This is a genomic window from Kitasatospora sp. NPDC056800, assembly GCF_042789775.1.
Classification (GTDB): domain Bacteria; phylum Actinomycetota; class Actinomycetes; order Streptomycetales; family Streptomycetaceae; genus Kitasatospora.
The window spans coordinates 1-57,671 of the sequence record NZ_JBHUAL010000018.1; the positions used below are offsets into that span (position 1 = coordinate 1).

45 protein-coding genes and 1 riboswitch (1 of these 46 running past the window's edge) are annotated in these 57,671 nt (G+C 74.6%); of the genes, 23 read left to right on the forward strand and 22 right to left on the reverse strand.

The annotated features are described in order from the left end of the window. Positions 1-38 precede the first annotated feature (38 nt). Entirely contained in the window at positions 39-1,151 is a 1,113-nt protein-coding gene (locus ACFRQN_RS06315) for an EamA family transporter (protein WP_380738646.1), read from the reverse strand. Positions 1,152-1,283: 132 nt separating this feature from the next. On the opposite strand from ACFRQN_RS06315, the gene ACFRQN_RS06320 reads away from it, so the two are divergent. From ACFRQN_RS06320 to ACFRQN_RS06340, 5 genes are all read left to right on the forward strand, one after another. Further along, complete coding sequence (locus ACFRQN_RS06320; RefSeq protein WP_079272471.1) at positions 1,284-1,727, forward strand: gamma-glutamylcyclotransferase family protein; 444 nt, start codon at positions 1,284-1,286, stop codon at positions 1,725-1,727. Between the two features lie 61 nt (positions 1,728-1,788). Then, positions 1,789-3,090 (forward strand): precorrin-6y C5,15-methyltransferase (decarboxylating) subunit CbiE, encoded by a 1,302-nt coding sequence (cbiE, locus tag ACFRQN_RS06325; RefSeq protein ID WP_380738648.1) that lies wholly within the window; start codon positions 1,789-1,791, stop codon positions 3,088-3,090. Continuing rightward, positions 3,087-3,848: a precorrin-4 C(11)-methyltransferase gene (gene cobM / locus ACFRQN_RS06330; RefSeq protein WP_074004354.1), complete on the forward strand. Its 762-nt coding sequence runs from the start codon at positions 3,087-3,089 to the stop codon at positions 3,846-3,848. The genes cbiE and cobM overlap by 4 nt, the downstream gene beginning before the upstream one ends. Then, entirely contained in the window at positions 3,848-4,585 is a 738-nt protein-coding gene (locus ACFRQN_RS06335; protein ID WP_074004353.1) for a cobalt-precorrin-6A reductase, read from the forward strand. The genes cobM and ACFRQN_RS06335 overlap by 1 nt, the downstream gene beginning before the upstream one ends. Positions 4,586-4,636: 51 nt before the next feature. Beyond that, positions 4,637-5,140 (forward strand): DinB family protein, encoded by a 504-nt coding sequence (locus tag ACFRQN_RS06340; RefSeq protein ID WP_380738650.1) that lies wholly within the window; start codon positions 4,637-4,639, stop codon positions 5,138-5,140. A 158-nt stretch (positions 5,141-5,298) separates the two neighbouring features. On the opposite strand, the gene ACFRQN_RS06345 is transcribed toward ACFRQN_RS06340, so the two are convergent. Next, positions 5,299-6,828: a UDP-N-acetylglucosamine 1-carboxyvinyltransferase gene (locus tag ACFRQN_RS06345; protein ID WP_049649821.1), complete on the reverse strand. Its 1,530-nt coding sequence runs from the start codon at positions 6,826-6,828 to the stop codon at positions 5,299-5,301. 147 nt (positions 6,829-6,975) lie between these two features. Continuing rightward, positions 6,976-8,196, reverse strand: a complete 1,221-nt coding sequence (locus ACFRQN_RS06350; RefSeq protein WP_380738652.1) for a cobalt-precorrin-5B (C(1))-methyltransferase — start codon at positions 8,194-8,196, stop codon at positions 6,976-6,978. A gap of 335 nt (positions 8,197-8,531) precedes the next feature. On the opposite strand from ACFRQN_RS06350, the gene ACFRQN_RS06355 reads away from it, so the two are divergent. Continuing rightward, positions 8,532-10,271, forward strand: coding sequence for a TIGR03767 family metallophosphoesterase (locus ACFRQN_RS06355; protein WP_380738654.1), 1,740 nt, complete (start codon positions 8,532-8,534; stop codon positions 10,269-10,271). A gap of 97 nt (positions 10,272-10,368) precedes the next feature. Here the strand turns inward: ACFRQN_RS06355 and ACFRQN_RS06360 are convergent, their stop codons facing one another. Genes ACFRQN_RS06360 through ACFRQN_RS06370 form a run of 3 tightly spaced genes read right to left on the reverse strand, consistent with a single transcriptional unit; the run spans position 10,369 to position 13,873 of the window. Beyond that, positions 10,369-11,886 (reverse strand): precorrin-2 C(20)-methyltransferase, encoded by a 1,518-nt coding sequence (locus ACFRQN_RS06360; RefSeq protein WP_380738656.1) that lies wholly within the window; start codon positions 11,884-11,886, stop codon positions 10,369-10,371. Further along, positions 11,883-12,509, reverse strand: coding sequence for a precorrin-8X methylmutase (locus tag ACFRQN_RS06365; RefSeq protein ID WP_049649824.1), 627 nt, complete (start codon positions 12,507-12,509; stop codon positions 11,883-11,885). Before ACFRQN_RS06365 ends, ACFRQN_RS06360 begins: the two co-directional genes overlap by 4 nt. Beyond that, on the reverse strand, positions 12,506-13,873 hold the full coding sequence (locus ACFRQN_RS06370) for a cobalamin biosynthesis protein CobG (protein WP_380738659.1): 1,368 nt from the start codon (positions 13,871-13,873) through the stop codon (positions 12,506-12,508). Before ACFRQN_RS06370 ends, ACFRQN_RS06365 begins: the two co-directional genes overlap by 4 nt. A gap of 214 nt (positions 13,874-14,087) precedes the next feature. Next, positions 14,088-14,173: riboswitch (cobalamin riboswitch) on the forward strand. Between the two features lie 47 nt (positions 14,174-14,220). On the opposite strand from ACFRQN_RS06370, the gene ACFRQN_RS06375 reads away from it, so the two are divergent. From ACFRQN_RS06375 to lnt, 3 genes are all read left to right on the forward strand, one after another. Continuing rightward, positions 14,221-14,481, forward strand: a complete 261-nt coding sequence (locus ACFRQN_RS06375) for a hypothetical protein (protein ID WP_147409322.1) — start codon at positions 14,221-14,223, stop codon at positions 14,479-14,481. Beyond that, complete coding sequence (gene cobN / locus ACFRQN_RS06380) at positions 14,478-18,101, forward strand: cobaltochelatase subunit CobN (RefSeq protein ID WP_380738662.1); 3,624 nt, start codon at positions 14,478-14,480, stop codon at positions 18,099-18,101. Before ACFRQN_RS06375 ends, cobN begins: the two co-directional genes overlap by 4 nt. Before the next feature lie 237 nt (positions 18,102-18,338). Further along, on the forward strand, positions 18,339-19,937 hold the full coding sequence (lnt, locus tag ACFRQN_RS06385) for an apolipoprotein N-acyltransferase (protein WP_380738664.1): 1,599 nt from the start codon (positions 18,339-18,341) through the stop codon (positions 19,935-19,937). On the opposite strand, the gene ACFRQN_RS06390 is transcribed toward lnt, so the two are convergent. The 3 genes from ACFRQN_RS06390 to gdhA all read right to left on the reverse strand — a co-directional run bounded on the left by ACFRQN_RS06390 (position 19,913) and on the right by gdhA (position 23,337). After that, positions 19,913-20,677 (reverse strand): VOC family protein, encoded by a 765-nt coding sequence (locus ACFRQN_RS06390; RefSeq protein ID WP_375873484.1) that lies wholly within the window; start codon positions 20,675-20,677, stop codon positions 19,913-19,915. The genes lnt and ACFRQN_RS06390 overlap by 25 nt on opposite strands. A 232-nt stretch (positions 20,678-20,909) precedes the next feature. Then, positions 20,910-21,785, reverse strand: a complete 876-nt coding sequence (locus ACFRQN_RS06395) for a GyrI-like domain-containing protein (protein ID WP_380738666.1) — start codon at positions 21,783-21,785, stop codon at positions 20,910-20,912. Positions 21,786-21,942: 157 nt separating this feature from the next. Further along, positions 21,943-23,337 (reverse strand): NADP-specific glutamate dehydrogenase, encoded by a 1,395-nt coding sequence (gene gdhA / locus ACFRQN_RS06400; RefSeq protein ID WP_049659022.1) that lies wholly within the window; start codon positions 23,335-23,337, stop codon positions 21,943-21,945. A 331-nt stretch (positions 23,338-23,668) separates the two neighbouring features. On the opposite strand from gdhA, the gene ribA reads away from it, so the two are divergent. Continuing rightward, positions 23,669-24,298, forward strand: coding sequence for a GTP cyclohydrolase II (gene ribA / locus ACFRQN_RS06405; protein ID WP_049659023.1), 630 nt, complete (start codon positions 23,669-23,671; stop codon positions 24,296-24,298). A 144-nt stretch (positions 24,299-24,442) separates the two neighbouring features. Here the strand turns inward: ribA and ACFRQN_RS06410 are convergent, their stop codons facing one another. The 3 genes from ACFRQN_RS06410 to ACFRQN_RS06420 all read right to left on the reverse strand — a co-directional run bounded on the left by ACFRQN_RS06410 (position 24,443) and on the right by ACFRQN_RS06420 (position 31,403). Then, the gene (locus ACFRQN_RS06410) at positions 24,443-27,583 is read right to left on the reverse strand and encodes a hypothetical protein (RefSeq protein ID WP_380738670.1); all 3,141 of its coding nucleotides are present in this window, start codon (positions 27,581-27,583) and stop codon (positions 24,443-24,445) included. Positions 27,584-28,339: 756 nt separating this feature from the next. Next, positions 28,340-30,457, reverse strand: a complete 2,118-nt coding sequence (locus tag ACFRQN_RS06415) for a bifunctional diguanylate cyclase/phosphodiesterase (RefSeq protein WP_079272470.1) — start codon at positions 30,455-30,457, stop codon at positions 28,340-28,342. A 139-nt stretch (positions 30,458-30,596) separates the two neighbouring features. Continuing rightward, positions 30,597-31,403, reverse strand: coding sequence for an SAM-dependent methyltransferase (locus tag ACFRQN_RS06420; protein ID WP_049659216.1), 807 nt, complete (start codon positions 31,401-31,403; stop codon positions 30,597-30,599). A gap of 248 nt (positions 31,404-31,651) precedes the next feature. Here ACFRQN_RS06420 and ACFRQN_RS06425 point away from each other — a divergent pair, with 248 nt between their 5' ends. From ACFRQN_RS06425 to ACFRQN_RS06455, 7 genes are all read left to right on the forward strand, one after another. Then, positions 31,652-32,152 carry an SRPBCC family protein gene (locus ACFRQN_RS06425; protein ID WP_380738672.1) on the forward strand — a complete coding sequence of 167 codons (501 nt, stop codon included), beginning with the start codon at positions 31,652-31,654 and terminating at the stop codon, positions 32,150-32,152. Between the two features lie 50 nt (positions 32,153-32,202). Continuing rightward, on the forward strand, positions 32,203-33,453 hold the full coding sequence (locus ACFRQN_RS06430) for an aminotransferase class I/II-fold pyridoxal phosphate-dependent enzyme (protein ID WP_380738675.1): 1,251 nt from the start codon (positions 32,203-32,205) through the stop codon (positions 33,451-33,453). 264 nt (positions 33,454-33,717) lie between these two features. After that, positions 33,718-35,007, forward strand: a complete 1,290-nt coding sequence (egtA, locus tag ACFRQN_RS06435; protein ID WP_380738710.1) for an ergothioneine biosynthesis glutamate--cysteine ligase EgtA — start codon at positions 33,718-33,720, stop codon at positions 35,005-35,007. Then, on the forward strand, positions 35,004-36,410 hold the full coding sequence (gene egtB, locus ACFRQN_RS06440; RefSeq protein WP_380738677.1) for an ergothioneine biosynthesis protein EgtB: 1,407 nt from the start codon (positions 35,004-35,006) through the stop codon (positions 36,408-36,410). The genes egtA and egtB overlap by 4 nt, the downstream gene beginning before the upstream one ends. After that, entirely contained in the window at positions 36,410-37,159 is a 750-nt protein-coding gene (gene egtC / locus ACFRQN_RS06445; protein WP_074004339.1) for an ergothioneine biosynthesis protein EgtC, read from the forward strand. Before egtB ends, egtC begins: the two co-directional genes overlap by 1 nt. A 44-nt stretch (positions 37,160-37,203) precedes the next feature. Further along, positions 37,204-38,175, forward strand: a complete 972-nt coding sequence (egtD, locus tag ACFRQN_RS06450) for an L-histidine N(alpha)-methyltransferase (RefSeq protein ID WP_074004338.1) — start codon at positions 37,204-37,206, stop codon at positions 38,173-38,175. Positions 38,176-38,316: 141 nt separating this feature from the next. Continuing rightward, a complete protein-coding gene (locus ACFRQN_RS06455; protein ID WP_380738712.1) occupies positions 38,317-39,744 on the forward strand; it encodes a sugar porter family MFS transporter in 1,428 nt (475 codons plus the stop codon). Positions 39,745-39,851: 107 nt separating this feature from the next. Here the strand turns inward: ACFRQN_RS06455 and ACFRQN_RS06460 are convergent, their stop codons facing one another. Next, positions 39,852-40,514, reverse strand: a complete 663-nt coding sequence (locus ACFRQN_RS06460) for a TetR/AcrR family transcriptional regulator (protein WP_380738679.1) — start codon at positions 40,512-40,514, stop codon at positions 39,852-39,854. Positions 40,515-40,687: 173 nt separating this feature from the next. On the opposite strand from ACFRQN_RS06460, the gene ACFRQN_RS06465 reads away from it, so the two are divergent. The 4 genes from ACFRQN_RS06465 (at position 40,688) to ACFRQN_RS06480 (ending at position 45,605) form a co-directional block, all read left to right on the forward strand. After that, on the forward strand, positions 40,688-41,851 hold the full coding sequence (locus ACFRQN_RS06465; RefSeq protein WP_380738681.1) for an acyl-CoA dehydrogenase family protein: 1,164 nt from the start codon (positions 40,688-40,690) through the stop codon (positions 41,849-41,851). 71 nt (positions 41,852-41,922) lie between these two features. Next, positions 41,923-43,122: an acetyl-CoA C-acyltransferase gene (locus tag ACFRQN_RS06470; RefSeq protein WP_049655525.1), complete on the forward strand. Its 1,200-nt coding sequence runs from the start codon at positions 41,923-41,925 to the stop codon at positions 43,120-43,122. A 144-nt stretch (positions 43,123-43,266) separates the two neighbouring features. Next, positions 43,267-44,025, forward strand: a complete 759-nt coding sequence (gene fabG, locus ACFRQN_RS06475; RefSeq protein ID WP_049655523.1) for a 3-oxoacyl-ACP reductase FabG — start codon at positions 43,267-43,269, stop codon at positions 44,023-44,025. Between the two features lie 209 nt (positions 44,026-44,234). Then, positions 44,235-45,605 (forward strand): S8 family serine peptidase, encoded by a 1,371-nt coding sequence (locus tag ACFRQN_RS06480; protein WP_049655521.1) that lies wholly within the window; start codon positions 44,235-44,237, stop codon positions 45,603-45,605. 134 nt (positions 45,606-45,739) lie between these two features. Here the strand turns inward: ACFRQN_RS06480 and ACFRQN_RS06485 are convergent, their stop codons facing one another. Continuing rightward, positions 45,740-48,067, reverse strand: a complete 2,328-nt coding sequence (locus tag ACFRQN_RS06485; RefSeq protein WP_380738683.1) for a hypothetical protein — start codon at positions 48,065-48,067, stop codon at positions 45,740-45,742. 172 nt (positions 48,068-48,239) lie between these two features. Here ACFRQN_RS06485 and ACFRQN_RS06490 point away from each other — a divergent pair, with 172 nt between their 5' ends. Both ACFRQN_RS06490 and ACFRQN_RS06495 read left to right on the forward strand, forming a co-directional pair. Beyond that, positions 48,240-48,797: an HAD domain-containing protein gene (locus ACFRQN_RS06490; protein WP_380738685.1), complete on the forward strand. Its 558-nt coding sequence runs from the start codon at positions 48,240-48,242 to the stop codon at positions 48,795-48,797. Positions 48,798-48,812: 15 nt separating this feature from the next. Continuing rightward, positions 48,813-49,115, forward strand: a complete 303-nt coding sequence (locus tag ACFRQN_RS06495; RefSeq protein WP_380738687.1) for a hypothetical protein — start codon at positions 48,813-48,815, stop codon at positions 49,113-49,115. Between the two features lie 63 nt (positions 49,116-49,178). Here ACFRQN_RS06495 and ACFRQN_RS06500 read toward each other — a convergent pair whose 3' ends face one another. From ACFRQN_RS06500 to ACFRQN_RS06535, 8 genes are all read right to left on the reverse strand, one after another. Next, on the reverse strand, positions 49,179-53,219 hold the full coding sequence (locus ACFRQN_RS06500; RefSeq protein ID WP_380738689.1) for a LysM peptidoglycan-binding domain-containing protein: 4,041 nt from the start codon (positions 53,217-53,219) through the stop codon (positions 49,179-49,181). After that, on the reverse strand, positions 53,219-53,668 hold the full coding sequence (locus ACFRQN_RS06505; RefSeq protein ID WP_049658128.1) for a hypothetical protein: 450 nt from the start codon (positions 53,666-53,668) through the stop codon (positions 53,219-53,221). Before ACFRQN_RS06505 ends, ACFRQN_RS06500 begins: the two co-directional genes overlap by 1 nt. A gap of 160 nt (positions 53,669-53,828) precedes the next feature. Then, positions 53,829-54,206 (reverse strand): pilus assembly protein, encoded by a 378-nt coding sequence (locus ACFRQN_RS06510; RefSeq protein WP_143204636.1) that lies wholly within the window; start codon positions 54,204-54,206, stop codon positions 53,829-53,831. Between the two features lie 104 nt (positions 54,207-54,310). Next, a complete protein-coding gene (locus ACFRQN_RS06515; protein ID WP_234348625.1) occupies positions 54,311-54,685 on the reverse strand; it encodes a TadE/TadG family type IV pilus assembly protein in 375 nt (124 codons plus the stop codon). A gap of 38 nt (positions 54,686-54,723) precedes the next feature. After that, a complete protein-coding gene (locus ACFRQN_RS06520; protein ID WP_049658132.1) occupies positions 54,724-55,023 on the reverse strand; it encodes a hypothetical protein in 300 nt (99 codons plus the stop codon). 59 nt (positions 55,024-55,082) lie between these two features. After that, positions 55,083-55,961: a type II secretion system F family protein gene (locus ACFRQN_RS06525; RefSeq protein ID WP_049658133.1), complete on the reverse strand. Its 879-nt coding sequence runs from the start codon at positions 55,959-55,961 to the stop codon at positions 55,083-55,085. Continuing rightward, the gene (locus ACFRQN_RS06530; RefSeq protein WP_380738691.1) at positions 55,958-56,923 is read right to left on the reverse strand and encodes a type II secretion system F family protein; all 966 of its coding nucleotides are present in this window, start codon (positions 56,921-56,923) and stop codon (positions 55,958-55,960) included. The genes ACFRQN_RS06525 and ACFRQN_RS06530 overlap by 4 nt, the downstream gene beginning before the upstream one ends. Then, positions 56,923-57,671: the 3' end of an ATPase, T2SS/T4P/T4SS family gene (locus ACFRQN_RS06535; RefSeq protein ID WP_380738693.1), read on the reverse strand. The gene runs 892 nt beyond the window's last position; 749 of the gene's 1,641 nt are visible here — the last part of the coding sequence; its start codon lies off the right edge, out of view; the stop codon is at positions 56,923-56,925. The genes ACFRQN_RS06530 and ACFRQN_RS06535 overlap by 1 nt, the downstream gene beginning before the upstream one ends.

The window sequence follows — 57,671 nt, forward strand, 5'->3', positions numbered from 1 at the left end:
GACCACCGAGGACGTCTTCGAACGTGCGGACGTCGTGCTCAGCTACGGGCGGACGGCCCCTTCACCGACCGGGACGGATCGACCGGATCGGCCGTTTCCGCCGGACGGGCTCGGCTCCCGGCGCTCGATGAGCGGCCCGGACGCCGGCTGACGCTCACCACCAGGCAGACGCCCGCCACCACGATCGCGCCGCCCGCGAGGGTCGGGCCGGTCAGCGGCTCGGCCAGGATCAGCCAGCCCAGCAGCACCGCGACCACCGGGTTCACGTACGCGTACGTGGCCACCAGGGTCAACGGGGCGGAGCGCAGCAGCCAGGCGTACGCGGTGAAGGCGAGCAGCGAACCGAACACCACCAGGTAGGCGAGGGCCAGCCAGGACCGGCCGGAGACCGCCCCAAGGTCCACCCCGTGCTGCTCGCCGCGGCCCACTCCGACCAGCAGGTCGCCGAGGCCGCCGGCCAGCATCTGGTAGGCGCTCGCGGCGAGCACGTTGCCGGGCATCGGGATCTTCTTGCTCACGAAGGAGCCGGTCGCCCAGAGCAGGGTGGCGCCGATGATCAGGATCACGCCGCCCGGCTCGATCGACCCGCCGATCGCGGGGGCCGACAGGACTCCGAGGCCGACCAGTCCGAGCAGCACCCCGGCCAGCTCGGCGGGCTTCGGGCGATCGCCGCCGAACGCCGTCAGCACCACCATCCACAGCGGGACCGCGGCCACCAGCAGGGCCGCCAGGCCGGAGGGGACGGAGGTCTCGCCCAGGACCACCAGTCCGTTGCCGCCGGTCAGCAGCAGCAGCCCGACCAGGACGGAGGAGGCCAGCTGGCGCCGGGTCACCTTCAGACCGGCCGGGCCCTGGCGCACCAGGAGGTAGCCGGCCAGCAGCAGGCCTGCGGTGAGGAAGCGGGCGCTGGCGGAGAGGAAGGAGGGCATCGTCTCGACCGCGACCCGGATCGCCAGGTAGGTCGATCCCCAGACGATGTAGACCACGAGGAGGGCCAGCCAGACCGCGCCGCCGAGGCGGGGGACGGGGCTCGCCCCGGCCTTGGCTCCGGCCTCGGTCCTGGCTTCGGCTCCGGCCTTGGTGGTGGCGGGGGTGTCGGGGGCTGAGCCGGGGGTCGCGGCCGGTTGGGAGGGTGAAGCGGGCGGTGTCATGTGTGTCCCCCTTGGACGGTACTGGCCGAACATCCGACATGACAGCGCATGGACGGCCCGGTGCGCCAGTCGGTATCAGGAATCGGACCGCGGGACGTACCGTGAACGCTCCCCAGCGAGGAGGTCGAACCCGTGTCCGCATCCGAGGAGGCCCTGCCGTTCTTCGTGTACGGCACCCTGCGCAGCGGCGGCCGCAATCATGCCGTCCACCTGGCCGGGCGCTGCGCCGACGTCCGCCCGGCCGTGCTGGAGGGCGCCGCGCTGCACGAGGGCCCCGGCTTCCCGTACGCGGTGCCGGACCCGGCGCCCGGACGTCGGATCGTGGGTGAGCTCGTCACCGTACGCCCTGGCGCGTACGCCGGAGCCCTGGAGGCCCTGGACCGGCTGGAGGAGTGCCGGGCCGACGGGACCGGGCTGTACGTCCGGCGGCGGATGACGGTGCGGACCGCGACGGGCGAGCCGCGGGCGGCCTGGGTCTACCTCGCCGGGCCGAGGGCCGAGGCGCGCTTGCGGGAGCGGCCGGCGCTGATCGAGTCGGGGGACTGGGGAGCCGGTGGGGGACAGACCGCCAGGTAGGCTGCCCCGGCCAGTCAGATTTCCCACTCATTGGCCCATTCGAACGACGAGGAGCCACCCGGTGCCCGAGCTGCCACCCCCGATCACCGTCGTCGGGATCGGGGCCGACGGCTGGCCCGGCCTCGCCGTCGGCCCCCGGGCCGTGCTGCGGGAGGCCGAGGTCGTCGTCGGCGGCCCCCGCCAGCTGGACCTGCTCCCCCGCGACGAGGTCGCCGCCGAGCGCGTCCCCTGGCCGTCCCCGCTGCGCCCCGCCGTCCCCGGGCTGCTCGCCGCCCACGCCGGCCGCCGCACCGCCGTCCTGGCCAGCGGCGACCCGATGTTCTACGGCATCGGCCGCACCCTCGCCGAGACCGTCGGCGCCGAGCGCCTGCGCGTCCTGCCGCACCCCTCCTCCGTCTCCTACGCCTGCGCCCGGCTCGGCTGGCCGCTGGAGGCCACCGAGGTCGTCAGCCTGGTCGGCCGACCGCTGGACACCCTCTCGCTCGCCCTCCACCCCGGCCGCCGCCTGCTGGTGCTCAGCGCCGACTCCGCCACCCCGGCCGCCGTCGCCGGACTGCTCACCGCCCGCGGCTACGGCACCGCCCGCCTGCGGGTCCTCGAACAGCTCGGCGCCCCGGCCGAACGCCACCTGGACGGCCCCGCCGACGGCTGGCCGCACCCGCCCGGCGACCCGCTGAACGTCATCGCCGTCGACCTCGGCGACGGCCCCCGCACCTCACTCGTCCCCGGCCTGCCCGACACCGCGTACGAGAGCGACGGCCAGCTCACCAAGCGCCACGTCCGCGCCGCGACCCTCGCCACGCTCGCCCCCTCCCCCGGCGAACTGCTCTGGGACGTCGGCGGCGGCTCCGGCTCGATCGCCATCGAGTGGCTGCGCGCCCACCGCGACTGCCGGGCCGTCAGCGTCGAACGCGACCCGGTCCGGGCCGAGCGGATCACCCGCAACGCCGCCGCGCTCGGCGTGCCCCGGCTCCGGGTGGCGACCGGACCCGCCCCCGCCGCGCTCGCCGGACTCCCCGCCCCCGACGCCGTGTTCATCGGCGGCGGCCTCACCGCGCCCGGCCTGCTGGAGAGTTGCTGGGCCGCGCTGCGCCCCGACGGCCGGATCGTCGCCAACACCGTGACGCTGGAGTCCGAGGCGCTGCTCACCGAGTGGTACCGGCGCCACGGCGGGGAGCTCGTCAAACTCGCCGTCGCCCACGCCGTCCCCGTGGGCGGCTTCACCGGCTGGCGGCAGGCCATGCCGGTCACCCAGTGGTCCGCCGTCAAGCCCGACGCCCGTGCCGCCGAGACCCGCACCACTGAAGCCCGCGCCGCCGAAGCCCGCACGTCCGACAACCCCCTTCAGGAGAACGCCTCGTGACCGTCCACTTCATCGGAGCCGGCCCGGGCGCCGCCGACCTGATCACCCTGCGCGGCCAGCGCATCCTGGCCCGCGCCGAGGTCTGCCTGTACGCGGGCAGCCTCGTCCCGCGCGAACTGCTGGACGAGTGCCCGCCCGGCGCCCGGCTGATCGACACCGCGCAGCTCAACCTGGACCAGATCACCGCCGAGCTGGTCGCCGCGCACGAGGCCGGCCAGGACGTGGCCCGGCTGCACTCCGGCGACCCGTCCGTCTTCTCCGCCGTCGCCGAGCAGATGCGCCGCCTGGACGCGGCCGGCGTGCCCTACGAGGTGGTCCCCGGCGTGCCCGCCTTCGCCGCCGCCGCGGCCGCGCTGAAGCGGGAGCTGACCGTCCCGACCGTCGGCCAGACCGTCATCCTCACCCGGATCGCCAAGCGCGCCACCCCGATGCCCGAGGGCGAGGACCTCGCCACCCTCGGCCGCAGCGGCGCCCTGCTGGTGCTGCACCTGGCCGCCGGGTACGTGGACGACGTGGTCGAGCAGCTGCTCCCGCACTACGGCGCCGACTGCCCGGTCGCCGTCGTCGCGATGGCCAGCCGCCCCGACGAGCTGGTGCTGCGCGGCACCGTCGGCGACATCGCCGAGCAGGTCAAGGCCGCGGGCGTGGTCCGCACCGCCGTCATCATCGTCGGCCGCACCCTGGCCGCCGAGCAGTTCCGCGACAGCCACCTCTACTCGGCGGACCGCGAGCGCCCGCACGAGCCCTGCGGGGCGTGATGCGACACGTCCTGGTCCTCGGCGGGACCACCGAGGGGCGGACGCTGGCCGCCGAACTCGCCCCCACCGCCCTCCGGGTCACCAGCTCGCTGGCCGGCCGGGTCGCCCGACCCCGGCTGCCCGCCGGGGAGGTGCGGATCGGCGGCTTCGGCGGACCGGAGGGCCTGGCCGACTGGCTGCGCACGGAACGCGTGGACGCGGTGGTGGACGCCACCCACCCGTTCGCCGCCGGCATCTCGCACAACGCCGCCCTCGCGGCCGCCGCCACCGGCGTCCCCCTGCTGGTGCTGCGCCGCCCCGGCTTCACCCGCGTCGACGGGGACCACTGGCTCCCCGCCCCCTCGCTCGCCGCGGCCGCCGAACTGCTGCCCCGACGCGGGGAACGGGTCTTCCTCACCATCGGCCGGCAGGGCGTCGCCGCCTTCGCCCACCTCGACGGCGTCCACTTCCTCGCCCGCTCGGTGGACCCGCCCGAGCCCCCGCTGCCGCCTTCGTTCGAAGTCCTGCTGGACCGCGGCCCGTTCACGATCGAGGGCGAGGAGGCGCTGCTGCGCAGGCACGACATCGACGTCCTGGTCACCAAGGACAGCGGCGGCGCCGCGACCGCCCCCAAGCTGACCGCCGCCCGCGGACTGGGCCTGCCCGTCATCATCGTGGAACGCCCGCCCGTACCCGAAGGCGTCCCCGTCGCACCCGACGTCCCGGGCGCACTGCGCTGGCTGGAGCACCTGGGCTAGGAGCGGGGAAATTGGGCGGCGGGCCCGTCGGATGGCGGGCAGGATGGCCCGATGACCGATGATCAGCGCACGCAGACCCCCCGCACCGCCGACGAACGCGCCACACTGACAGGCTTCCTGGACTACCAGCGCGACACCCTCGCGATGAAGTGCGAGGGCCTCAGCGCGGAGCAGCTCCGCGCCCGCGTGCTGGAGCCGTCCGGGCTCTCCCTGCTCGGGCTGGTCCGCCACCTCGCCGAGGTGGAGCGCAGCTGGTTCCGCAACGTCCTCAACAAGGAGGACGCGCGCGGCTTCTGGGCGCACCCCGACGGCTCCTTCGCCGAGTTCGACGCCGAGACCGCCGACCCCGACGAGGCCTTCGCGATCTGGCGCCGCGAGTGCGACCACGCCAGGGAACTCGTGGCCGCCGCGGAGTCGTTGGACGTCCTGGGCCACTACGGCGAGGAGGTCTTCTCGCTGCGCTGGATCCTCACCCACATGATCGAGGAGTACGCCCGCCACAACGGCCACGCCGACCTCCTCCGCGAACACCTCGACGGCATCACCGGCGAGTAGCGCCGCAGGGCACCGGACAGCGCCGGGCACTCGGAGGGAACACGTCGTCCGGGCACTGGACAACCCGGTGTTCGTGGAGTACCTGAACACCGGGTTGGATGTTTCCGTGCTGCTGGCCGGGCTCAACGGGTGAGGCCGGCCAGCGGTGTGACGGACGGTCAGATGTCGCGGAAGGTCTCGATCCGGGCGCCGATGGAGTTGAGGCGCTCGGCGAGGTCCTCGTAGCCGCGGTTGATGACGTAGACGTTGCGCAGGACGGAGGTGCCCTGGGCGGCGAGCATGGCGAGCAGGATGACCACTGCGGGGCGCAGGGCCGGCGGGCACATCATCTCGGCGGCGCGCCAGCGGGTGGGGCCCTGGACCAGTACGCGGTGCGGGTCGAGGAGCTTGACGTCGGCGCCGAGGCGGGTCAGCTCGGTCAGGTAGATCGCGCGGTTGTCGTACACCCAGTCGTGGATCATCGTGGTGCCGTGCGCGGCCGCGGCGATGGCGGCGAAGAACGGCACGTTGTCGATGTTGATGCCGGGGAACGGCATCGGGTGGATGGTGTCGATCGGCGCGGTCAGCTTGGAGGGGCGCACGGTGAGGTCGACCAGTCGGGTCTGACCGTTGTGGGCCCGGTACTCGGGGGTGCGGTCGTAGTCGAGGCCCATGCCCTCCAGCACCGCGAGCTCGATCTCCAGGAACTCGATCGGCACCCGGCGGATGGTCAGCTCGGAGGAGGTGACGACGGCGGCGGCCAGCAGGCTCATCGCCTCCACCGGGTCCTCGGCCGGGGTGTAGTCGACGTCGCAGGTGATCTCCGGGACGCCGTGCACGGTGAGGGTGGTGGTGCCGATGCCCTCGATCCGCACGCCCAGCTTCTCCAGGAAGAAGCAGAGGTCCTGGACCATGTAGTTGGGCGAGGCGTTGCGGATGACGCTGACGCCGTCGTGCCGGGCGGCGGCCAGCAGGGCGTTCTCGGTGACGGTGTCCCCGCGCTCGGTCAGGACGATCGGGCGGTCCTGCGGGGTGCCCGGCTCGACCGAGGCGTGGTAGGCGCCGCCGGTGGTGGCGACCTCCAGGCCGAAGCGGCGCAGCGCGGTCAGGTGCGGCTGCACGGTGCGGGTGCCGAGGTCGCAGCCGCCGGCGTACGGGATGGCGAAGCGCTGGGCGCGGTGCATCAGCGGGCCGAGGAACATCAGCACGCTGCGGGTGCGGCGGGCCGCCTCGACGTCCATCGCCGCGAGGTCGAGCTCGGCGGGCGGGGTGAGTTCGAGGTCGCGGCCCTCGTTGATCCAGCGGCTCTTGACGCCGATGCTGGTGAGCACCTCGAGGATGCGGTAGACCTCTTCGATCCGGGCGACGCTGCGGATCGTGGTGCGGCCGGTGGTCAGCAGCGAGGCGCAGAGGATCGCCACGCAGGCGTTCTTGCTGCTGCGGACGTCGATCGCGCCGGAGAGCCGGGTGCCGCCGGCGACGCGCAGGTGCATCGGGCCGGAGTAGCCGAGGGAGACGATCTCGCTGTCGAGGGCTTCGCCGATGCGGGCGATCATCTCAAGGCTGACGTTCTGCTTGCCCTGTTCGATGCGGTTGACCGCGCTCTGGCTGGTTCCGAGGGCTTCGCCGAGCTGCGCCTGGGACCAGCCGCGGTGCTGGCGCGCGGTACGGATGAGGGTGCCGATACGGGTGAGGTAGTCGCCTGTCACTCGCCAGACGATATCTCATGGTTGAGATGGCGACAGAACCGGGGGGCCGCCCTACTGCTCCATTTGTCCGATTCTTGCCCTGTTTGGGCGTCAGTTCTTCACGTCACCGGGCGATGTTGTCGCTCCGTCGTGACACCCGTGACATTGTCACGGCCCGAGCGGCTCCGCCCGGCCGACGACGGTGCCCGCGCGGTCGATGCAGATGACGTCCACCGCGACCGGCGAGCCCACCAGCACGCCGAGCGCCGTCGCCCGGGCCGCCTCGGCGACCAGGTCCCCGAGCGGCACCCCGGCCGCACGGCACAACTGCACGGCCTCCAGCGCGGTGTTGGCGCCCGCGACCGCCTCGGCCAGCGCCTCGTCCGCGCCGCCCCGGCGGGCCAGTCCGGCCAGGTAGCCCTTGTCCACCTGGGAGCGCGCCGAGTGCAGGTCGAGGTGGCCGGCCGCGAGCTTGGACAGCTTGGCGAAGCCGCCCGCGATGGTCAGCCGGGGCACCGGGTGGCGCTTGAGGTACTTGAGCACCGCACCGGCGAAGTCGCCCATGTCCAGCAGCGCGTCCTCGGGCAGCCCGTGCTCCGCGACCGCGACCTTCTCCGAGGTCGAGCCGGTGCAGCCGGCCACGTGGGTGCGCCCCGCCGCGCGGGCCACGTCCACGCCGCGGCGGATCGAGTCGATCCAGGCCGAGCAGGAGTAGGGGACGACCACCCCGGTCGTACCGAGGATGGACAGGCCGCCGAGGATGCCGAGCCGGGGGTTCCAGGTGGAGCGGGCGATCTCCTCGCCGTGGTCGACCGCGATCTCGACCACCACGTCCCCGCTGCCGCCGTGCGCGGCGGCCACCTCGGCGACGGCGTCCCGGATCATCTGCCGGGGCACCGGGTTGATCGCGGGCTCGCCGACCGGCAGCGGCAGGCCGGCCTTGGTGACCGTCCCCACCCCGGGGCCGGCCCGGAACACCACCCCGGTGCCGGGCTCGCCGGACCGTACGGTCGAGCGGATCAGCGCGCCGTGGGTGACATCGGGGTCGTCGCCCGCGTCCTTGACCACCCCGGCCATGGCGGTGATCCGCCCTCCGGGGCCGGTCGGCTGCTCGGCTGCGGTGAGTTCCTCGGCCGTGGTCGGCTGCTCGGCGACGGTCAGCTGCTCGGCCGCGAGGGCGAAGGCGGGCTGCTGCCCCTTGGGGAGGGTGATGACCACCGGGTCCGGGAACTCGCCGGTGAGCAGCGCGGTGTACGCGGCCCTGGTGGCGGCGGTGGCACAGGCGCCCGTCGTCCAGCCGGGCCGCAGGCCGCTGCTCTTCAGCTGGCCGGCCCGGCCGCCCGCTCCGGCGCCGACCCCGGCTCCCGCCTCGGATCCCGCTGCGGCCACCTGCGCCCCGTTTCCGACGGCGCCCGCGCCGTCCTTGCTCCGCTCCGGCGGCCGCACCGGACGCCGTCGCCGATTTTCCCCCACCGGCCCTGGTGGGGCCCGACCGGGGTGGCGGCGGCCGCGCCTCGCCCCGCTCGGTGGAACCCCTCGTGCACGAGTTGCGGAGGGTCGCGCCGTCCCGCGTTCCCGAAGAGTTCTCCGCACGGGCCTCGCCCGCCGCGGCTACCAGTGAGTAATCTGGCGGTCCGCCAGAAGCGGGTTCATGACAGACGTGGGCCCGGCCGGGGTCGACTGCCCCGCCGGGCCACCAGCATGTGGGGGTTTTTGTGGCAGGGATGAGTCGGCGTACGTTCCTCACCGGTACGTCGGTGGCCGCCGCCTGGTCGGCCTTGTCGTTGGGCGGCGCGCAGTTCGCCTCGGCCGCGGCGCGCGACCAGGCCCTGGCGACGACGGCCGCGCGGGCGGTCAGGGTCACCGGGACCACGCTGGAGCAGGTGGCCACGCCGGTCGGCACCGGCGGCTACAAGCGGCTGACGGCCGGGCCGGGCTGGCCGCTGGTGGTGCGCGGCGACCTGGCGTCGGCGACCACCGGGCGGGACGACCGCCGGACCGGGCTGGCCAGCTTCGTCCAGTTCAGCGACCTGCACCTGGTGGACACCGAGTCCCCGGTGCGCTTCGAGTACCTGGCCAAGCTCAACGGCAGCGCGTACCGGCCGCAGGAGGCCCTGAACGCCCGCGGTGTCTCGGCCCTCGTCGAGCGGGTCAACTCGCTCGCCGGCGGCCCCTACACCGGGATGCCGTTCAGCATGGTGATGGCCACCGGCGACAACACCGACAACCACGAGCTCGCCGAACTCGACTGGTACCTCAAGGTCATGGGCGGTGGACGGCTGGCCCAGAACACCGGTGACCTCAGCCGCTACGAGGGTGTGCAGAACTCCGGCAACGCCGCCTACTGGAACCCCGAACTCTCCTACAACGACGGCTACAAGGCGAAGGGCTTCCCGCAGATAGCCGGCTTCCTGTCCGCCGCCGGCCGCCCCTTCGACGCGCCGGGCCTGCGCACGCCCTGGTACACCACGGTCGGCAACCACGACGACAGCATCGAGGGCTCGCTGCCGGACCTCGGGCTGCTGAACGACCTGTACACCGGCCAGTACAAGCTGGAGGGCTGCGACGACGCCACGGCCGCCCAGCTGACGGACTCGCTGCGCCGCGACCCGGCGGGCGCCGTGCTGCTGCTGGCGAAGCTGATCGCCAGCGGCGACCTGGTCCGCAAGGTCACCCCGGACGAGCGCCGCCGGCCGTTCACGCTCAAGGAGTTCGCCAAGGCCCACCTGAACCCGGCGGTCACCGGCGCCGGCCCGTACGGGCACGGCTTCACCTCGGACATGGCGAACAGCGGCAAGCTCTACTACACCTTCCGCATCTCGGAGAAGGTGGTCGGCATCAGCCTGGACACCACCAACCAGGCCGGGTTCGCCGACGGTTCGCTGGGCACCGCGCAACTGCGCTGGCTGGAGCAGCAGTTGCAGGCGCACAGCGGGCACTGGTACGACGCCGACGGGCGCAGGGTGACCGGCGGGAGCACGGACGAGCCGATCCTGCTCTTCAGCCACCACACCAGCGGCACGATGGGCAACCTGCTGCCGGACCCGCGCAACATCTTCGAGGGACGGCACGACGGCAACGAGCTGGTGGCGCTGCTCCAGCGCTACCCGAACGTGGTCGCGTGGGTGAACGGGCACACCCACATGAACAAGATCACGCCGCACGGCCACGCGGTGCCGGAGCGGGCGTTCTGGGAGATCAACACCGCCTCGCACATCGACTACCCGCAGCACGGGCGGATCATCGAGATCGCGGACAACGGGGACGGCACGCTCTCGCTGTTCACCACGCTGATCGAGTCCTCCGCGCCGTACGGGACGGACTTCGGCGGCACCTCGGACGCCAACCTCGCGGCGCTCTACCGCGAGCTGTCGTACAACGACCCGAACGGCCGCCCGGCGGCGCTGCTGGGCGCGGGCGGGGACCACAACACGGAGCTGCTGCTCACCAAGCCGACCCGGTAGCGGTCGGCAGCCGGAGAACAGGGAACGGATACCAGCGAACAGAGAACAGATGACAGCGAACAGATGATGAAATCTGTTCGCTGTCATCTGTCACCTGTCACTCCTCCGGGTACCGCCGCGGCGTCCAGACGACCTCCACGCCGCCGCCCCGCTCGACCGCCCGGGTCTGCGAGGAGCCGATCAGCAGGATGGTCCGCATGTCGACCAGCCCCGGGTCCAGCTCGCCCAGTCGGACGATCCGCACCCGCTCGGTCGGGCCGCCGACGTCGCGGGCCATCACCACCGGGGTCTCCGGCGCCCGGTACTCCAGCAGCAGGTCCCGGGCGAGCCCGACCTGGGTGGTCCGGGACTTCGAGCCCGGGTTGTACAGGGCGAGCACCAGGTCCGCCTCGGCCGCGGCCCGCAGCCGCTTCGCCACCACGTCCCACGGCTTGAGCCGGTCCGAGAGCGACACCGTCGCGTAGTCGTGCCCGAGCGGGGCGCCGGCCCGGGAGGCGGCCGCGTGGGCGGCGGTCATCCCGGGGAGCACCCGCACCGGGACGTCCCGGTAGGCCTCCTCGCAGGCGACCTCCAGCACGGCGGTGGCCATCGCGAACACCCCCGGGTCACCCGAGGAGACCACCGCGACGCGGTGCCCGCGCCGGGCGAGCTCCAGGGCGAACTCGGCGCGCTCCGACTCCACCTTGTTGTCCGAGCCGTGCCGCCGCTGCCCCGGCCGCTCCGGCACCCGGTCCAGGTAGGTGGTGTAGCCGACCAGGTCGGTGGCCTCGGAGAGCGCGCCGCGCGCCTCGGCGGTCAGCCAGAGCGGCCCGGCCGGCCCGGTGCCGACCACGGTCACGCTGCCGACGCCGTCCGACAGCCGGACCTCCGGCTCCAGCGGCGCGACCTTGCTCGGCAGCACCGCGACCGAGAAGTACGGCACCGTGTCGCCGTCGACCTCGGCGAGCGGCGCGATCCGCTCCCCCGCCATGAAGGCCCGCTCCACGTACTGCGCGTCCGCCAGCCGCCCGGCCCGCTCCAGGGCCCGGCGGACGGTCGGGAAGGTGCGACCCAGCTTCATGATCACGGCCGAGTCGGCGGCCGCGATCCGCGCCGTCAGCTCCTCCTCGGGCAGCGTGCCGGGGATGACGGTGAGCGTCTCCTCGGCCTCGGTCAGCGGCTGCCCGAGCCGGGCCGCGGCCGCGCTGAGCGAGGTCACGCCCGGCACCACCTCGGTCGGGTAGCGGTGCGCGAGCCGCTTGTGCATGTGCTGGTAGGAGCCGTAGAAGAGCGGGTCGCCCTCGGCGAGGACGACCACGTCGCGCCCGGCGTCCAGGTGGGCGGCCAGCCGGGCGGCGGCCTCCTCGTAGAAGTCGTCCAACGCGCCGCGGTAGCCGCCCGGATGGTCGGTGGTCTCGACGGTGAGCGGGTAGACCAGCTTCTCCTCGATCTGACCGTCCGTCAGATACCGTTCGGCGATCGACCGTGCGATGGACCGGCCGTGCCGGGCGCTGTGGTAGGCCACCACGTCGGCCTTGCCGATGAGTTCGGCGGCGCGGACGGTCACCAGCGACGGGTCGCCCGGGCCGAGCCCGACGCCGTACAGCCGACCCGCGGTGCTCTGACGGTCCGTCACTCTTCTTCGCTCGCAATCGCGTTGATGGCGGCGGCGGCCATCGCACTGCCGCCGCGCCGACCGCGCACCACCAGGTGCTCCAGGCCGGACGGGTGCTCGGCCAGGGCCTGCTTGGACTCGGCGGCGCCGATGAAGCCGACCGGGACGCCGATCACCGCGGCCGGTCGCGGTGCGCCCGCCTCGATCATCTCCAGCAGCCGGAACAGCGAGGTCGGGGCGTTGCCGACGGCGACCACCGCGCCCTCCAGCCGGGGCAGCCACAGCTCCATGGCCGCGGCGCTGCGGGTGTTGCCCATCGTGCGGGCGAGTTCGGGCACCGAGGGGTCGGTGAGGGTGCAGATCACCTCGTTGTCGGCCGGCAGCCGCCGACGGGTGACGCCGCTCGCGACCATGTTGACGTCGCAGAGGATGGGCGCACCCGCGTGCAGCGCGGCGCGCGCGGAGGCGACCACACCGGGCGAGTACACCAGGTCCTCGACCAGGTCGACCATCCCGCAGGCGTGGATCATCCGCACCGCGACCTGGGAGACGTCCGCCGGGAGGGCGGCCAGATCGGCCTCCGCGCGGATGGTGGCAAAGGACTGGCGGTAGATGGACGCGCCGTCCTTCTCGTACTCGATCACTTCGTGGTCCTCCTGGCCTCGGCGACCGCCTCGGCCATCTCCTCGTTCGTCACAACGGCGTTCGTCACAACGGCGTTCATCTCATGGGCCTTCGCCGCATCGGGCCCCGGCACGTCGGCGTTCGCCCCGTTCACCGTCACCCGGTAGCCGCGCCCCGTGGCGAGCACGTCCACCCACCGCCCGGCCGGATGGCCGCAGCGCCGTTCACAGCCCGACCAGTGGACGGGCAGCAGACCATCGGGGCCGGCACCGGTCCTCACGACAACACCGGCCCTCACCGTGGCACCAGCCCTCACGGCGGCACCGGAGTCCAGCGCCCGGGCCGCGTCCGTACGGACGTCGGCCAGCGACTTGGCGCAGCCCGGCAGCCCGGTGCAGGCGGTGGCCCGCTCCCAGGCCGAGCCGGGCTCGGTGCGGAAGCCGGCCGCGGCGAGCCCGGGCAGCCGGTCGGCCGGGGCGCCGGGCAGCACCGCCCCGCGCCAGGGGGTCAGCCGCAGCTCACCGGCCGAGGCGGCGACCAGCGTCCGCCACTGCCCGGCGCTCGCCCGGCCGAACCGCAGTCCCACCGAGAGCCCGCCGGGCAGCGCGCCGACGGCGGGCGCGCTGCCGGCGAAGGCGGGTAGCGGCACCGTGCCGGCCGGCAGCAGTTCGGGGACCTCGCGCAGGTGCCAGGCCTTGCGCCCGTGCGTCCGCAGCTCCGCCAGGAAGGAGCGGGCCGCGTCCAGCACGGCCGTGACCTCCCGCCCGGCCTCGACCGGGTGTCCGCGTCCGTCGCGTCCGAGGCGCAGCAGCCGGGTGCCGTCCGGGCCTGCGACCAATGTCACATCGGCGTCGAGCGCGGCGACGTCGCCCCGCCCGTCGTCCAGCGCGAACAGGAACTTGCCGGACAGCCCGGCGGCCCAGTCGGCGGCGCACAGCCGCGCGTCCAACTCCCGTACCCAGGACTGCACATCGGCGTTGCCGACGGCTCCCTCGGCGGCGGTGTCCAGTCCGGCCGTCGGCGAGGCGACGATGTTGCGGACCCGCTCGTGGGTGTCCGAGGGCAGCAGCCCGGCGGCGCGCAGCCGGTCGGCGAGCTCGGCCGCGCAGTGCGGGGCCAGGCCGCGCAGCTGGACGTTGCCGCGCGAGGTGGTCTCCAACTCGCCGTCGCCGAGGGCCTCGGCGGCCTCGGCCAGCGCGATGGCCTGACGGTCCGTCAGCAGACCGCCGGGCAGGCGGATCCGGGCGAGGGCGCCGTCGTCGGCCGTATGCAGACGAAGTGCTCCGGGACAGGCGTCCGCACGCCCCCGGTCGGGCACCTCCCGGTCGGGTCCTGCGGCGCCCGGCGCGGTGGCGTCGGGTGTCGGTGGCATGGCGGCGAGCATACAGATGATCCGATCGCTTGCCTCCGTCCGCTGCATCACACCCCGGCCCCGCCCCCGCCGCACCTGCCGGACACCCCGAGCCCCCGTCCGCCGGACATCCGAGCCCCGTCGGCCGGACGTCCGAAAGCTCACCCTCCCCCAGGTCAGCCGCACCCCGTACGATGCTGGCGGGCGGTCCCTCACGGACCGTCCGCACGCCAGCGACGGCGCAGGGGAGGAAACCGGTGCGAACCCGGTGCGGTCCCGCCACTGTGACCGCGGTTCACCGGTAGACCGGTCGGCCGCGGGAGCCAGGAACTCCTGCCGTCCTCCACCGGCCCGGGGCGCGGACCCCGAGGAAGGCAGAAATGTTCCAGCGCTGTCGCATGCCCGCGCCCGCGTCCCCGGCCGCCACCACGGCCGTCCCGACCGCCACCGCGGCTGTCCCGACCGCCGTCATGCCCGTTCCGGCCGCCGCCACGACCACCCCGGTCGACCGTGCGACCGCCCCGGCCCGCGCCGCGACCACCCCGGTCGACCGCGCGGCCGTCCGTGCCACCCCAGCGGCCGCCCCGGCCCAGATCCCGGCCACCCCGGCCACCGACGAGGCCGGGAGGGCCTTCACATGATCCTGCTGCTGTCGACGTCCGACACCGACCTGCTCAGCGCCCGCGCCTCCGAGGGGCCGGTGCGCTACCGCCTCGGCAACCCGGCCCGGCTCACCCCCGAGGACCTGCCCGCGCTGCTGGAGGGCACCGAGCTCGTCGTGGTCCGCCTGCTCGGCGGGCGCCGCGCCTGGCAGGAGGGCCTGGACGCGCTGCTGGCCGGCCCCCGCCCGGTGGTGGTGCTGACGGGCGAGCAGGCCCCCGACGCCCAGCTGATGGAGCTGTCCACCGTCCCGGCCGGCATCGCCGCCGAGGCGCACGCCTACCTGGCCCACGGCGGCGCCGCCAACCTGGCCGAGCTGGGCGCCTTCCTCTCCGACACCGTGCTGCTGACCGGCCACGGCTTCGCCCCGCCCGCCTCCGCCCCGGCCTGGGGCCCGCTGGAGCGCGAGGCCCGTACGTCCGAGGGTCCGACGGTGGCGGTGCTCTACTACCGCGCCCACCACATGAGCGGCAACACCGCCTTCGTGGAGACGCTCTGCCGGGCCGTCGAGGACCAGGGCGCCCGGGCCAGGGCCTACTACTGCGCCTCGCTGCGCGGCGCCGAGCCCGAGCTGCTGGCCGCGCTCGGCGAGGCGGACGCGATCGTCACCACCGTGCTCGCCGCCGGCGGCACCCGCCCGGCCGACGCCCAGGCCGGCGGGGACGAGGAGGCCTGGGACGCGGGCGCGCTGGCCGCGCTCGACCGCCCGATCCTCCAGGCGCTCTGCCTCACCTGGTCGCGCGCCCAGTGGGAGGCCAGCGACGACGGCCTGTCCCCGCTGGACACCGCCACCCAGATCGCCGTCCCGGAGTTCGACGGCCGCCTGATCACCGTCCCGTTCTCCTTCAAGGAGCTGGACGAGGACGGCCTGACCGTCTACGCCGCCGACCCGGAGCGCGCCGCCCGCGTCGCCGGCACCGCCGTCAAGCACGCCCGGCTGCGGCACGTCCCGGCCGCCGAGCGCCGCCTCGCCCTGGTGCTGTCCGCGTACCCGACCAAGCACGCCCGGGTCGGCAACGCCGTCGGCCTGGACACCCCGGCCAGCGCGGTGCGGCTGCTGGAGCGGCTGCGCGCGGAGGGCATGGACCTCGGGGACGACCTCCCCGCGTTCGACGACGGCGAGGGCGGCCACGAGGGCGACCCGCTGATCCACGCCCTGATCGCGGCCGGCGGCTACGACCAGGACTGGCTCACCGAGGAGCAGCTGGCCCGCAACCCGGTCCGCATCCCCGCCGCCGACTACCGCCGCTGGTACGCCACCCTTCCGCAGGGCCTGCGCGAGCAGGTCGAGGAGCACTGGGGCCCGGCCCCCGGCGAGCTGTACGTCGACCGCTCGCAGAACCCGGACGGCGACATCGTGCTGGCCGCGATCCGCTCCGGGAACCTGCTCGTGCTGATCCAGCCGCCGCGCGGCTTCGGCGAGAACCCGGTCGCCATCTACCACGACCCCGACCTGCCGCCGAGCCACCACTACCTGGCCGCCTACCGCTGGATCCAGGCCGCCCAGGAGGACGGCGGCTTCGGCGCCCACGCGGTGATCCACCTCGGCAAGCACGGCAACCTGGAGTGGCTGCCGGGCAAGACCGCCGCGCTGTCCGCGGGGTGCGGCCCGGACGCCGTCCTCGGCGACCTGCCGCTGGTCTACCCCTTCCTGGTCAACGACCCGGGCGAGGGCACCCAGGCCAAGCGCCGCGCCCACGCCACGCTCGTCGACCACCTCGTCCCGCCGATGGCCCGCGCCGACTCCTACGGCGACATCGCGCGCCTGGAGCAGCTGCTGGACGAGCACTCCAACATCGCCGCGATGGACCCGGCCAAGCTGCCGGCGATCCGCGCCCAGATCTGGACCCTGATCCAGGCCGCCCGGCTCGACCACGACCTCGGCCTGGACGAGCGCCCCGAGGACGACGGCTTCGACGACTTCCTGCTGCACGTCGACGGCTGGCTCTGCGAGGTCAAGGACGCCCAGATCCGCGACGGTCTGCACGTCCTCGGCCAGGCGCCGACCGGCACCGACCGGGTCAACATCGTGCTCGCCATCCTGCGCGCCCGGCAGATCTGGGGCGGCGTCAGCGCCCTGCCCGGCCTGCGCGAGGCGCTCGGCCTGGACGAGGCGGCGCTGACCCTGGGCGCCACCGACGCGGCCGAGGCCCGGGCCCGCGCCCTGGTCGAGGCGATGGAGGCGGAGGACTGGGCGCCCGAGGCGGTCGAGAAGGTGACCGCCGAACTGCCGGAGGCCGTCCAGGAGGCCGTCCGCGCGGTGCTGGACTTCGCCGCCGCCCAGGTGGTGCCGCGGCTCGCGGCCACCACCGACGAGCTGGACGCCGTGCTGCACGCGCTCCAGGGCGGCTTCGTCCCGGCCGGCCCGTCCGGCTCGCCGCTGCGCGGCCTGGTCAACGTGCTGCCCACCGGCCGCAACTTCTACTCCGTCGACCCGAAGGCCGTCCCCAGCAAGCTCGCCTGGGAGACCGGCCAGGCACTCGCCTCCTCCCTGGTCGAGCGCTACCGCTCGGACAACGACGGCGCCTACCCGCCCTCGGTCGGGCTCTCGCTCTGGGGCACCAGCGCGATGCGCACCGCCGGCGACGACATCGCCGAGGCCTTCGCCCTGCTCGGCGTCCGCCCGGTCTGGGACGACGCCTCGCGCCGGGTCACCGGCCTGGAGCCGATCCCGCTGGACGAGCTGGGCCGCCCGCGCATCGACGTCACGCTGCGCATCTCCGGCTTCTTCCGGGACGCCTTCCCGCACGTGGTCGCCCTGCTGGACGACGCGGTGCGCCTGGCCGCCGCCCAGGAGGAGGCCCCGGAGTCGAACTACGTGCGCGCCCACGTCCAGGCCGACCTCGCCGTGCACGGCGACGAGCGCAAGGCCACCGTCCGCGTCTTCGGCTCCCGCCCGGGCACCTACGGCGCGGGCCTGCTCCAGCTGATCGACAGCCGGGACTGGCGCACCGACGCCGACCTGGCCGAGGTGTACACGGTCTGGGGCGGCTACGCGTACGGCCGCGGGCTGGACGGCCGCCCGGCCCGCGAGGAGATGGAGACCGCGTACAAGCGGATCACCGTCGCCGCGAAGAACACCGACACCCGCGAGCACGACATCGCCGACTCGGACGACTACTTCCAGTACCACGGCGGCATGGTGGCCACCGTGCGGGCCCTCACCGGCAAGGCGCCGACCGCCTACATCGGCGACTCGACCCGGCCGGAGACGGTCCGCACCCGCACCCTGACCGAGGAGGCCGCCCGGGTCTTCCGCGCCCGGGTGGTCAACCCGCGCTGGATCGAGGCGATGCGCCGCCACGGCTACAAGGGCGCCTTCGAGATGGCCGCGACGGTGGACTACCTGTTCGGCTACGACGCCACCACGGGCGTGGTCGCGGACTGGATGTACGAGAAGCTGACCCAGGAGTACGTCCTCGACCCGGTCAACCGGGAGTTCCTCGCGGGCGCCAACCCGTGGGCGCTGCACGGGATCAGCGAGCGGCTGCTGGAGGCGGCGAGCCGCGGGCTGTGGGAGCAGCCGGACCCGGAGCTGATCGAGCAGCTGCAGGCCGCGTTCCTGGAGACCGAGGGGGACCTGGAGGGCGGCGAGGAGTAGGACCGCGCACGGTGATCGGAGGGGCGGGCCCCCTCGGGGCCGCACTTCCTTGGGGCAGCCCTCCTCGGGGCAGCCCTCCTCGGGGCCGCACTTCCTTGGGGCCACCCCTCCGATCGCCCGTTCTGGCAAGGCCACTGGTACGGCCGGGACCACTGGTTCCGAACATGGGGCTCTTGTCACCCGTTCGGCTGAATGGCGTACTGGTGGTGTACGCCCGTCAAGCGGACAATACGGGTCATGTCGCGTCGCTCCGCTCCCGCCAGCCCGACCCTGCGCACGACCGCCGTCGAGGAACGGGAGCCGCACGCGCCGCACCGGTACCGCGCGCGGACCGGTGCGCTGGCGGCCGGCGCGGTTCCGGTGCTCGCCTTCCCCGCGCCCGGGCAGGCCTGGCTGGCCTGGGTCGCGCTCGTCCCCGGACTGCTGCTGATGCAGCGGGCGCCGTCGGGCCGGGAGGCGGCGGTGCGCGGCTGGTGGTTCGGCGCGGGGTTCATCCTGACCGCGATGTACTGGCTGGTCCCGTCCGTCGGGCCGGGGCTGCCGGTGATCGCGGTGCTGTTCGGGGCGCTCCAGAGCGCCGTCGGGTACACCGCGCACCGGCTGCTGCACCCCCGGCTGACCGCCCGTCGGGCCCTGCTCGCACTGCTGGTCGTACCGGCCGTCTGGGTGACGACCGAGTACGCGCGGTCCTGGCCCGCGCTCGGCGGGCCGTGGGCGCTGCTCGGCGCCACCCAGTGGCAGCACCCGGCGGTCCTCGGGCTGGCCTCGGCCGGCGGGATCTGGCTGGTCAGCGCGGCGGTGGCGGCGGTGAACACCGGGACGCTGATCGCGCTGACCGCGGTGCACCGGCGGCCGCGGGCCGTCGCGGCCGGGACCGTCGTGCTGGTCCTGGCCTCCGGTCCGCTGCTGTTCGCGCTGCGCGAGGCACCCGCCGCGGACGGGGCCGTGACCGTGGCACTGGTCCAGCCCGGCATCGTGGAGGACCCCCAGGCCCGCTTCGAGGCGAGCGCGCGGATCACGGCCGGACTGGTCGGACAGTCGGTGGACCTGGTCGTGTGGGGCGAGAGCAGTACCACCGCCGACCTGGACCGCGACCCGGCCGCGCTGGACACCCTGCGCCGGCTCGCCGCGACCACCGGCGCCGAGGTCGTCGCCGGGGAGGACGCGCGCAAGGCGGACGGGCGGATCTCCAAGGACGCGGTGCTGGTCTCCCCCGCCGGCGTGGTGGACCGCTACCGCAAGATCCGGCTGGTGCCGTTCGGCGAGTACATCCCGCTGCGGCCGGTGCTCGGCTGGATCGCCGGGGTCAGCCGGGCCGCGGGCGAGAACCGGGCGCCCGGCACGTCCTTCCACGTCCTGCCCGCCACCGACCGGGCGGGCGCGCCGCTGCCGGTCGGGGCGCTGATCTGCTTCGAGTCGGCCTTCCCCGACATGGCCCGCACCGCCGCCCGGGACGGCGCCCGGGTGCTGGTCTACCAGTCCTCGACCTCGACCTTCCAGCGCACCTGGGCGCCCGAGCAGCACGTCTCGCTGGCCGCGATCCGGGCCGCCGAGACCGGCCGACCGGCCGTCCAGGCCTCGCTGACCGGGGTCTCGGCCGCCTTCGACGCCCAGGGCCGGGAGCTCGCCCGGCTCGGCACCGACGGCACCGGCGTGCTGACCGTCCGACTGCCGCTCACCGCGCCCGGGACGCTGACCTGGTACGACCGGATCGGCGACGTGGTACCGCTGGGGGCGCTGCTGGTCACGGCGGGGGCGGCGGGCGCGGGCGTGGCCGGGTGGCGTCGCTCGCGCGCCCTGCGGCGTGCCGGTCAGCCCTCGGTGCCGGCGGTGTAGACGCCGAACGCGGCGCCCTGGGGGTCGCGCAGCACGGCGATCCGCCGGCCGCCCGGCATGCCGGTGGCGGGCGTCAGCACGTCCCCGCCGAGCGCCACCGCCCGGCCGACGGTGCCGTCCACGTCGGCGGCCGCGAAGTACGGCAGCCAGTGTGGCGGCGCCTCGGGCGGGAAGCGGTCGTCCATCGTCAGCATGCCGCCGAAGTCCCGTCCGTCCAGGCCCCACTGGGGGTAGTGCTCGGACGGGGCGACGGACCAGCCGAAGACCTCCGGGTAGAAGGCGAGCGCGCCGGACGGGTCGCGGGTGAGCAGTTCCACCCAGCCGAGCGCACCGGGCTCGTTGAACACCCCGGCGCCCCGGAAGGCGCGGGCCTGCCAGAGGATGAACACCGCGCCGGACGGGTCGGCGGCCACCGAGAACCGGCCGAAGTCGAAGACGTCGCCGGGGTCCTTCCGGACCAGGCCGCCGCACTCCTTGATCCTCGCGGCGGTGGCGTCGGCGTCGGCGACCGCGATGCAGACCGTCCAGGCGATCGGCTGCTGCGGGGCGTAGCGCGGGGTGATGGCGGCGGCCGGGACGCCCCGGACCAGCATCTGGGTGTAGTCGCCCTCCCCGGGGCGGGCCGTGTCGTCCGCCTGCCAGCCGAAGAGCTCGGTGTAGAAGGCCCGGGCGGCGGCCGGATCGGAGGTGCCCAACTCGGTCCAGCAGGGGGCGTTGGTGGTCACGGAGGTCTGCTTCATGGCGTCTGTCCTCGCAGCTTGCTCGGGAACTCCCGGGTTTTCGGCGCCTCGGCCCCCGCACCTCCAGGCCCAGCATGCGGGGCGGGGCGGAGCTTGGCGGGCGGGGTGGGCCGAACGGGCGGCGAGACGGGCGGACGAACACATGACAGATGACAGCTGACAGATTTCGAAATCTGTCAGCTGTCATCTGTTCGCTGTTATCCGTTAGCTGTCGGCTGTCAGCCTTCGCCCGTCAGCCGCGCACGGCCCTCGCCACCGGGATCCACAGCTCCGCCTCGGCGTCGGCCGTGCCCGGAACCGGGCTGACCCGCAGGATCTCCGGACCCGGCCGGGCCTCGTACGGGTTGGACGGGAACCACTGGCCGGCCACGTCCGCCCACATCTCCTGCAGGGCCTGCGGGAACGGCCCGGAGTTGGTGAACACCGCCCAGGTGCCGGCCGGGACGTCGAGCACATCCAGGTCCGCCGGGACGGCGGCCCCGTCGCGCGCCACCACCGCGTGCCAGTAGTCGAGTTCGGACCCTTCCTCGCGGTTCGGCGAGAAGTCGTCGCTCACCGACAGGATCCCGGCCGGGTCGTCCCCGGACAGCGCCGCGATCCGTTCGACCGTCTCCTTGCCGAGGCCCTTGATGAACTCGGCGATCCCCGGGTTGATCCCCAGGTAGATCAGGGTGACCCGGGCCTTCCTGCCGACGATCCGGAAGTCCGGCTTCTCGACGATCCGGTATTCCATACTGCTGCTTCCCTCCACGATGAGTCGGAAGGACATCCGGGGCTGGGAGACGAGCACCGCGCCGTCGCGCCGGGCCTCGCCCGGCCCGACTCCGTGCATGGCCCGGAACGCCCGGGCGAACGCCTCCCCCGAGGAGTACCCGTACCGGACCGCGATGTCGAGCAACGTCCGCTCGCCGTCCAGGACTTCGGCCCCGGCGACGGTCAGCCGCCGACGCCGGACGTACTCCGACAGCGGCATCCCGGCGAGCATCGAGAACAGCCGCCGGAAGTGGTACTCCGACGTCATCGCGATCCGCGCCAGCTCGGCCACGTCGACCTCGCGGTCCAGGTCGTGTTCGATCCGGTCCATCGCCCGGTTCAGGTGCTCCAGCACGCCAACCCCGTCCTTCCCTTACTGACCTTCACCGTAGGAAGGACCCACCCTGCCGCACCCGACAATCGGTGCCCGCTCCGGTCGGGTGCCGGGCTCCGATCGCCGGGTGCCTGGTGCCTGGTGCCTGACCGATCGCCGGGCGACGGCCGTCAGCGGCTCAGATCAGGCCCTGGGCCAGCATCGCGTCCGCGACCAGCTCGAAGCCGGCGATGTTCGCGCCGACCACGTAGTTGCCCGGGTGGCCGTAGCGCTCGGCGGTGGTGAAGCAGGAGTCGTGGACGTGCTTCATGATCCCGGCCAGCCGCTCCTCGGTGTGCTCGAAGGTCCAGGAGTCGCGCGAGGCGTTCTGCTGCATCTCCAGGGCGCTGGTCGCGACGCCGCCCGCGTTCGCCGCCTTGCCCGGACCGAAGGCCACCCCGGCCTCCTGGAACACCCGCACCGCCTCCGGGGTGGTGGGCATGTTCGCGCCCTCGGCGACGGCCAGCACCCCGTTGCGCACCAGCGCCAGCGCGTCGGCCTCGACCAGCTCGTTCTGGGTGGCGCAGGGCAGCGCGACGTCACAGGGCACGCCCCACACGCCCGGGCCCTCGACGAACCGGACGTGGCCGCCGCGCAGTCGGGCGTAGTCGGAGACCCGGCCGCGCCGGACCTCCTTGACCTCCTTGAGCAGGTCGAGGTCGATGCCCTTCTCGTCCACCACGTAGCCGGAGGAGTCGGAGCAGGTGAGCACGGTCGCGCCGAGCTGCTGCGCCTTCTCGATGGCGTAGACGGCGACGTTGCCGGACCCGGAGACGACCACCCGGCGCCCGTCCAGGCTCTCGCCGCGGCTGTGCAGCATCTCGGAGGTGAACATGACGCAGCCGTAGCCGGTGGCCTCGGTACGGACCTGCGCGCCGCCCCAGCCGAGGCCCTTCCCGGTGAGCACGCCGCTCTCGTACCGGTTGGTGATCCGCTTGTACTGGCCGAAGAGGTAGCCGATCTCCCGGCCGCCGACGCCGATGTCCCCGGCCGGCACGTCCGTGTACTCGCCGAGGTGGCGGTACAGCTCGGTCATGAAGGACTGACAGAACCGCATGATCTCGGCGTCCGAACGGCCCTTGGGGTCGAAGTCGGAGCCGCCCTTGCCGCCGCCGATGGGCAGGCCGGTGAGCGCGTTCTTGAAGATCTGCTCGAAACCGAGGAACTTGACGATCCCGAGGTTCACCGAGGGGTGGAAGCGCAGCCCGCCCTTGTACGGGCCGAGGGCGCTGCTGAACTCCACCCGGAAGCCGCGGTTGACGTGGATGTCACCGGAGTCGTCCGTCCACGGCACCCGGAACATGAGCTGCCGCTCGGGCTCGCAGATCCGCTCGATGATCCGGGCGTCGAGGAGTTCGGGGCGGTGGGCGAGCACCGGCGCCAGGGTCTCCAGCACCTCGTGGACGGCCTGGTGGAACTCGTCCTCGCCCCGGTTGCGGCGGACCACGTCCGCGTAGAGCGCCTCTATCGCGCGCTGCTCGGCTTCGAAGGAGCCGGGGGCGGAGGTGTGGGGGGTGGCAGGGGTCGTCGACATCTTCAGGACCCTTCCGTGGTCGTCGATGGGCGTGCGCAGTGTCCCGACGGGCCTGAGGGACGTGCCCAGGAAACGGCGCCAGTCTCGCAGTGTCCACACCGCGGGTCCCGCACCATCCACATGCTGGAAGCCCTGGTGGGAACAGCCAGGGCTGATGGGGTGTTGTGCGCCCCGGTGGTCGAGCCGGGCCCCGGCGGCCGCTAGTTGTTCAAATTGGAACTACCTAGTACGGTCGACCTCCGACGCACCACGACCCGTCCGGGTCCGACCGCGCCCGCCCCGGTCCGCGCCGAACCGGCCCGGCCCACCCCCGATCCACGGAGGCCCACCCATGCCGCAGCCCGGCGCCGCCACGGTGCGCTCGCGTGTGCGCATCCCGCTGACCTTCCCCGACGGCTACCGCGCCGACGCGGAGGTCTCCACCTTCCACGGCCTCACCGACGGCGCCGAGCACCTGGCGCTCGCGCTCGGCACGGTCCCCGAAGGCGGCACGCCCCTGGTGCGACTGCACTCCGAGTGCCTGACCGGCGACGTCTTCGGCTCGGACCGCTGCGACTGCGGGCCGCAGCTGCGCGAGTCGGTGGAGCGGATCAGCGAGGCCGGCGGGTACCTGCTCTACCTGCGGCAGGAGGGCCGCGGCATCGGGCTCTACAACAAGCTGGACGCCTACGCCCTCCAGGACTCCGGCCTGGACACGTACGACGCCAACACCGCGCTCGGCCTGCCCGAGGACGGCCGCGACTACACCGCGGCCGCCCAGATGCTCGCCGCGCTCGACGCCACGGGCATCGACCTGCTGAGCAACAACCCGGACAAGGCGGCGCAGCTGGCCGACCTGGGGATCGTCGTGCGGCACCGGGTGCCGACGGGAGTGCACCTGTCGGCCAGCAACGTCCGCTACCTGCGGGCGAAGGTGGAGCGGACGGGGCACTCGATCGAGCTGTCCCGGCTGGTCGGCTGAGCTGCCGCACGGGCGCTTGGTGACAGATGACAGCTGACAGATTTCAAAATCTGTCAGCTGTCATCTGTTATCTGTTCGCTGTTATCTGTTTGCTGTTATCTGTTCGCTGTGATCTGTCAGCTGTCAGCTGTCAGCCGTTCGCTGTCACCCGCGCCCCGCGCGCCCCCGGACCGTCCGCAGCACCCCGTACGCCGCCAGCGGCAGCGCCACCAGCAGCGCGGCCCAGAAGGCCCCGTGCCCCCACAGCCCGGCGATCGCCCGGAACAGCCCCTCGAACACCGGGATCCGCAGCGCCTCGACCGGGCCCAGCGGCCCCGGCCAGGCGCCCAGGAACAGCGTGGCCGGGACCCAGAGCACGAACAGCCCCTTGGCGGTGGCCGGCGTCCCGAGGGTGCTGACCAGCGACACCATCGCCAGCAGCAGGACGAACCCGGCCTGGTAGTCCGCGCCACCCTGCCCCGTCCCCCACGAGTCGGGCGTCGGGTGCGCCCCGGTGGCCGCCAGCCGGACCTCGACCGCCGCCCACAGCAGCAGCACCAGCACCGCCGTCGTCCCGAGCGCGAACCGCACCCGGTCGCGCGCACCGGCGCCGCCCGTCCGCCACCGCCCGGACGGCGCGCTCCCCGCCCGCTCGGCGGTGCCGGCCCCGGACGACCCCGCGCCCCGCACGCCCCGCACGCCCCGCTCCCGCCAGGCCTCCCGGGCCTGCCGTCGGGCGTCCTGAGCCGGCTTCAGCAGCCGGTTGGCGGCCCGCTCGATCAGGACGAGCGAGACGACGGTCGCCACCACCGCCGCGATGCCGGCCCAACTCCCCATCCCGCCCTCGAACACCACGACCCGGTCGGCCACCGACGGCGGCGTCTCCAGCACCGTCATCGGCGGTCCGAGCCGCAGGTAGCCGATGGCGAGGGCTCCGGCGCCGGTGAGCAGCGCCGTGCCGATGCCCACCCGGGCGGGGAAGAAGGCGATCACGGCGGCCGCGACCAGCCCCGCGCCGAGCTGTCCGGCCACCTGCCGGGCCGCGTGTTCGCCGGCGTTCCGCAGGGGGCCGCCGAAGGCGCCGGCGGGCGAGAGGTCGAGCTTCTCCCCCGCCTCGACCGGGTAGCGGAGCACCGCCCCCGCCCACAGCAGCAGCCCGAAGGCGAGGAGCAGCAGCAGGACCGCCCCGGCCCGGCGCGGCAGCGCGGTGCGGGCGTGCGGCCACCAGGCCGCCAGCTGCTCCCGCCGCTCCTCCCAGCCCGTCGGCGGCTGGCGGCGCCGGTTGAGCCAGAGCCGGGCCACCCGTCCCTCCTGTCGCACCCCGGCCTCCGGTTCGGGCCGCTCGGGCCGTCCCCGGCCGCGCCGCCGCAGTGCCTCCGCCGCGACCAGGGCCGCCCGGCCGGCCGGCTGCGCCGGGTCGGCGCTCACCGCCCGTCGGCGCAGCGCGGACCAGTGGCGCCGCACCACGTCCCGGGGAGTGGCCGCCGCCGGGTCTGGCGCCGGTCTGCGGGCCACGGTCCGTACGGCGGTGCGGGCGCCCGCGCCCATGGCCAGCGCGCCGTCCACCACCGTGGCGGCCACCGCGGCGGCGAGCTCCGACACCCGCCCGGGCAGCGGCAGTCGGTGCAGTGCGGCGGGCAGCGGCGAGAGCCGGCCGAGCAGCCGCGCGCGTTCCTCGGGCCGGATGCTCAGCCAGACCGCCTGCCGGTGCGCCTCCTCGCGTTCCTCCGGGCTGAGCCCGTCGCCGCCGCGCCGGCCGCCGCCGACGGTGCGGGCCAGCCGGTCCACCTCGGCCAGCACCTCCGGCAGTGCGGCCAGCGCTAGCAGCCGCGAGCAGTGCTCGCCGGCGCACTCGGGGTGGAAGCAGTCGTAGCGGGCGACCACGGCCGGCACCCCGCCCCGGACGAGTTCGTCGATCAGCTCGGCGCCGTCCGGTGCGGTGACGACGCGTTCCAGCCCGGTGGTGTCGATCGGACGGTCGCGGTAGTGGGGGACGGCGCCCGGGACGAAGGCGGCCCCCAGGGCGAGCACCGCCACCGCGGCCACGGACTCGCGCCGGGAGCCGGGCGCCTTGGCCACGTCGGAGAGGTAGTGCAGGTCGAAGACGGTGTCCTCGACCTCGTCCCGCAGCCAGTCGCGCACCCGTTCCGCTCCCCCGGTGGCCAGCCAGCGGGCCGCCGCGCCGGAGTTCTTGAGCAGCGCCTCGGTGAGCCGGACCGGGTCGGTGAACGGGTTGCCGAGGAAGGTGACCGGCCGGTGGGCCCTGGCCTGCGCCTGCGGTCGGCGGCGGATCACCTCGGGGGTACCGCCGGCCAGCCAGCTGCGGACCTGCGGGGCGGTCCAACGGTCCTCCGGCATCTTCGTGAACAGCCCCTGGAGGAGCAGCAGTTGGCGCGGGTCGCGGACGGCGCTGAGGTCGACCTCCTCGCCCATGACCAGTTCCAGCTCCAGCTCCTGGTCGTCCGGGCGCTCGCCGTCCGCGCCGACGAAGCGGGGGCGGCCGACGAACAGTTCGTACAGCACGTTGCCGAGCCCCCACCAGGGCCCGGCCTGGTGGTTCTTGCCGGCCAGCTGCTCGGGGGCCATGTAGGCGACGGTGACCATCATCGCGGAGGTGAACCGGCGGCTGTCGGTGAGCCGGTCGACGCCGCCGAAGTCGGCGATCACGAACTCCCCGGACCCGCTGCCGGGGCGCACCAGGATGTTGGCGGGCTTGAAGTCCAGCGGGTTGCGCTGGATCCGCTGCTGCCAGAAGTCGAGCAGGGCGACCAGCTCGTAGACGATCTGCTCGGTGGTCCGCCGGTCGCCGTGCCCGCCCGACCGCCACAGCCCGGCGACGTGGGCGGCGAGGGTGACCGGCAGGTACTCCATGGCCACCCAGTCGACCTGGGCGCCGTGGTGGCGGACCCGGCCGAAGTCGATCAGCTGCGGGACGTGCCGGCGGAAGCCGTCGTGGCCCAGGTGGGAGAGCAGGTCGTGGTCCATCGGCTGGCCCGCGACGGCCACCTTGACGGCCGCGTCACCGCCGCCGTCGGTGCGCCGGACGTACCAGACGGTGCCCTCGGAGCCGGCTCCGGCCCGGCCCAGCGGGATGAAGCGGCTCCGCAGGGCGTCCGGGAAGACGCCCTCGAACGGACCGCCGGTGTCCGGGGCCCCGCCGAACCCGTCCTCGGGGCCGGCCGGGCTCCCGCCCGCACTCCCGCCGCCGCCTCCCCCGGCCGGGGCGGGGCCGCCGGGCCCGATGCCGTCCTGCCAGGAGGACGAGCCGGCCCCCGAGCCCGACCGGGGCCGGACGACCTCGGTCACCGCCTCCGAATCGGCACCAGGCGCACGTCCCGAGTGCCCCGAGTCCCCCGAACTGCCCGAGCCCCCCGGCCGGTTCGGCCGGAGCTCGGTCGGGGCGTGCGGGTCGAACCTCGGCCCGGTGTCCGGCCTGCGGCGGATGGCCGCCTCCGGGTCGTACCGCGGCTCGTTGCCGGACACCCGACGCGTCGCGGCCTCCGGATCGAAGCGCGGCGGGTCGGCGGGCACCCGACGGGTCGCGGCCTGCGGGTCCACCCGGGCCCGCGGGTTCGCGCCGAGCCGGGACGACCGGTCCGGGGCGTCCTCGGAGGCACGCCAGCGCCCCCGCGACCACCGCTCCACCCTGCTCCCCGGCGGATTCCCCGGCTCGGCTCCGGCGGCCGACCGGGGCCTCGGCCCGCGCCGACCGCCCTCGGCCGGGTCCGCGTCCTCCGTCGTGCCCATGCGACGCTCCCCTCCCCCGCAGCCCGGACCGGCGCGGGGCCGTGACCATGGGCGCACCGGTTCCGGGGTGGATTGTGACGCGTCATCATCCCTCATGGCGGGCGCGGGTGTCGGCCGCTTTCGCGGATCAGGACCGACCCATCGCAGGACCGGTACGCAAGCGCGATCCCCGACGGGGAACCGGCCGCTGTCGACGCCTCGGCCGGCACTGCCCGTACGGCGGTCGGGCCGGCGCCGCCGCCGGAGCGGAGCAGGACCGGGCGGGAACGGACCGGCCCCCGAGCGGAACTCGAGCCGGCGTCCAGCCGGCCCGCCTCAGCGCTCCTCGACCGGGCGCCCCAGCGGTTCCTCCACGATCCGCCGGGCGATCTCCTCGGGCCGCACCGGGCGCCCGAAGTGCCAGCCCTGCGCCCAGTCGCAGCCCATGGTCCGCAGCCGTTCGGCGTCCCGGTGGGTCTCCACGCCCTCGGCGGTGACGTTCAGCCCGAGCGCGTGCGCCATCGACACCAGTCCGCTGACGATCCGCCACCCGGTGGACTCGTCCTTCCCCGGTTCGTGCAGGTCGCCGACGAAGGAGCCGGCGATCTTCAGCCCGGAGACCGGCAGGTCGCGCAGGTAGGCGAGGTTGGACCAGCCGGTGCCGAAGTCGTCCACGGCCAGCGACACCCCGAGGTCGACCAGCCCGTGCAGGGTGCGCAGCGCCTCGTCCTCGGGCCCGACCACCGTCGACTCGGTGATCTCCAGCTGCAACCGGGCCGGGTCCAGGCCGGTGCTGTCGAGGATCCGGGCGAGGTCGGTGACCAGGGCGGCACTGCGGGCCTGCCGGACCGCCAGGTTGACGTTGAGCTGCGGGGCGGCGTCGCCGTACCGCTTGATCCAGTCCGCGGCCTGGCCGCAGGCCTGCTCCAGCACCCAGCGGCCGAGCGGCATGATCAGCCCGGTCTCCTCGGCGGTGGTGACGAACTCGTCCGGGCCGAGCACGCCGAGCTGCGGGTGGCGCCAGCGCACCAGCGCCTCCACGGCGGCCAGCCGGCCGTCCGCGAGGCGGTAGAGCGGCTGGTAGTCGATGAAGAACTCGCCGCGGTCGAGGGCCGCGGGCATCCGCACCGACACCGCGTAGCGGCTGACCGCGCGGGCGTTCTCCTTGGGGTCGAAGAGCGTCCAGCGGCCGCGGCCGGCCTCCTTGGCGCGGTACAGGGTGAGGTCGGCGGCCCGGACGGCGGCGCCCGGGGTGGTGGTGGACACCCGCCGCTCCAGCACGCCGACGCTGGCGCCGACGGCGAGCTTGTGGTCGCCGATCAGCACCGGCCCGGCCAGCGCCTTGAGCACGGTCTTCGCGGCGGCCACCGCCTCCTGCTCACCCCGGCACTTCTCCAGCAGGACGACGAACTCGTCGCCGCCGAGCCGGGCCACCAGGTGGCCGAGCGGGGTGAGGGCGGCCTTCAGCCGGGCGGCGACGGCGGCCAGCAGCTGGTCGCCCATGTCGTGGCCGAGGCTGTCGTTGACCACCTTGAAACCGTCGAGGTCGACGTAGCAGAGGCCGAAGCGGGCGCCCGGCTCGGGCTCCTCGAACAGCTTCTCCAGCCGCTCGAAGAAGGCCGCGCGGTTGGGCAGGCCGGTGAGCGGGTCGTGGGTGGCCTGGTGGCGCAGCCGCTCCTGGAGCCGGTAGCGGTCGGTGACGTCCTCCAGCATCGCGACCTGGTACTGCGGGATGCCGTCGTCGTCGCGGATCAGCGAGACGGTCAGGTGGGTCCAGATCACCTCGCCGTCCTGGCGGTAGTACGGCTTGTCGAACTGGAAGTAGTCCCGCTTGCCGCTGATCAGCTCCTCGTACGCCTCCCACACGCCGGGGGTGTCCTCGGGGTGCACCAGGTCGCCGACCCGGCGGCCGATCATGTCCTCCGGGCCCGCGCCGAACAGCTCCTGGAGGGCCTTGTTGACCGCCATGATGTTGCCGTCGGTGTCACCGATGCCGATGCCGATGGCGGCGCTCTCGAACAGCGCCCGGAACCGGGCCTCGGAGGCGCGCAGCGCCCGCTCGGCCTCCTTGCGAGCGCTGTCGGCGGCGGTGCGGATCGCCTCCTGCTCGGTCAGCGTGCGCTCGCGCAGGGCGGCCGCCCAGCCGGCCGCGAAGGCGCCGGTCAGGGCCGGGCCGCGGTCGTCCTGGACGGGCTGCGCCTGGAGCAGCTCGACCGCCCGGGCCAGCAGCACCGGGTCGGTGAAGTGCGCGTCGACCAGGTCGGCGCCGGCCTGCGCGGCCAGCCGCGGCTCGAACGGCTCGTCCTCCTGGGCGCGGTGCAGCAGCGCGGCGGTGCGCGCGACCAGCCGGCCGAGCAGGCCGGGGTGGACGGCGGTGCCGTGGTCGGCGGAGAGCAGCCGGGCCCACTCCTCGTGGAACCGCTCCGCGTTGCCGCGCACCGGGGTGGTACTCATCTGCTGAACCTGGTTCCTCTGGTGTACGCGCCGGTTCCGGCGGGCCCGGCAGGCCTTGCGGGCCGAGCGGGCCGGGCAGGCCTCGCGACGGCCGCCGCGCGGGGCGTGCGGCCGTCGGTGCCTCGTCCGTCGCGTCCGCTCAAGGGCGGATCCCCACGCCCGCCACCCCGGCGATCCGCTCGGGGTGCTCACCGACCGTACCCGGCTGGTCCGGACGCCACAGCGGCAGGTGCACCACGCCCGGCTCGACCAGCTCGAAGCCGGAGAACATCGCGGTGATCTGCTCGTGGGTGCGCATGGTCAGCGGGGTCGGCGTCCGCTGGTAGAGCTTCTGGTGGTCCTCGGCCTGGTCGGGGCGGCTCTCCAGGGCGGCGTGCGAGAGCACCAGCGCGCTGCCGGGCGGGAGGGCGTCGCGGACCGTTCCGATCAGCCGCCACGGGTCGTCCTCGTCGCCGACGAAGTGCGCGACGGCGACCAGCAGCACGGCCACGGGCTCGCCGGCTGCCAGCAGCTCGGTGACCTCGGGGCGGGCCAGCAGGTCGTCGACGTCGCGCAGGTCGGCCTGGGCGACGGCGCAGTCGTGGTCGTCCTCCAGCAGCAGGCGGCTGTGCGCGACGGCGACCGGGTCGCGGTCCACGTAGACGACCTTGGCCTCGGGGCGGATCGCCCGGGCGATCTCGTGCACGGCGCCGAAGGTCGGGATGCCGGAGCCGATGTCCAGGAAGCGGGTGACGCCCTGCTCGGCGAGGAAGGTCACGGCGCGGCGCAGGAAGGCGCGGTTGGAGCGCATGATCTGCGGCAGCTCCGGCCACATGGCGATGGCCTTGCGGGCCATCTCCCGGTCGACCTCGAAGTTGTGCGAGCCCCCCAGGTAGTAGTCGTAGACCCGCGCGGCGTTCGGTTTGTCCAGGTCCGTGCCCTCCGGTACCCAGCTCGGTCGCCGCATGCCTGTGACTCCTTCACTCCGGTTTCTGGGGTCGCAGCGCCCAGGGGATGCTGCCGTGACTGATGAGACTACAAGCACAGAAGATCCTCCCCCGCACCCCGAACGGGTGCAAGCGGAGCGCTTCCTTCCTCCCGGACGGGCGCTTCCGGAAGATTCACCTCCGGTTACCGGCCGTGCCACTGACCAACTCGGCAACGGTCCAACGGCGTTCACCCCTCGGAGCGACCGGCCCGGACTAGGGTGGGGCCGTGGACCCCAACCACTACCGATTCCGGGGCGTCTGGCGGCTCGCGGCTCCGGCGACCGCCGTGTACGCGGCCCTCGAGGACGTGCGGAGCTATCCGCTGTGGTGGCCGGAGATCCGCGAGGTCCGACCGACCGGCGAGGACTCCGGGGACGTGGTGGTGCGCGCCCTGCTGCCGTACCGGTTGGTGATCGGCCTGGCGGCGAGGCGGCGCGACCCGGCCACCGGGGTGCTGGAGGTGGCCATGCGGGGCGACCTGGCCGGGTGGTCGCGGTTCACGGTGACGCCGGACCTGGCGGGCGGGGCGGGCGGACCGCGCGGGGCCCGCGGGCCGGGCGATCCGGGCAGCCGGGTGCTGTTCGAGGAGGAGACCCGGCCCGGCAAGCCCCTGCTGCGCCGGCTCGCCCTGCCGCTGCACCCGCTGTTCCGAGCCAACCACGCGGTGATGATGCGCCGGGGGCGGCGGGGGCTCGCGGCGTACCTGGCGGGGGCGGCGGCGGGGTGACGGGCGTCGAGCGGGGTGCCGGGCGTCGGAGGACGGATGACGGCGAACAGATGACAGACGACAACTTTCAGCGAACAGATGACAGCTTTCGAAATCTGTCATCTGTTCGCGACACCCCCGGCCCCGCGCCCACCGACGTCCCCGCCCCCGACTTCGGCTTCGACACCCCCTTCGACCGCACCGGCACCGGCAGCAGCAAGTGGGCCCGCGCGGACGCCCCCGGGACGATCGCGATGGGCCTCGCCGACATGGACCTGCCCGGCCCGCCCGCCGTCGCCGAGGCACTGGAGCGGCGCGCCCGGCACCGCGCGTACGGCTACACGGTCTGCGACCCGGCCGGCCGCGCGCTGGTGGCCGACTGGTACCGCACCCGGCACGGCGCCGCGGTCGACCCGGACTGGGTCCTGCTGCTGCCCTGCGGCCCGCGCACCGCGCTGCGCCTCCTCCTGGAGACCGTACGGCCGCAGGCCCCCGTCCTCTTCCCCACCCCGGAGTGGGGCGGCTTCGCCCAGCTCTGCCGCGCGGCCGGCCTCCCGTACCGCGAGCTGCCGCTGCACCCGGCGCACCCGCCGCAAGTACCGCACCCGGGCCCGAGCGGCTACCGGCTCCCGTCGGGCCCGCTCCCCCGCCCCGTCGGCGCCGTACTGCTGAGCAACCCGCACAACCCCTCCGGCACGGTGTGGCCGGCCGACGCCGTGCGCGCGCTCGCCGCCCGGGCGGCCGAGAGCGGTGCGCTGCTGGTCTCGGACGAGGTGCACGGCGACCTCACCCACCCCGGCCGCGCCCACCCCGTCGCCGTCACCACCGCCGACCCGGCGCACCGGCCCCTCCTCGTCACCCTCAACTCCGTCGGCAAGACCTTCAACTGCTCCGGCATCCCCAGCAGTTTCGCCCTCGTCCCCGACCCCGGGCTGCGCGCCCGGTTCACCGAGGCGCTGGCCGGCTACGGCCTCTGGGAGGGCGGCCTGCTGGAGCAGACCGTGCAGCAGGCGGCGCTGCGCGAGGGCGGGCCCTGGCTGGAGGCGCTGCTCGCCCACCTGGCCGCCGCCCGCACCCGGCTGACCGACCGGCTCGGGCCCGCCGTCCGCGCCACCCCGCGGGCCTCCTACCTGCTCTGGCTGGACGCCGCCGCGCTCGGCCTGCCGCCCGCCGACGCCCGCCGGGCGCTGCTGGAGCGCTGCGGTCTGGAGGCCTCCGACGGCGCCGACTTCGGGCCCGGCGGCCGGGGTTCACTGCGCCTGAACTACGCCCTGCCGGGGCCGGTGCTGGCGAGCGCCCTGGAGCGGCTGGAGCGCCTGTGACCCCGGCACGTGCCCCGGCCGGGCGCGGGCCGCTCCCTGCCCGCCGGTCGGCCTGACAGCCCCGAACTCACCCGTTCGCCACAGCTCTGACCTGCGAAAAAGAACGTTCACACGATTTTTGCGGGGCATCCCCGCATGCTCCGTAGCAGACTGGGCAAGGTAGACCGGGCCGCAATCGTGATCCCGAGGATGGTGAGTCCGGTGATACCGGTATCCCGCACCACTCCGCCCGACCGGCAGAGCACGCCGACACCCCCGCCGGGGGTGACCCCGTTGACCGAATCGGGGGCGCGCAGCCACGTGTCGGGCGTCTGCTTCAAGATCGGACCGCCCCGTCTGGTGGGGGTGGAGGTCGAATGGTTCGTCCATGACGATCGATGTCCGTCCCGCCCCGTACGGCCGGAACTGCTCCACGCCGCACTGGAGTCGCTGCCACTCGGCGGACCGGACGGCGTCTCCCTCCCCTCCGGTTCGCGCCTCACGCTCGAACCCGGCGGACAGGTCGAGCTCAGCTCCCCGCCCGCCACCGGCCTCCTGGCCTGCGTCGAGGACACCCGACGCGATCTGACCGCCCTGCGGGCCGCCTTCGCGGCACAGGGCCTGCGACTCACCGGCACCGGGACGGACCCGTACGCCCGCCCCCGACGGATGGTGCTGGACCACCCCCGCTACCTCGCGATGGAGCACTTCTTCGACTCCGCCGGGCCCTGGGGCCGCATCATGATGACCGGCACCGCGTCGGTGCAGGTCTGCCTGGACGCCGGCGAGGCGGACGGGCCGCACGCGGTGGAGCGCCGCTGGCGACTGGCCCACCGGCTGGGCCCGGTGCTGGTCGCCGCCTTCGCCAACTCACCGACACTGGACGGTAGTTCTACCGGCCATCGGTCCACCCGGCAGGCCGTCTGGTCCCGGATGGACCCGACCCGCACGCTCGCCCCGGAGCCGGACCACGGCGACCCGCGCGAGGCCTGGGCACAGTACGTGCTGGATGCCCGAGTCCTGTGCGTGCGAAGGCCCGAGGGCCTGCCCTGGACGGCGCCGACCGGGCTGACCTTCCGCGACTGGATCCGCGGCGCGGGCGAACGCCCGCCCACGCTCGACGACTTGGACTACCACCGCACCACCCTCTTCCCACCGGTGCGCCCGCGCGGCCACCTGGAGCTGCGGATGATCGACGCCCAGCCCGGGGACGGCTGGGTGGTGGTCGCGGCGCTGGTCACCGCGCTGCTGGACGACCCGGTGGCCGCCGATGCCGCGCTGGCCGCGCTGGAGCCGCTGGAACGCACCGACGGCCCGCGCCCGCCGCGCAGCGAGGTCTGGCGCCGGGCCGCCACCCTGGCCATGGCCGACCCGGAGCTGCGCCGAGCCACCCTCACCTGCTTCGCCGCCGCCGACGCCGCACTGGGCCGCCTGCCCGGCGCCGGTCAACTGCGCACCGTCGTCGCCGAGTTCGCCGAGCGCTACCCCGCGCGCGGCCGCTGCCCGGCCGACGACCAGCTGGACGCCCTGCGCTCCGGCACCCGATCCACTCCCCCGGAGGAGGCCGCACCATGACCGACGTCCGACCCCACGGGGGCACCGAGGCGGCCGGCGCGGACCGCAGCACCGGCCCGACCGCCGCCACCGCCACCCCTGACGCCGCCACCACCGGCACCGAGGCGCTGCGCGAGAGCATCGCCACCGAGCTGCTGGCCGCCCGCGCCCGCACCGCCGCGCTGACCGACTGCGTCGGGGACGGCGACCTCACCGCCCAGCACTCCCCGCTGATGTCCCCACTGGTCTGGGACCTCGCGCACATCGGCAACCAGGAGGAGCTCTGGCTGCTGCGCAACATCGGCGGCCGCGACCCGATGCACCCCGAGATCGATCCGCTCTACGACGCCTTCCAGCACCCCCGCGCCGAGCGCCCCAGCCTGCCGCTGCTGCCGCCCGCCGAGGCCCGCGCCTACGCCCACGAGGTGCGCGGCCGGGTGCTGGACCTGCTGGCGGCGAGCCCACTGGAGGGCGCGCCGCTGCTGGACGCCGGGTTCGCGTTCGGGATGATCGCCCAGCACGAGCAGCAGCACGACGAGACGATGCTGATCACCCACCAGCTCCGCCAGGGCGAGCCGGCCCTGGCCGCCCCACCGCCACCTCCCGCGCCCGCCGACGCGGCCACCCTGCCCGCCGAAGTCCTGATCCCCGCTGGCCCGTTCACCATGGGGACGGACACCGAGCCGTGGGCGCTGGACAACGAGCGCCCGGCGCACACCGTCGACCTGCCGGCCTTCCTGCTGGACACCACCCCGGTCACCAACGCCGCCTACCAGCGGTTCATCGCGGACGGCGGCTACGACGACCCGCGCTGGTGGACTCCGGAGGGCTGGGAGCACCGCCGCCGCGCCGACCTGACCGCCCCGCTGTTCTGGCGCCACCAGGACGGCCAGTGGCTCCGCCGGCGCTTCGGCACGGTGGCGCCGGTCGAGCCGGACGAGCCCGTCCTGCACGTCAGTTGGTACGAGGCGGACGCGTACGCCCGGTGGACCGGCCGGCGGCTGCCGACCGAGGCCGAGTGGGAGAAGGCGGCCCGGCACGACCCGGCCACCGGCCGCTCCCGCCGCTACCCCTGGGGCGACGGCCCGCCCGGCCCCGAGCACGCCAACCTCGGCCAGCGCCACCTGCGCCCGGCCGGGGCGGGCGGCTACCCGAAGGGCCGGTCCCCGTACGGGGTGGGCCAGTTGATCGGCGACGTGTGGGAGTGGACGGCCAGCGACTTCCGCCCTTACCCGGGCTTCCGGGCCTGGCCGTACCGGGAGTACTCGGAGGTGTTCTTCGGCCCCGAGTACAAGGTGCTGCGCGGCGGCTGCTTCGCGGTGGCGCCGGTCGCCTGCCGGGGCACCTTCCGCAACTGGGACTACCCGGTCCGGCGGCAGATCTTCGCCGGGTTCCGCACCGCCCGCGACCTGGAGGCGGACTGATGTGCCGTCACATCGCCTACCTGGGCGAGCCGGTGGCGCCCCGGGAGCTGCTGGTGCACCCGCCGTACGGGCTGTACCGGCAGTCCTGGGCGCCCCGGGTCCAGCAGTACGGCACGGTCAACGCGGACGGCTTCGGCCTCGGCTGGTACGCGGACGGCGACGAGGTGCCCGCCCGCTACCGCCGGACCGGGCCGATCTGGGCGGACGAGGCCTTCGCCGACCTCGCCCGGGTGGTCCGCACCCGGGCGCTGCTGGCCGCCGTCCGGTCCGCCACCGAGGGCTGCGCGCCGGGCGAGGGCGCGGCCGCGCCGTTCGCCGCCGAGCGCTGGCTGTTCAGCCACAACGGCGCGGTGGCCGGCTGGCCCGGCAAGCTGGACGCCCTGGCCGCCCTGCTGCCCCCGGCCGAACTGCTGGACCTGGAGGCGCGCACCGACTCGGCGCTGCTGTGGGCGCTCACCCTGCACCGGCTGCGGGACGGCGCCGGGCCGGGCGAGGCCCTGGCGGGCACCGTCGCGGACGTCACCGCGCACACCACCGGGCGGCTCAACCTGCTGCTCACCGATGGCGCCTCGATCGCCGCGACCACCTGGGGCGACACCCTGTACCACCGCACCCTGCCGGGCCTCGGCACGGTGGTGGCCTCCGAACCGTACGACGACGCGCCGGGCTGGACGTCCGTCCCCGACGGTTCGCTGCTGCTGGCGGACTCGCGCGGCGTCACCGTACGCCGCCTTCCCGGCCGCGACTGATCCCCACTCTTCCTTCACCTTCTGAACAGAGGAACCACCCTGTCATGGACACCTTCGAACTCACCCGACTGCTGCCCGCCGACCACTTCAGCACCGCGCTGCGCCACGACGTGCAGCACGGACTGACCGCGCGGCCCAAGTGGCTGCCGCCGAAGTGGTTCTACGACGCGCGGGGCAGCGAGCTGTTCGAGGAGATCACCCGGCTGCCCGAGTACTACCCGACCCGGGCGGAGCGGGCCATCCTGACCGCCCGGGCCGGCGAGATCGCCGCCGCCACCGGGGCCCGCACCCTGGTGGAGCTGGGCTCCGGCTCCTCCGAGAAGACCCGGCTGCTGCTGGACGCCCTGCGCGCGCTCGGCACCCTGGAGACGTACGTCCCGGTGGACGTCAGCGAGAGCGCGCTGACCGCGGCCGGCGCCGCCATCTCCGCCGAGTACCCCGGGCTCGCGGTGCACGGCGTGCTCGCCGACTTCACCGCCGGGCTCGGCCTGCCCCCGGAGGGCGGCCCGCGCCTGGTCGCCTTCCTCGGCGGCACCCTCGGCAACCTGCTGCCCCTGGAGCGCGCGGCCTTCCTGCACGGCCTGCGCACCGCCCTCGACCCGGGCGACTTCCTGCTGCTCGGCACCGACCTGGTCAAGGACCCGGCGGTGCTGGTCGCCGCCTACGACGACTCCGCCGGGGTGACCGCCGAGTTCAACCGGAACGTGCTGAACGTGCTCAACCGCGAGCTGGGCGCCGACTTCGACCCGGACGCCTTCGAGCACGTCGCGCTCTGGGACGCCGAGCAGGAGTGGATCGAGATGCGGCTGCGCTCGCTGCGCGCGCAGTCCGTGAAGATCCCGGCCCTGGACCTGCCGGTGCACTTCGCCCGGGGCGAGGAGCTGCGCACCGAGGTGTCGGCGAAGTTCCGCCGGGAGCGGGTGGCCGGGGAACTGGCGGCGGCCGGGCTGCGGCTGAGCCACTGGTGGACCGACCCGGAGGGCCGGTTCGGGCTCTCGCTCGCCTCGCCGGCCTGACCGCCACTCCCGGACGGCCCAATTTGCTTGTTCACCTTACGAATTCTCAGAGCGAAACTTGAGGTTCCCGGTGTACAAGACTTAAACGAATAGGGGTTACGATCTCGGCTACCGAGCTCAGCGTTGAGTACCAGGAGTCAGATCGTGAGCGTCACCCAGAAGCCCTCCGGGGCGGTCGAGGCCCCCGCGCCCGGCCGCCTCGGCTTCGTCGTCTTCATCACCGCGGCAGCGGCCCTCGGCGGCTTCCTGTTCGGCTACGACAGCTCCGTGATCAACGGCGCCGTCTCCGGCATCCAGGAGAAGTTCGGCGTCGGCAGCGGCGTGACCGGTCTGATCGTCTCCTCGGCCCTGCTGGGCTCGGCGGTCGGCGCCGCGGTCGCCGGACGGTTCGCCGACCGGTACGGCCGCATCAAGGTCATGAAGGCGGGCGCCCTGCTGTTCGCGATCAGCGCGGTCGGCTCGATGCTGCCGTTCTCCGCCTGGGACCTCGCCCTCTGGCGCGTCCTCGGCGGCGCGGCCATCGGCATCGCCTCGGTGATCGCCCCGACCTACATCGCCGAGGTCGCGCCGACCAAGTACCGGGGCCGGCTGGCCTCCTTCCAGCAGGCCGCGATCGTGCTCGGCATCGCGATATCCCAGCTGGTCAACTGGGTGCTGGCGCAGGCGGCCGGCGGCGACACCCGCGGCCAGCTGCTCGGCCTGGAGGCCTGGCAGTGGATGCTCGGCATCTGCGTCGTCCCGGCCGCGGTCTACTTCGTGCTCGCCTCGGTGATCCCCGAGTCCCCGCGCTACCTGATCCAGGCCGAGCGCCTGGACGACGCCCGCAAGGTGCTCGCCGAGGTCGAGGGCGAGGGCGTGGACACCGACGCCCGGATCGCCGAGGTCAAGGCGCTGATCGCCTCCGACCACCGCCCGCGCTTCCGCGACCTGCTCGGCGGCCGCTTCGGCCTGCTCCCGATCGTCTGGGTCGGCATCGGCCTGTCGGTCTTCCAGCAGCTGGTCGGCATCAACGTGATCTTCTACTACTCGTCGATCCTGTGGCAGTCGGTCGGCATCGACCAGGGCAACTCGCTGCTGATCAGCTTCGTCGGCTCGGTGATCAACATCCTCGGCACCGTGATCGCGATCGTGCTGGTCGACCGGGTCGGCCGCAAGCCGCTCGCCCTGATCGGCTCGGCCGGCATGGCGGTCGCGCTCGGCACCGCCGGCTGGGCCTTCTCCTCGGCCACCGGCAGCGGGGACAACCTCACCCTGCCCGACCTCCAGGGCACCGTCGCGCTGGTCGCCGCCAACGCCTTCGTGCTGTTCTTCGCGATGTCCTGGGGCGTCGTCGTCTGGGTGATGCTCGGCGAGATGTTCCCGAACCGGATCCGCGCCGCCGCGCTCTCCGTCGCCGCCTCCGCGCAGTGGATCGCGAACTGGGTGATCACCGTCTCGTTCCCGTCCATGTCGCGCTGGAACCTGTCGGCGACCTACCTGATCTACGCCGCCTTCGCGGCGCTCTCCATCCTCTTCGTGGCGAAGTTCATGAAGGAGACCAAGGGCGTCCGGCTGGAGGACATGGGCTGATCCGCCCGTCGGCCCGCCGACCTCTCGGCCCCCGTACCCCCGGCGCGATCAGCGCGGGGTGCGGGGGCCGAATCGTTTCCGCTCGACCGGGCCCCTCCAGCCTCGTCTCAGGGCCGCTCGGCGAGCCGGGCGTAGCGCAGGGCGAGCCCGTCGAGCAGCGCCTCCAGCCCGGTCTCGAAGGCTCCCTCGTCCACCGTCCCGCGGTGCCCGGCCAGCCGGTGCGCCTCGCCGAGGTGCGGGTAGTCGGCCGCGTCGTAGACCTCGGCGTCGGCGGGGAAGCCGGCCGCGAAGGAGGCGAGCGCCGAGCCGGTGACGAAGTAGCGCATCAACGCGCCGATCCTGGTCGCCTGACCGCGCGGCCACCCGGACTCGACCAGGTGGCCGAAGACGGCGTCGGCCAGCCGCAGGGCGTTCGGCCGGCGCCCGGGGCCCTGGGCGAGCACCGGGACGATGTTGGGGTGGGCGGCGAGCGCGGCACGGTAGGAGCGGGCCCAGTCGCGCAGCGCCTCCGGCCAGGAACCCCCACCGGCCCCGGCAGCCCCGGCGGTGCCGAACATCGACAGGTCGACCTCGCCGATGACGCTGTCCACCACCGCGTCCAGCAGCTCGTCCTTGGTGGCGAAGTGGTTGTAGAGCGAGGGCCCGCTGACCGACAGCTCGCTGGCGAGCCGGCGGGTGGAGAGGGCGTCCAGCCCCTCGTCGTCGATCAGCCGCAGGGCGGCGGCGACGATGCGCTCGCGGCTGAGCAGCGGGGTGCGTGGACGGGCCATCGCGGCGGGTGCCTCCGGTTCCTCCGGTCGGGTGTGCTGGGGACCGATTCTGGCAGGTGCCCCTTCCCAGCGCGGGCGGGGCGGGGCTACAGTCCCCCCATAAAACTTGCAGCGCTAGTTTAATGGGTCCGGCCCTGGGGTCGGGGCCCTGGACACCGGATTCGGGAGCCGCCGTGAACCTGGAGTTGTCCGAGGAGCAGAGCGCCGTCCAGGACCTCGCCGCCTCCTTCACCGACCGCGAGGTCGTGCCGCACGCCGCCGAGTGGGACCGCGCCGAGTCCGTCGACCGCGCGATCATCGGCAAGCTGGCGAAGGTCGGCTTCCTCGGGCTGACCATCCCGGAGGAGTACGGCGGCAGCGGCGGCGACCACCTGGCGTACTGCCTCGTCCTGGAGGAACTCGGGCGCGGCGACTCGGCCGTGCGCGGGATCGTCTCGGTCTCGCTCGGCCTGGTCGGCAAGTCGGTCAACGCCTTCGGCACCGAGGAGCAGAAGCGGCACTGGCTGCCCCGGCTCACCTCGGGCGAGGCGCTCGCCTGCTTCGCGCTCACCGAGCCGGGCACCGGATCGGACGCCGCCAACCTCACCACCCGCGCCGTCCGGGACGGCGGGGACTGGCTGATCAGCGGCGCCAAGACCTTCATCACCAACGGCACCTGGGCCGACGTCGCCCTGGTCTTCGCCCGCACCGGCGGCGACGCGCCCGAACAGCGGGGCCACCGGGGCATCACCGCCTTCCTGGTCCCCACCGGCCTGCCCGGCTTCACCCGCACCGAGATCCACGGCAAACTCGGCCTGCGCGGCCAGGCCACCGCCGGCCTCTCCTTCGAGGACGTCCGGGTGCCGGACAGCGCCCGGCTCGGCGAGGTCGGCAAGGGGTTCACGGTGGCGATGGCCGCGCTGGCCAAGGGCCGGATGTCGGTGGCGGCCGGCTGCGTCGGCATCGCCCGGGCCTGCCTGGAGACCGCCGTCCGCTACGCGGGCGAGCGCGAACAGTTCGGCAAGCCGATCGCCTCGCACCAGCTCGTCCAGGAACTGCTGGCCGGCATCGCCGTCGACGTCGAGGCGGCCCGGCTGCTCACCTGGAAGGTCGCCGACCACATCGACCGCGGCCTGCCGTTCGCCACCGAGTCCTCCGTCGCCAAGCTGTACGCCAGCGAGGCCGCCGTCCGGGCCGCCAACAACGCGCTCCAGGTCTTCGGCGGCTACGGGTTCATCGACGAGTACCCCGTCGGCAAGTACCTGCGCGACGCGCGGGTGATGACGCTCTACGAGGGCACCAGCCAGATCCACCAGCTGCTCATCGGACGCGCCCTGACCGGCGTCAACGCCTTCTGACGCCGACCCGCCGCCTGCCCCGCTCCCGTCCCGACCCCCGCCACCCGCTTCCCGACAAGGAGCCCGACGACGTGCGTCCCGTCTACTTCGCCGCCGCCCGCCGCACACCCATCGGCCGACTGCGCGGCGCGCTCGCCACGGTCCGCCCGGACGACCTCTCGGCCACCGTGCTGCGCGCCCTGCTCGCCGACGTCCCCGCACTCGACCCGGCCCGGATCGACGACGTCTACTGGGGCGCCGCCAACCAGGCCGGCGAGGACAACCGCAACGCCGCCCGGATGGCCGTGCTGCTGGCCGGCCTGCCGGAGACCGTCCCCGGAGCCACCGTCAACCGGCTCTGCGCCTCCGGCCTGGAGGCCGTCACCCTCGCCGCCCGGGCCATCGGCTCCGGCGAGGCCGACGTGGTGCTGGCCGGCGGCTGCGAGTCGATGACCCGCGCCCCCTTCGTCCTCCCCCGCCCCGACGAGGCGCTGCCGCACCGGATGGAGACCTTCGACACCCGGCTCGGCTGGCGGCTCACCAACCCGCGGATGGCCGAACTGCACGGCGTGCTCAGCATGGGCGAGACCGCCGAGGAGGTGGCCACCCGGTACGGCATCGGCCGGGAGCGCCAGGACGCCTTCGCGCTGCGCAGCCACCAGCGGGCCGGCGCCGCCCGCGAGGACGGGCACTTCGACGCGGAACTCGTCCCGGTCGAGCGCCCGGACGGGGTGACGGTGGGCCGCGACGAGGGCATCCGCGAGGACACCAGCCTGGCGAAGCTCGCCGGCCTCAAGCCGGTGTTCCGGCCCGGGGGCACGGTCACCGCCGGGAACGCCTCGCCGATGAACGACGGCGCGGCCGGGCTGCTCCTGGTCGGCGAGGAGGCGCTGCACGACCTCGGGCTGCGGCCGCTCGGCCGGTACGTGGCCGGCGCCTCGGCCGGGGTGCACCCGGACGTCATGGGCATCGGCCCGGTCCCGGCCACGGCGAAGGTGCTCGCGCGGGCCGGCTGGTCGCTCGCCGACCTGGACACCGCCGAGCTGAACGAGGCCTTCGCGGCCCAGGCGCTCGCCTCCGCCGACGGCATCGGGTTCAGCCCCGAGCGGGCCGAGGAGGTGGTCAACCCCAGCGGCGGCGCGATCGCGCTCGGCCACCCCCTGGGCGGCTCCGGCGCCCGCATCCTCACCACCCTGCTGCACCGGATGCGCCGTACCGGTGCCCGGCGCGGTCTGGCCACCATGTGCGTGGGCGTGGGGCAGGGTACGGCCGTGCTCGTCGAGAACGTCTGACGACCGGCGCTCCCCGTCCGTCGATCCACACCTCTGTCGATCCACAACTCTGTTGGTCCACACCTCTGTTGGTCCACACCTCCGTCGGTCCGAGCCTCCAGGGCCCGGACCGACCTTCAACCTCCAGACTTCCGAGGAGTTCACATGACGCGGTTCGCGGGGAAGGTCGCCGTGGTGACCGGCGCGGCCCAGGGCATCGGGGCGGCCACCGCCCGTCTGCTGGCGGAGGAGGGCGCGGCGGTCGCCGTGGTCGACCTCACCGCCGAGCGGGCGGCCGGGACGGTCGCCGAGATCACCGCCAAGGGCGGCACCGCCCGGGCGTACGGCTGCGACGTGGCCGACTACGACGCCGTGGAGGCGGTGTTCGCGCAGGTCGCGGCGGACCTCGGCGGGGTGCACATCCTGGTCAACAACGCCGGGATCACCCGGGACAACCTGTTCTTCAAGATGCCGAAGGCCGACTGGGACGCGGTGCTGACGGTCAACCTGACCAGCGCGTACAACTGCAGCCACGTCGCGCAGAAGTACATGGTGGCGCAGAAGTACGGGAAGATCGTCTCGCTCAGCTCGCGCTCCGCCCTCGGCAACCGCGGCCAGGCCAACTACGCGGCCGCCAAGGCCGGCATCCAGGGCCTCACCGCGACCCTGGCGATCGAGCTCGGGCCGTTCAACGTCAATGTCAACGCCGTCGCGCCCGGGTACATCGCCACCGCGATGACCGCGGCCACCGCCGAGCGGGTCGGCAGCAGCGCCGAGGAGCACCAGACCGAGGTCGCCGCCCGGACGCCGCTGCGCCGGGTCGGGCAGCCGGAGGAGGTCGCCTCGGTCGTCGCCTTCCTGGCCAGCGAGGAGGCCTCCTACGTCAGCGGGCAGACGCTGTACGTCAACGGCGGAGCACGCTAGGCAGTCGTCTGACGTGTCGTCATATCGCCGTCCCGGGTGGGGGGTTACTTTCCCCTGGGACGGCCTTTACCTTTTCGCGTGGCCGAGTATGACCATGTCCTTGATCACATGGCCCCACCAAATGACTATGGCATGATCATGCAGCTCTCGATGGGATGGCCGCACCGACCCGACCGAACCAGGTCGGGCCCTGCGCCCCAAGGAGTCCCATGGGCAGCCCCGCCACCCTCCGCCGCGCCCTGGCCCTGCTCGCCGTGGGGGCCACCGCCCTCACGGCCGGTACCGTCGCCGTACCGGCCGCCGGCACCGCGATCGCCGCCCCCGCGCACGATCTCACGGGCGTCCACGTCCGCCCCGCCTCCTTCGGGCACCACAACGCCCAGGGCCGCCCCGCCCCGCTGAGCACCACCCAGTGCGTCAGCCAGGTCGGTATCCACTGCTACTCGCCGCTGCAGTACCGGACCGCCTACAACCTGGACCCGCTGTACCAGGAGGGCATCACCGGCAAGGGCCGCACCATCGTCATCGTCGACTCCTTCGGCTCGCCGACCATCCAGCACGACCTGGAGGTCTTCGACAAGCAGTGGGGCATCCCGGACACCAACGTCGAGGTGGTCAAGTGGGGCAACGTCCCCACCTGGGACCCGAAGAACCCCGACCACACCGGCTGGGCCGGCGAGACCACCCTGGACGTCGAGTACGCCCACGCGATCGCCCCCGACGCGCACATCATCCTGGTCGAGACCGGCGTCGCCGAGACCGAGGGCACCACCGGCCTGCCCGAGATGATGGACGCCGAGAAGGCCCTCATCAAGGCCGGCCGCGCCGACGTCATCTCGCAGAGCTTCGGCGCCACCGAGAACACCTTCCCGGGGTACGACAAGGGCGACTTCAAGTCGCTCACCGACCTGCGCTACGCCTTCCAGGCCGCGGCCGACCACAACGTGACGGTGCTCGCCGCCTCCGGCGACAACGGCGCCACCGACGCCCAGGAGAACGGCACCGACCTGTACCCGTACAAGGTCAACTCCTGGCCGTCCTCGGACCCGCTGGTCACCTCCATCGGCGGCACCCAGCTCACCCTGGACGACAAGGGCAACCGCACCGCGCCCGACAAGGTGTGGCACGACAAATCCGGCGCCGGCGGCGGTGGCGTCTCGGGCATCTTCGAGCGTCCGTGGTACCAGGCCGGCGTCGCCAACGTCACCGGCAACCACCGCGGCACCCCGGACATCAGCATGAGCGCGGCCGTGGACGGCGCCGCCTGGACCTACGAGTCCTACGACCCGACCTCGGTCGGCTGGCACCTCACCGGCGGCACCAGCGAGGCCACCCCGCTGTTCTCGGGCGTCGTCGCGCTCGCCGACCAGCTCGCCGGCCACCGCCTCGGCCAGCTCAACTGGCGCCTGTACGGCATGAACCTGCTGCCGAGCAAGTGGAGCGGCATCGTGGACGTGAAGCAGGGCGACAACGGCTGGAACGGCGTCACCGGCTACAACGCGACCGAGGGCTACGACCTCGCCAGCGGCCTGGGCACCATCGACGGCGCGAAGTTCGTGCACGCGGTCGCCGGTCGGTGAACCGGCGGGTCACCGGGTGACGGGTGACAGGTAACAGATAACAGACGACAGCGGACAGATTTTGAAATCTGTCCGCTGTTCGCTGTTTTCCGTCTGCTGTTACCCGTCAGCTGTCGCCCGACGACCGCCGGTTGTCAGCCGGTCGCGGCCAACTGGGCGAGGTAGCGCTCGGCGGCGCGGAGCTTGCGGCCGTCCGGGCCCGGGAGGTAGGCGCGCAGTTCGATGATCTCCGGGGCGATCCGGATGGCCTCCGCACGGTCGGCGATCGCGCGCCAGCAGGCCTCGGCGTTGGTGGCCGCCCGCTGGGTCTCCACATGGTCCGGGCCCTGCGAACGGAGCAGGGTCAGCGCCACCTCGCGGTAGATGTCCGCGGCCTCGGCCGACCGGCCCGCGAGCCGGCAGACGTGCGCCCGGACCTGCCGGACCTGCAGCACCGGCTCGGAGACGGCACCGTGCTCGGCGATCGCCTCCAGTTCGAGGGCGAAGGCCAGGTCGGTGGCGGCGGCGTGGTCCCCGGCCTCGGCGCTACGGACGATCCGTCCGATGACCTCGCGGTAGTCCGCGCGGGGCGTAGCGGCCGCAGCGGCCGCAGCGGCCGCAGCGGCTTCGTCGGCCGGTGCGTCGGCAGGGGCGTCACTCGGGGCGGGCGGCGCGTCGGCGGGAGCGTCCTCGGTCGGCGCTTCGTCCTGCGGCACGGCGTCGGCCGGCACCTCGTCAGAAGGTGTCCCGTCCACCGGAACGACGTCGGCGGGAGCCTGCTCGGCGGACTCCTGCTCGGCGGGCGCCTCGTCCGTCGGCACGGACTCCACCGGGACGGCGTCCCTGGGCTCCTCCGCGGCCTCGGGTGCCTCCTCGACGACCTCGCCGGCAGCGCCCTCGGCTGCCTCCTCGCTCGTCTCCTCCGCCGTCTCCTCCGCTACCTCCTCGGCCACCGGCTCGGCCACGGTCCCGACCGCCTCCGCCGCGGCTTCGGCGGCCACCGCGGCTTCCTCCTGCGGGAGTTCGGGCTCGGCGACGGCACCGTCCACCGGCTCCGGCCGGGACTTCAGGAGCGTGACGCCCGCCGGGGACGCGCTGTCCTCGGGCACGGTGTCGGCCGGGGCGGGCTTGCGCAGGGTCACACCCGGTGCCTCGACGCCCCCGCCCGCCTTCTGCAGGCTGACCGGGCGGGCCGGCCGCGGCGGGGTGGGCGGTACGCCCGGCTTGACCAGGCTGACCGGACCGCCCGCGGCCACCGGAGACCCGGCGAACGCAGCGGACCCGACCGCCCCCGCCGACCCCGCCGACGACGCGGGCGCCCCGGCCGGGGCCGCTACCGGCCACTCGGGAGCGGCGTCCCGGGGCTCCGCCGGACGCGGCAGCGGCGCCGTCGGCGCCACCGGGGGCGGCGGCGCGTCGGAGGGCGCCGTACCGGCGGTCGGCAGCGGTGCCACCTCGGCCGGCAGGCCCTCGCCGCGACGGGCGGTGTTGCGGAAGAACGGCCGGTCCGGGGCGTGCGTGGCCAGGATGACCACATCCGGCCGCAGCACCGAGTACACCTGCTGACGCAGCTGCTCCGGCGCGAGCACCTCGCCCGCACCGGGCCGCCCGCCGTGCAGCGCCTCGATCAGGGCGCGGGTGAAGGTGCCGATCTGTTCCGGGTCCGGGCTGACCACCGCCCAGAGCGGGATCCCCTCGCTGAGCGGCGAGACGGTGCCCTGGAGGTACGGCCAGGCGTTCTGGTCGGCGCTCAGGTCGGCGATGACGAGGGTCTGCCACTCGGCCGGACGGTGGCTCAGCTCGGCGGCGACGGCCTGCCAGGGGAGGCCGTCCTGCTTGGCGTCGCGCAGGGTCAGCTGGAGCTGCCCGCCGCGCTTGTCGGCGACGACGTGGCCGCCCAGGTGGATCAGCAGCGGTCCGGGGTGCCGGGAGGCGGCGCGCAGGTGGGCGAGGACGGTGTGCGGGTCCCCGGCGCCGGGGAGGTGGACGGCGTCCACCGCGTCCGCGGCGAGCAGCACCTGCGGCGAGACGGCGGCGAGCATCGCCGAGAGCACGGGTGCCTGGGTCGGTCCGCCGCGGCCCCAGGTGCGGCGGCCGGACGTTCCGTACCCGCCCTCGATGACCAGGATCCGTCCACGCGGCGCGGCTCCGAGCCCGCCCGCGCCGACGGCGGCGGCGCTCGGCGCCGCGCTCTGGACCGGGAACGGCGGCGGGGTCGCCGTGGACGCGGCCCCGGCGGCGGGCAGCCCGGTGAGGGTCCATCCGGTGGGCGGGACGGGCGGTGCGGGCGGCGGCGCGACCGGTGGTGCGGGCGGCGGCGCGACCGGGGGAGCGGCCGGGGGCGCCGGCGGCGGCTCGTACAGCGCGGCGGGGCCCGGCGGGTGCTCCTCGGCCGGGAGGCGCGGGGGCGGCGGTACGGCGTCCCAGGGACCCGAGCCCCCGGCCGGGTCGGGACCTCCGGAAACCGCTGTCGTCTCCGCCATCTCCTGGTCACCGCCCCGCCCCGCCGCTCCCGCGGCGTCTGATGCCCTCGACTGCGTGGTGCCTGCCACCACACTCCGTGCGCGCCACCCTACGAGATCCCGGCTCGCCCGTTCCAGGCCGGGTGGCCGATCGGCGCGCCACACCGCCCGCGCCGCCCGCTAAGGTGCCGTCATGATCGATACCGATCGCCCGTTGCTCTTCCTCGACGTGGACGGTCCGCTGATCCCCTTCGGGGGCCCGCCGCCGGGCGGCTACCCCGTCCAGCGCAGCCCGCACGTCCCGGCCGGTACGACGCCGGGCGGGAACCCGCTGATCGCCCGCGTGGACCCGGAGTTGGGCCCTCGGCTGCTCCGCCTGCCGGCCGAGCCGGTGTGGGCCACCACCTGGCTGGAGGACGCCAACGAGTGCCTCGCGCCCTGGCTCGGTCTGCCCCGACTGCCCGTCGTGGACTGGCCGGTGGACGACTCTGACGACTCTGACGACGCGGAGGACGCGGACACCGCGGACGCCACGTACCCGCCGCAGGGCCTGCACTGGAAGACCCGCACGCTGGTCGCCTGGGCTGGCGGGCGGCCGTTCGCCTGGGTGGACGACGAGATCACCGGGGCCGACCGCCGCTGGGTCGCCGCCCACTCCCCCGCCCGCGCCCTGCTCCACCGGGTCGATCCCCGACGCGGGCTCACCGAGGCGGACTTCGCCGCGCTGGACGCCTGGCTGCGGACGGCCTGACTACACTGCCCCGCCATGGAACCCGTCGCCGGAACACCGTCCCGCTGGCATCTGGCCCTGCACGGCGGGGCGTTGGTCGAGCTGTGGGCGGACGGGTACGGCGTCGAGGGCGGGGCGTACGTGTTCAGCTCGCTCGTCCGGGCGACGGCGGAGGAGCAGGAGCAGGTCGAGGTGGTCGCGCGGACCCCGGCGGACGACCGGCGGGTCCTGGTGGCCGTGGCACGGGTTCCGGAGGCCGTCGTCCAGGACGTCCACTCGGCCGCCGAACCGGCGCGCGACGGCGCCTGTGCCTGCCGGCCCTTCTCCTGGGAGGAGTGACCGCTCCCGGAAACCCGTCCGGCCACCCCTGGAACAGGAGTGGCCGGACGGGCGGTCACGGCGTCAGGAGCCCGCGAGCAGGTCCCGCAGCAGGGCGACGGTGTCGGCGTCCAGGTCCCGGCCGGTCCGGCGGCTGAGGGCGTCCAACCGGTTGACGGCGCGCAGGAGTTGGTCCCGGGCGCCGGCCGAGGCGTAGGCATAGAAGAGGTCCCGGTGCAGCAGTTCGACGTCCGGGGCGACGGCGAGGCCGCGGAAGACGGCGGCCTCGGCGCTGCGGTGGTCGCCGTACTGCAGGCGGCGGGCGGCCAGTTCGTGGGCCGTGTCGACGATCGCCGCGATCATGTCCTGCCGCTCGGCCTCGGCCCAGCCGTACGAGGCCGGCGGGGCCTCGGCGAACGGCGCGCCGCGGACCAGGGCCAGGGCGTGGGCGAGGGCCGCGTCGGCGGTGGCGCTGGTGCTGCGCATGCCGCGCCGGTAGAGGCCGCGGAACTCGTCCCAGTCGCAGGTGACCGCCGGGGCGAAGGAGTAGCCCTCGGTGCCCTCGGTGGGCAGGAAGACCCGGCCCTCCGGCGAGGTGCCGAACCAGGCGGCCAGGTCGGCGAGTTTGGCCGGCAGCGGGCTCTCGGAGCCGGCCGCGGTGGGGTGCGGGTCGAGGTGCGCCGCGCCGGGGTGCAGGTCGTGGTCGAGCGCGTGGCGGTCGGACCCGGGGCGCAGCGCCAGGTAGACGGCCAGTTCGGTGAGCCGGGGCAGCGCGCCGGGTGCGGCGGCGCCGAGGACTCCCGCGACGTCCACCGGGCCGAGCAGCCGGATCCGGGGGGCGTTGCGGGGGGCGTGCGCCTCCGGGGAGCGGAGGATGGCGAGCAGGTCGTCGCTGTCGCTGCGGCCGGGCGTCGTCCGGGCGACCGGGGCGACGGCGGCGGGGCCGGGCTGCTCCGCACCGACGGCCTCGGCGGCTTCGACGGCCTCCGCGGTCTCCGCCGTCCCGGCCGGTCCGGTCCCGAGGGCGACGGCAGCCTCGGGAGCGGCAGCGGCAGCGGGAACGGGCTCGGTCGACGGCACAAGGCCCTCGGCCGTCTTCGACGCGGTCGGCTCCGCCACGACGGGCTGCGGCACGACCGGCTGGACGGCGAGCACGACCGTCGCCGTGGACTCCGAACCGGTGTCCCCCGGCCCGGCCGTCCCCTCGTCCTCCGCCAGGCCCGGCCGGCGCAGGTCGCGGGTGGTCTCGTCGGTCGCCGCCTGCCGTCCCTGCCCGTTGACGGCGAACCGCGCCGGGCCGGCCGAGGCAGGCGCCGGAGCCGAAGCCGGGCTGGACGCCGCGGGCGGCAGCGCGGCAGGGGTCGGAGCGGGCGCCACCGGATCGGTGCCCGCGAACGGGCTGGCGCCGGTGCCGATGACCCGGGCGAGCAGCCGGGGACCGGCGGCCGCGCCTTCCTCCGCCCCGCCTGCCGAAGCCCCGCCTGCCGAAGCCCCGCCGACGGAAGTCCTGCCGGCGGAAGCCCCACCGACGGAGGCCCCGCCGGTCGAAGCCCCACCGACCGGAGCCGCAGCAGCCGGACCTCCGATGGCCGGGACCGCCACGGCGGCCGAGGCCCCGACGGCGGCCAGCACCGGTACGGCGGCGGGCAGTTCGGTGGTGTCGGTGTCGTCCTCCGGCCCGTCCAGCGTCCAGGCCGGGGCCGGGTGCTGGGTGGTGTCGTCGGCGACCCGGAGTAGCTCGGCGACCTGGTCGTACTGCCGGTCGCTGAGCCGCTGCAGCTCGACCGTGAGGTGCAGGCCCGGGATCGCGGCCTGGCCGGAGGCCGGCAGGGTCCAGCGGGCGACCGGGCCGGTGCCGCGCTCGGGGGCACGGGTGATGACGGCGACGCAGGTGCGCGGACGGGCGTCGAGCAGGCGTCCGAGCTCGGCCGGGACGTCCCCGCCGGGCTGGTGGGCGCAGAGCACGATCTCGGGCGTCCAGGACTCGTCGGCCTGGCCCCGGCTGCGGGCCTCGCGCGGGCTGGTGGCCTCGGCGGCGACCAGGGTGGCGCGGGCCTTGGCGGTGCGCGGGCCGAGGGCGGCGAGCGCGGCCTCCAGGGTGGGGTGGCGGTGCACGCGTTCGGCGGCCGGGCCGCTGATCGGCACCTCCTCGGCGAGGTCCACCAGGTGCAGGTGCAGCCGGTCGGCGAGCGGGCTGTGGGCCAGTTCGACGGCGAGGGTGCGCAGCACGTCGCGGGCGTCGTCCGGGTGGCCGGACAGGTGGAGCAGCCGGACGGCCTCCAGGTCGGCGAGGACCACCGAGCCGTCCGGCGAGGTGCCGAGGGTGACCAGCGCGGGATAGGGCGCGGCGGTCTTGCGGGCCTGGCCGGGGCTGAGCAGGTCGCCCGAGTCGGCGCTGCACCACCACACGTTGGCGGCGTGCGCGGCGCGGAACGGCGCGATCGGGGTGGCCGGTCCGGACAGGTGCAGTTCGATGGTTTGGCCCGGGGTGATCCGGGCGGCGACGATGGCGGGCAGCCGCTTGCCGCCGCGCACGGTGTTGCGGGCCAGGGTGCGCAGGGAGCGGTCCAGCAGGTCCAGTCCGGCCTGGTCCTGCCGGGCCATCAGCTCGTTCTCGAAGGCGGCGGCCTCGGCCTCGGGCATCGCGATGCGGTGCCGGGGGCGGCGGGCGCGCTGCTGGGTGCCGCGCTTGTGGGCGACGGCGCCGACCATGACGGCCGCGAGCAGGACGCCGACGGTGGAGGCCGAGAGGGCGACGGTGTAGTCGTCGCTGGGGGCCGGGTCGGCGTGCGCGGCGGGGGCGGGCGCGTGGGCCGGCGCGTGCGTGGGCGCGGGCGCCGGGGCCGACTGCGGCGCGCCCGGCGCGGGAGCGCCCGGCGCCGGAGCCTGGTCGGCGGGGGCCGGCGCGGGGGCCGGGGCCTGGTCGGCCGGAGCCTGATCAGCGGGAGCCGGTGCGGGCGCCGGTGCGGCACCCCCCGCCCCCGGAACGGTGAGCACCATCCCCGGCACCACCACGTCCGGGTCGGTCAGCTGCGTCCCGTCCGGGGCCTGCGCCCCCTTGTTCGCCTCGAACAGCTTCGGCCACTGCTCCCCGTCCCCCAGCTCCCGCTGGGCGATGGCCGACAGGCTCTCCCCGGTCTGGACGGTGACGGTCCGCTGGCCGCCGGAGCCGGCCGCACCGCCCGCGCCACCGGGCCCGCCGGCCTCCGTCCCGGACTGCGGAGCGCTCTGCGGCGTCTCCTGCGGCGCGCCCTGCGCCGGGTCGCCCGAGGGGGCCGGGGCGGGCGTCCTCGCCTCGTCCGGCTTGGCGTCCGCCGGCATCAGCAGCTCCCAGCCGGGCTGGATCGGCCGGTCGGCGTCGAAGCGGATGCCCGAATCGCCCATCACCCGGCCGTCGTTGAGCTTGGCGATCTCCACCCAGCGTTCCCCCGAGCCCAGTTGGCGCTCGGCGATGGACCACAGGCTGTCGGCCGGCCGGGCGTCCCGGACGGTGTACGTGCTCTGCTGCTCGGCGGCCGGAGTCAGGGCCGGCGCGGCCTGCGCGGCGGGCAGTGCGGCGCGCTGCACGCCCGGCGTCAACTGCGCCTGGACGACCGGGCTGTGGTTCGGCTCGGGGACGGCCGCGAAGGCCGAGCCGGCCACCGGGAGCAGGGCGAGCACCGAGCCGACCAGCCCGGCGGCGAGCCGCTGGCTCCAGCCGAAGGCCGGGATGCGGCGGGCGATCCGGCCGCGCAGCTGGGCCGGGATCTCCAGCAGGACGGAGAGCGCGAAGCAGGCCCAGGCGATCCAGCCGACCACCACCAGCGCCCAGAGGAACAGGCTTCCGTCGTCCGGACTGGTGAGCGCCTCGCCCACCCCGCCCGAGGCGACCTCGCCCATCCCGGCGACCGCGTCGGTGCCGTACAGCAACAGCGCGGGGACGCCGAACAGCAGCGCGAGCAGGGCGACCAGCGCGCCGAGCGCGGTGATCACGGCGCGGCCGCGGCCGCGGGGTGGTCGGGGCGCCGGGGCGGCGGGCCTTCGGGCACCGCCGGCCCGATGGGACGTCCCGGCCCGGCCGTTGGGGGCCTGGCCGTTTCGGGCCTGGGCGGTACGGGCCTGGTCCTTGGCACGTGGCGCGGCCATCAGTCGGTCTCCGCTTTCTCTACTCCGTGGACGAGGGTCGCACTGCCCTTGCCCGTAACCTTCCGCTCCCCGAGGGCGCCCAGCAGGACCGGGCGGTAGTCGGCCTGCACGGTGACGGTGACGACCCTGCCGTCACCGGAGAACTCGATGCCGCCCGCCCGCAGGCCGTACAGGCCCAGGTAGGCATCGGCGGCGTCCCGCACGTACTTCTCCTGGACCTTGAAGCCCTTGCCCTGGAGGACAGCCGCCCGGTCGAGCTGCTGGCCCCCGACCCGCGCGGCCTCCAGGGCGTAGGCGTCGGTCCGCTCGGCGACCCGCAGCCGGCCGCCGGCGTCGATCACCAGGGCGATGACGAGCACGACGTAGGCCGCGCAGATCGCCACGAAGAGGGCCACCGCGCCCCGGTCGGACCGGCGCGCCGACAGCCGTCGCCGCAGACGGCTCACCACTTCCGTCCCCTCCCCCCACTTCGCACGACGCTCTCCCCACCGGCCCCCACCGGGCGCCGCTCGGTACCGTTCCGCCATCCCCCGAGCGCTCTCCGCTTGCGTCTCCCCCGCACGGGCCGTCTCCAATCCCCTGTCTTCCCGGTGACGGCGCCGCGCGCTGTCATGTGCCCCGGTAACGGTCCACCACCGAGGTGAACTCGCCGACGAGGTGCTTCGTCACGGGTATCCCGGACGGTCCGCCGAGCAGGTCGGCCAGCTCCACGTCGCAGACCACCGTGACGGTGACGGTCGTGACCGGTCCGCCGGGCAGGTTCAGCTCCCCCTTGCCGACCCGCACGTCCCCGTCGCGGCACCACACGCCCTGCTGGCGCAGCGTCGCGAGGGCGGAGTCCCTGGCCGGCTGGTCCATCCCGTCCACGCTGCGCTGCAGGGAGGCGGTCCGGGCCCCGGCCCGCGCGGCGGCCTCCACGGTGCCGGCCGTGGTCTGCACCCGTCCGGCGGCGACGGCCAGCAGGACCAGCCCGACCACCCCCGGCACGACGATCGCCGCCTCGATCGCGATCCCGCCCCGGTCCGGCCTGCGCGGTCGCGACCGGAGCCCCGACCACCGCCGCCGTGGGCCCGGTGTCCGCAGCGCGTCCGTCACGGTGTCACCGCCGGTGGTACGAAGCGCTCGCGGGGCGCCTCGGCGAACTGGGTGATGTCGGGCGCCTTGAGCCCGGGTATCAGCAGCGGCGGGGTCAGCCGCACGGTGACCCGGATGGTCTGCGCCGTGCTGCCGTCGGTCCGCACCGTGTACCCGTGCACGCCCTGCCGGTCGAGGAAGTCGCGGGCCTGCCGCTGGGCCGCCTCGTTCTTCTCGCCGTCCGTCGCGCTGCCCTGCACCCGTCCGGCGTCCACGCCCTCGCGGGCGGCCGTGAGCGCGACCTGCCGGTCGTACCACCACAGCGCGGCCTGGACGACGAGCAGGACGAGCAGCAGGACGACCGGGAAGACGATGGCGAGGCTCACGCTCATCGACCCCCGGTCGCCCCTGCGGCGGAGAGCGGCACGCATCACGGGGTGGCGCCGCCCGCGCCGCCCGCTCCGCCCGCACCCGGCATGTTCGGGTCCTGCTCGACCTTCTTGACGACCTTATCCTTCAGCAGGTAGAGCGCGGTCGCCACGGCACCCGCGACGAAGACCAACGCGATGATGGCGAGGGCGAGTTCGATGCTGATCGCACCGCGGTCGCCGCGCGCGCGGGCGGCCCGCAGCCGGCCGAGCCGCAGGGTGAACAGCAGGAGTGCGAACTGGACCGGTAGCAGGACGGGGCGCAGCACCCGGTCTGCCAGTTGGACGAGTCGTACGGTCATCGGGTCTCTCCGGAGGGACGTGGCGGTGTGGTGTGGTGTCGACTGCTCTGGGACGGCTGTCAGTTGAGCATCTGGTGCAGCGCGGGGAAGACGATCAGGACGGTCATCAGCAGGGTCAGGGCGGCCCCGGGCGCGACCATCCGCTCGCTGTCGGCGTTCGCGCGGGCGAGGTCCTCGGCGAGCAGTTCCCCGCGCAGGCCCTTGGCCCGGGCCCGCAGGGTGTCGTACACGGCGGCGCCGTCGTTGCCGGACAGCCGCATGATGTCGGCCACGTCCTGGAGCGGGCTGAGCCCCAACTCCTCGGCCAGCGCGTCGAGTCCGGCCCACGGCGGGAGCCGGTCGGTGGCCGCGCGCTCCAGCGCGTCGCGGATCCGCCGGAACACCGCGCCCCGCCCGACCGCGGCGGCCCGGCGCAGCGCCTCGGCGGGGCCGCAGTCGGCGGCCCGCTCCATCGCGACGAGCTCCAGGTAGGCGGCGATGCCGTGCAGGTACTCGGTGCGCGCCTCCTTGGCCTCGCCGCGCACGACGGCGTCCGGGACGAACCAGAGCAGTCCGGCCAGCAGCGGCCCGGCGACCAGCGGCAGGGCGAACGGCAGGCCGACGCCCATCAGCACGGCCATCGCGCCCAGGTAGGCGGGCAGCAGCAGGCCGAGCGCGGAGAACAGCAGCTTGTGCACCATGAACCGGGCCGGGGTGCGGCCGATCAGGGCGAGCTCGCGGCGCGGGACGGAGACCCCGCGCAGGTGGACGGACCGCTCGCCGATCCGGTCGTACCAGCGGGGCCGCTCGTCCGGGTCCTGCTCGCGGTCGGCGGGGGTGGCGTGCAGCCGGTCCAGCGCCTGGCGCAGGTCCGGTGGCGCCGGCCGCAGTTCGGCGACCAGCAGGGCGAGGCCGCCGGCCGCGGCGGCGCCGGCCAGCACGGACCAGGGGGAGATCATCGGACCTCCCCGAGCTGCTCGACCGGCTCCGGCCCGGTCGGCGCGGCGCTGGTCCGCCGTCCGCTCCTGCTGCGCCGGTCGGGCGTCAGCAGCCGGGGCACCGGCGGGTGGGAGGCCAGCGCCCGCATCCAGGCGATGATCGCCACGAACAGGGCGGCGACCACGGCGAGCACCACCTGGCCGAGGAAGGTCCCGTACGGCCGGGTGTACTCGGTGTTGAAGGAGCCGACGGTGACGACCAGCACGATGATGCCGACCAGCCAGCGGATGGTGGTCCGGTGCTTGGCCCGGTCGGCCTCGATGGCGCGGCGCTGGCGGACCTCCTCGCGCACCGAGTCGGCCATGTCGGAGAGCGTGCGGGCCAGGCCGGGGCCGCTGTCCCCGGCCCGCAGCACGAGCGCGGCGAGCACCTTGTCGGCGGTGGCGTCGGCGAGGCTGTCGGCGAAGGCGCGCAGCGCCTCCTCGGGCCGCCAGCGGGCCTGCAGCCGGGCGGCCAGCTCGCCGATCTCGTCCTCCAGGGCGGCCGGGGCGGTGCGCCGGCTGGTGACGATGGCCTGGTTGAGGCCGACCCCGAGCAGCAGCACGTCGGCGATCCGCTGGGTCCACTCGGAGAGCGCCTCCAGCCGCTCGATCCGGTGGGTGTCCGGGCGGGTGGTGTCGAACAGCCAGGGCAGGCCGAAGACGGCCAGCGGCACCAGCAGCGCGGTCAGCGGGATGCCGGTGAACAGCCAGGCCAGCGGCGCGCCGGCGAGCGCCAGCGGCAGCTGGACGCGGCGCAGCCGCACCATCCGGTGCCCGGCCGTCCCGGGCGCGCCGTACCAGAACACGTGGAGCCGGCCGGCCAGCGGGTTGACCGCCCGCTCGGCCTCGTCCTCCTCGACGGGCTCGCTGCCGCGGGCCCAGAGCGCCAGGGCGACCATGCCGCCCGCGACCGCCAGCCCGCACAGGGCGAAGAGCAGCATCACCGGCTGCCACCGCCGATCCGCAGCTGCAGCGGGGTGGCCCAACTCCCGTACCGGGAGCCGAGCAGCGAGGCGTCGAAGCCGGCCCGGCGCAGGTCGTCCAGGCACTGCGGCGGGGTGTGCGGGACGGCCCGCGGCTCGCCGAGGTCCGGCCGGGGGCCGAAGACGGTGTTCAGCGCGGGCCGGCCGCTCTCCCCGAGGCCGGTGACCTCCAGGACGTGGGAGACGAAGCGGTGCCGGCGGCCGCCGACGGCGGTCTCGTCGACCATGGTGACGTGCACGATGAGGTCCAGGGCGTTGGCGGTGAGCCGGTAGGCGAGTGAGTCGGTCATGTGCGAGCCGTACTCCAGGCAGAGTTCGGCGATGCGGTCGACGACCATGTGCGGGCCGCGGGCGTGCAGGGTGCACATCGAGCCGCCCTCGCCGTTGGTCATCACCCGCAGCATCGGGACGACCTCGCCGGAGCGGACCTCCCCGACGATGATCCGGGAGAGCGTCATCCGCAGCGCGGCCGGGATGAGGTCGCCGAGGGTCAACTCCCCGGCCAGGCGCCCCTCGACGCGCTCGCCGTTGCCCTCGCGGGCCTCCATCGGGACGACCTGGCGCAGGTGGCCGAGGGTGTGCAGCCAGAGTTCGAACTCCGACTCCAGGGTGCCGATCCGCTCGTCCGGCGGGATCTCGGCGGCCATCGCGCGCAGCAGGCTGGTCTTGCCGACGCCCTGGGTGCCGGTGATCATCACGTTCTTCC

What these genes read in the sequence shown, in the direction of transcription:
- ACFRQN_RS06315 (WP_380738646.1), bottom strand. Translation starts at nt 1,151, where the DNA reads ATGACACCGCCCGCTTCACCCTCCCAACCGGCCGCGACCCCCGGCTCA.
- ACFRQN_RS06335 (WP_074004353.1), top strand. Translation starts at nt 3,848, where the DNA reads ATGCGACACGTCCTGGTCCTCGGCGGGACCACCGAGGGGCGGACGCTG.
- ACFRQN_RS06340 (WP_380738650.1), top strand. Translation starts at nt 4,637, where the DNA reads ATGACCGATGATCAGCGCACGCAGACCCCCCGCACCGCCGACGAACGC.
- ACFRQN_RS06355 (WP_380738654.1), top strand. Translation starts at nt 8,532, where the DNA reads ATGAGTCGGCGTACGTTCCTCACCGGTACGTCGGTGGCCGCCGCCTGG.
- ACFRQN_RS06370 (WP_380738659.1), bottom strand. Translation starts at nt 13,873, where the DNA reads ATGCTCGCCGCCATGCCACCGACACCCGACGCCACCGCGCCGGGCGCC.
- ACFRQN_RS06375 (WP_147409322.1), top strand. Translation starts at nt 14,221, where the DNA reads ATGTTCCAGCGCTGTCGCATGCCCGCGCCCGCGTCCCCGGCCGCCACC.
- cobN (WP_380738662.1), top strand. Translation starts at nt 14,478, where the DNA reads ATGATCCTGCTGCTGTCGACGTCCGACACCGACCTGCTCAGCGCCCGC.
- lnt (WP_380738664.1), top strand. Translation starts at nt 18,339, where the DNA reads ATGTCGCGTCGCTCCGCTCCCGCCAGCCCGACCCTGCGCACGACCGCC.
- ACFRQN_RS06390 (WP_375873484.1), bottom strand. Translation starts at nt 20,677, where the DNA reads ATGAAGCAGACCTCCGTGACCACCAACGCCCCCTGCTGGACCGAGTTG.
- gdhA (WP_049659022.1), bottom strand. Translation starts at nt 23,337, where the DNA reads ATGTCGACGACCCCTGCCACCCCCCACACCTCCGCCCCCGGCTCCTTC.
- ribA (WP_049659023.1), top strand. Translation starts at nt 23,669, where the DNA reads ATGCCGCAGCCCGGCGCCGCCACGGTGCGCTCGCGTGTGCGCATCCCG.
- ACFRQN_RS06415 (WP_079272470.1), bottom strand. Translation starts at nt 30,457, where the DNA reads ATGAGTACCACCCCGGTGCGCGGCAACGCGGAGCGGTTCCACGAGGAG.
- ACFRQN_RS06420 (WP_049659216.1), bottom strand. Translation starts at nt 31,403, where the DNA reads ATGCGGCGACCGAGCTGGGTACCGGAGGGCACGGACCTGGACAAACCG.
- ACFRQN_RS06430 (WP_380738675.1), top strand. Translation starts at nt 32,203, where the DNA reads ATGACAGACGACAACTTTCAGCGAACAGATGACAGCTTTCGAAATCTG.
- egtB (WP_380738677.1), top strand. Translation starts at nt 35,004, where the DNA reads ATGACCGACGTCCGACCCCACGGGGGCACCGAGGCGGCCGGCGCGGAC.
- egtC (WP_074004339.1), top strand. Translation starts at nt 36,410, where the DNA reads ATGTGCCGTCACATCGCCTACCTGGGCGAGCCGGTGGCGCCCCGGGAG.
- egtD (WP_074004338.1), top strand. Translation starts at nt 37,204, where the DNA reads ATGGACACCTTCGAACTCACCCGACTGCTGCCCGCCGACCACTTCAGC.
- ACFRQN_RS06460 (WP_380738679.1), bottom strand. Translation starts at nt 40,514, where the DNA reads ATGGCCCGTCCACGCACCCCGCTGCTCAGCCGCGAGCGCATCGTCGCC.
- fabG (WP_049655523.1), top strand. Translation starts at nt 43,267, where the DNA reads ATGACGCGGTTCGCGGGGAAGGTCGCCGTGGTGACCGGCGCGGCCCAG.
- ACFRQN_RS06480 (WP_049655521.1), top strand. Translation starts at nt 44,235, where the DNA reads ATGGGCAGCCCCGCCACCCTCCGCCGCGCCCTGGCCCTGCTCGCCGTG.
- ACFRQN_RS06485 (WP_380738683.1), bottom strand. Translation starts at nt 48,067, where the DNA reads ATGGCGGAGACGACAGCGGTTTCCGGAGGTCCCGACCCGGCCGGGGGC.
- ACFRQN_RS06490 (WP_380738685.1), top strand. Translation starts at nt 48,240, where the DNA reads ATGATCGATACCGATCGCCCGTTGCTCTTCCTCGACGTGGACGGTCCG.
- ACFRQN_RS06495 (WP_380738687.1), top strand. Translation starts at nt 48,813, where the DNA reads ATGGAACCCGTCGCCGGAACACCGTCCCGCTGGCATCTGGCCCTGCAC.
- ACFRQN_RS06500 (WP_380738689.1), bottom strand. Translation starts at nt 53,219, where the DNA reads ATGGCCGCGCCACGTGCCAAGGACCAGGCCCGTACCGCCCAGGCCCGA.
- ACFRQN_RS06515 (WP_234348625.1), bottom strand. Translation starts at nt 54,685, where the DNA reads ATGAGCGTGAGCCTCGCCATCGTCTTCCCGGTCGTCCTGCTGCTCGTC.
- ACFRQN_RS06520 (WP_049658132.1), bottom strand. Translation starts at nt 55,023, where the DNA reads ATGACCGTACGACTCGTCCAACTGGCAGACCGGGTGCTGCGCCCCGTC.
- ACFRQN_RS06525 (WP_049658133.1), bottom strand. Translation starts at nt 55,961, where the DNA reads ATGATCTCCCCCTGGTCCGTGCTGGCCGGCGCCGCCGCGGCCGGCGGC.
- ACFRQN_RS06530 (WP_380738691.1), bottom strand. Translation starts at nt 56,923, where the DNA reads ATGCTGCTCTTCGCCCTGTGCGGGCTGGCGGTCGCGGGCGGCATGGTC.